51 protein-coding genes and 2 pseudogenes (1 of these 53 running past the window's edge) are annotated in these 57,671 nt (G+C 72.1%); 21 read left to right on the forward strand and 32 right to left on the reverse strand.

Going from position 1 to position 57,671, the window contains the following annotated elements; translation table 11 throughout:
• The 3 genes from ABEB28_RS35200 to ABEB28_RS35210 all read left to right on the forward strand — a co-directional run.
• Positions 1-1,581: helix-turn-helix transcriptional regulator (locus tag ABEB28_RS35200; protein ID WP_345732603.1), on the forward strand; the 1,581-nt coding region annotated here is incomplete at its 5' end.
• Positions 1,578-2,135 (forward strand): LuxR family transcriptional regulator, encoded by a 558-nt coding sequence (locus ABEB28_RS35205; RefSeq protein ID WP_345732604.1) that lies wholly within the window; start codon positions 1,578-1,580, stop codon positions 2,133-2,135. The genes ABEB28_RS35200 and ABEB28_RS35205, both read left to right, overlap by 4 nt.
• Before the next feature lie 137 nt (positions 2,136-2,272).
• Positions 2,273-3,136, forward strand: a complete 864-nt coding sequence (locus ABEB28_RS35210) for an endonuclease domain-containing protein (RefSeq protein WP_345732605.1) — start codon at positions 2,273-2,275, stop codon at positions 3,134-3,136.
• A 52-nt stretch (positions 3,137-3,188) separates the two neighbouring features.
• Here ABEB28_RS35210 and ABEB28_RS35215 read toward each other — a convergent pair whose 3' ends face one another.
• On the reverse strand, positions 3,189-4,640 hold the full coding sequence (locus tag ABEB28_RS35215) for a dihydrolipoyl dehydrogenase family protein (protein ID WP_345732653.1): 1,452 nt from the start codon (positions 4,638-4,640) through the stop codon (positions 3,189-3,191).
• A 370-nt stretch (positions 4,641-5,010) separates the two neighbouring features.
• Positions 5,011-5,250 (reverse strand): hypothetical protein, encoded by a 240-nt coding sequence (locus ABEB28_RS35220; RefSeq protein WP_345732606.1) that lies wholly within the window; start codon positions 5,248-5,250, stop codon positions 5,011-5,013.
• Between the two features lie 320 nt (positions 5,251-5,570).
• Between ABEB28_RS35220 and ABEB28_RS35225 the strand changes: the two genes are divergently transcribed.
• Positions 5,571-5,915, forward strand: coding sequence for an RNA polymerase-binding protein RbpA (locus tag ABEB28_RS35225; RefSeq protein WP_035856302.1), 345 nt, complete (start codon positions 5,571-5,573; stop codon positions 5,913-5,915).
• 260 nt (positions 5,916-6,175) lie between these two features.
• On the opposite strand, the gene ABEB28_RS35230 is transcribed toward ABEB28_RS35225, so the two are convergent.
• From ABEB28_RS35230 to ABEB28_RS35250, 5 genes are all read right to left on the reverse strand, one after another.
• On the reverse strand, positions 6,176-6,715 hold the full coding sequence (locus ABEB28_RS35230; protein WP_345732607.1) for an FxsA family protein: 540 nt from the start codon (positions 6,713-6,715) through the stop codon (positions 6,176-6,178).
• A gap of 159 nt (positions 6,716-6,874) precedes the next feature.
• Positions 6,875-7,678, reverse strand: a complete 804-nt coding sequence (locus ABEB28_RS35235) for a polyprenol monophosphomannose synthase (RefSeq protein WP_376981607.1) — start codon at positions 7,676-7,678, stop codon at positions 6,875-6,877.
• A gap of 5 nt (positions 7,679-7,683) precedes the next feature.
• Positions 7,684-9,678 carry an apolipoprotein N-acyltransferase gene (gene lnt / locus ABEB28_RS35240; RefSeq protein ID WP_345732608.1) on the reverse strand — a complete coding sequence of 665 codons (1,995 nt, stop codon included), beginning with the start codon at positions 9,676-9,678 and terminating at the stop codon, positions 7,684-7,686.
• 721 nt (positions 9,679-10,399) lie between these two features.
• Positions 10,400-11,986 (reverse strand): amidohydrolase, encoded by a 1,587-nt coding sequence (locus tag ABEB28_RS35245; protein WP_345732609.1) that lies wholly within the window; start codon positions 11,984-11,986, stop codon positions 10,400-10,402.
• An 89-nt stretch (positions 11,987-12,075) separates the two neighbouring features.
• Positions 12,076-12,660, reverse strand: a complete 585-nt coding sequence (locus ABEB28_RS35250) for a hypothetical protein (protein ID WP_345732610.1) — start codon at positions 12,658-12,660, stop codon at positions 12,076-12,078.
• A 199-nt stretch (positions 12,661-12,859) separates the two neighbouring features.
• Here ABEB28_RS35250 and ABEB28_RS35255 point away from each other — a divergent pair, with 199 nt between their 5' ends.
• Positions 12,860-14,035: a sensor histidine kinase gene (locus tag ABEB28_RS35255; RefSeq protein ID WP_345732611.1), complete on the forward strand. Its 1,176-nt coding sequence runs from the start codon at positions 12,860-12,862 to the stop codon at positions 14,033-14,035.
• The gene (locus ABEB28_RS35260) at positions 14,032-14,733 is read left to right on the forward strand and encodes a response regulator (RefSeq protein WP_345732612.1); all 702 of its coding nucleotides are present in this window, start codon (positions 14,032-14,034) and stop codon (positions 14,731-14,733) included. Before ABEB28_RS35255 ends, ABEB28_RS35260 begins: the two co-directional genes overlap by 4 nt.
• 82 nt (positions 14,734-14,815) lie before the next feature.
• Here ABEB28_RS35260 and ABEB28_RS35265 read toward each other — a convergent pair whose 3' ends face one another.
• On the reverse strand, positions 14,816-15,925 hold the full coding sequence (locus ABEB28_RS35265; protein WP_345732613.1) for a M24 family metallopeptidase: 1,110 nt from the start codon (positions 15,923-15,925) through the stop codon (positions 14,816-14,818).
• A 65-nt stretch (positions 15,926-15,990) separates the two neighbouring features.
• Positions 15,991-16,311, reverse strand: coding sequence for a GNAT family N-acetyltransferase (locus ABEB28_RS35270; protein WP_345732614.1), 321 nt, complete (start codon positions 16,309-16,311; stop codon positions 15,991-15,993).
• A gap of 135 nt (positions 16,312-16,446) precedes the next feature.
• Between ABEB28_RS35270 and ABEB28_RS35275 the strand changes: the two genes are divergently transcribed.
• Positions 16,447-17,352 (forward strand): 5'-3' exonuclease, encoded by a 906-nt coding sequence (locus ABEB28_RS35275; protein WP_345732655.1) that lies wholly within the window; start codon positions 16,447-16,449, stop codon positions 17,350-17,352.
• 112 nt (positions 17,353-17,464) lie between these two features.
• On the opposite strand, the gene ABEB28_RS35280 is transcribed toward ABEB28_RS35275, so the two are convergent.
• From ABEB28_RS35280 to ABEB28_RS35290, 3 genes are all read right to left on the reverse strand, one after another.
• Entirely contained in the window at positions 17,465-18,385 is a 921-nt protein-coding gene (locus tag ABEB28_RS35280; protein WP_345732615.1) for a sensor histidine kinase, read from the reverse strand.
• A 258-nt stretch (positions 18,386-18,643) separates the two neighbouring features.
• Entirely contained in the window at positions 18,644-21,370 is a 2,727-nt protein-coding gene (locus tag ABEB28_RS35285; protein ID WP_345732616.1) for a DEAD/DEAH box helicase, read from the reverse strand.
• A 223-nt stretch (positions 21,371-21,593) separates the two neighbouring features.
• Positions 21,594-23,108 (reverse strand): polysaccharide biosynthesis protein, encoded by a 1,515-nt coding sequence (locus ABEB28_RS35290; protein WP_345732617.1) that lies wholly within the window; start codon positions 23,106-23,108, stop codon positions 21,594-21,596.
• A gap of 653 nt (positions 23,109-23,761) precedes the next feature.
• On the opposite strand from ABEB28_RS35290, the gene ABEB28_RS35295 reads away from it, so the two are divergent.
• On the forward strand, positions 23,762-24,472 hold the full coding sequence (locus ABEB28_RS35295) for an HAD family hydrolase (RefSeq protein WP_345732618.1): 711 nt from the start codon (positions 23,762-23,764) through the stop codon (positions 24,470-24,472).
• A gap of 243 nt (positions 24,473-24,715) precedes the next feature.
• Entirely contained in the window at positions 24,716-25,711 is a 996-nt protein-coding gene (locus ABEB28_RS35300) for an IPT/TIG domain-containing protein (protein ID WP_345732619.1), read from the forward strand.
• Positions 25,712-25,771: 60 nt separating this feature from the next.
• Here ABEB28_RS35300 and ABEB28_RS35305 read toward each other — a convergent pair whose 3' ends face one another.
• The 6 genes from ABEB28_RS35305 to tatA form a co-directional block, all read right to left on the reverse strand.
• A complete protein-coding gene (locus tag ABEB28_RS35305) occupies positions 25,772-26,545 on the reverse strand; it encodes an SDR family NAD(P)-dependent oxidoreductase (protein ID WP_345732620.1) in 774 nt (257 codons plus the stop codon).
• Positions 26,542-27,465 carry a methyltransferase domain-containing protein gene (locus ABEB28_RS35310; protein ID WP_345732621.1) on the reverse strand — a complete coding sequence of 308 codons (924 nt, stop codon included), beginning with the start codon at positions 27,463-27,465 and terminating at the stop codon, positions 26,542-26,544. Before ABEB28_RS35310 ends, ABEB28_RS35305 begins: the two co-directional genes overlap by 4 nt.
• A 112-nt stretch (positions 27,466-27,577) precedes the next feature.
• A complete protein-coding gene (locus ABEB28_RS35315; RefSeq protein WP_345732622.1) occupies positions 27,578-27,988 on the reverse strand; it encodes a hypothetical protein in 411 nt (136 codons plus the stop codon).
• 91 nt (positions 27,989-28,079) lie between these two features.
• Entirely contained in the window at positions 28,080-29,021 is a 942-nt protein-coding gene (locus tag ABEB28_RS35320) for a diacylglycerol kinase family protein (protein WP_345732623.1), read from the reverse strand.
• A 63-nt stretch (positions 29,022-29,084) separates the two neighbouring features.
• Positions 29,085-29,969, reverse strand: coding sequence for a twin-arginine translocase subunit TatC (gene tatC, locus ABEB28_RS35325; protein WP_345732624.1), 885 nt, complete (start codon positions 29,967-29,969; stop codon positions 29,085-29,087).
• Positions 29,970-30,028: 59 nt separating this feature from the next.
• Positions 30,029-30,325: a Sec-independent protein translocase subunit TatA gene (tatA, locus tag ABEB28_RS35330; protein ID WP_345732625.1), complete on the reverse strand. Its 297-nt coding sequence runs from the start codon at positions 30,323-30,325 to the stop codon at positions 30,029-30,031.
• Positions 30,326-30,567: 242 nt separating this feature from the next.
• On the opposite strand from tatA, the gene ABEB28_RS35335 reads away from it, so the two are divergent.
• Positions 30,568-31,374 (forward strand): sulfite exporter TauE/SafE family protein, encoded by an 807-nt coding sequence (locus ABEB28_RS35335; protein WP_345732656.1) that lies wholly within the window; start codon positions 30,568-30,570, stop codon positions 31,372-31,374.
• A 201-nt stretch (positions 31,375-31,575) separates the two neighbouring features.
• Here the strand turns inward: ABEB28_RS35335 and ABEB28_RS35340 are convergent, their stop codons facing one another.
• The 4 genes and pseudogenes from ABEB28_RS35340 to ABEB28_RS35350 all read right to left on the reverse strand — a co-directional run.
• Entirely contained in the window at positions 31,576-31,803 is a 228-nt protein-coding gene (locus ABEB28_RS35340; protein WP_345732626.1) for a hypothetical protein, read from the reverse strand.
• A gap of 268 nt (positions 31,804-32,071) precedes the next feature.
• Positions 32,072-33,040, reverse strand: coding sequence for a helix-turn-helix transcriptional regulator (locus tag ABEB28_RS35345; protein ID WP_345732627.1), 969 nt, complete (start codon positions 33,038-33,040; stop codon positions 32,072-32,074).
• Entirely contained in the window at positions 33,037-33,570 is a 534-nt protein-coding gene (locus ABEB28_RS43375) for a WCX domain-containing protein (protein ID WP_446684885.1), read from the reverse strand. The genes ABEB28_RS35345 and ABEB28_RS43375 overlap by 4 nt, the downstream gene beginning before the upstream one ends.
• Before the next feature lie 36 nt (positions 33,571-33,606).
• Positions 33,607-34,404 (reverse strand): annotated as a pseudogene (locus ABEB28_RS35350) (helix-turn-helix transcriptional regulator); the annotation flags it as partial.
• Positions 34,405-34,506: 102 nt separating this feature from the next.
• Between ABEB28_RS35350 and ABEB28_RS35355 the strand changes: the two are divergent.
• Complete coding sequence (locus tag ABEB28_RS35355; RefSeq protein ID WP_345732629.1) at positions 34,507-35,583, forward strand: DUF3866 family protein; 1,077 nt, start codon at positions 34,507-34,509, stop codon at positions 35,581-35,583.
• A 79-nt stretch (positions 35,584-35,662) separates the two neighbouring features.
• On the opposite strand, the gene ABEB28_RS35360 is transcribed toward ABEB28_RS35355, so the two are convergent.
• On the reverse strand, positions 35,663-37,186 hold the full coding sequence (locus ABEB28_RS35360) for an IPT/TIG domain-containing protein (RefSeq protein WP_345732630.1): 1,524 nt from the start codon (positions 37,184-37,186) through the stop codon (positions 35,663-35,665).
• A 177-nt stretch (positions 37,187-37,363) separates the two neighbouring features.
• Between ABEB28_RS35360 and ABEB28_RS35365 the strand changes: the two genes are divergently transcribed.
• Complete coding sequence (locus ABEB28_RS35365; RefSeq protein WP_345732631.1) at positions 37,364-38,080, forward strand: DUF4232 domain-containing protein; 717 nt, start codon at positions 37,364-37,366, stop codon at positions 38,078-38,080.
• Positions 38,081-38,254: 174 nt separating this feature from the next.
• Here ABEB28_RS35365 and pafA read toward each other — a convergent pair whose 3' ends face one another.
• The 3 genes from pafA to ABEB28_RS35380 all read right to left on the reverse strand — a co-directional run bounded on the left by pafA (position 38,255) and on the right by ABEB28_RS35380 (position 41,009).
• Positions 38,255-39,613, reverse strand: coding sequence for a Pup--protein ligase (gene pafA, locus ABEB28_RS35370; RefSeq protein ID WP_345732632.1), 1,359 nt, complete (start codon positions 39,611-39,613; stop codon positions 38,255-38,257).
• A 90-nt stretch (positions 39,614-39,703) separates the two neighbouring features.
• Positions 39,704-40,303 carry a dTDP-4-dehydrorhamnose 3,5-epimerase family protein gene (locus ABEB28_RS35375; RefSeq protein ID WP_345732633.1) on the reverse strand — a complete coding sequence of 200 codons (600 nt, stop codon included), beginning with the start codon at positions 40,301-40,303 and terminating at the stop codon, positions 39,704-39,706.
• 88 nt (positions 40,304-40,391) lie between these two features.
• The gene (locus ABEB28_RS35380) at positions 40,392-41,009 is read right to left on the reverse strand and encodes a class I SAM-dependent methyltransferase (protein ID WP_345732634.1); all 618 of its coding nucleotides are present in this window, start codon (positions 41,007-41,009) and stop codon (positions 40,392-40,394) included.
• A 172-nt stretch (positions 41,010-41,181) separates the two neighbouring features.
• Between ABEB28_RS35380 and ABEB28_RS35385 the strand changes: the two genes are divergently transcribed.
• Positions 41,182-42,786, forward strand: coding sequence for a methyl-accepting chemotaxis protein (locus ABEB28_RS35385; RefSeq protein ID WP_345732635.1), 1,605 nt, complete (start codon positions 41,182-41,184; stop codon positions 42,784-42,786).
• A gap of 27 nt (positions 42,787-42,813) precedes the next feature.
• On the opposite strand, the gene rfbA is transcribed toward ABEB28_RS35385, so the two are convergent.
• Positions 42,814-43,680 (reverse strand): glucose-1-phosphate thymidylyltransferase RfbA, encoded by an 867-nt coding sequence (gene rfbA / locus ABEB28_RS35390; protein ID WP_345732636.1) that lies wholly within the window; start codon positions 43,678-43,680, stop codon positions 42,814-42,816.
• 80 nt (positions 43,681-43,760) lie between these two features.
• Positions 43,761-44,123, reverse strand: a complete 363-nt coding sequence (locus ABEB28_RS35395) for a hypothetical protein (protein WP_345732637.1) — start codon at positions 44,121-44,123, stop codon at positions 43,761-43,763.
• Positions 44,124-44,277: 154 nt separating this feature from the next.
• On the opposite strand from ABEB28_RS35395, the gene rfbB reads away from it, so the two are divergent.
• The 6 genes from rfbB to ABEB28_RS35425 all read left to right on the forward strand — a co-directional run bounded on the left by rfbB (position 44,278) and on the right by ABEB28_RS35425 (position 49,913).
• Positions 44,278-45,270 carry a dTDP-glucose 4,6-dehydratase gene (gene rfbB / locus ABEB28_RS35400; protein ID WP_345732638.1) on the forward strand — a complete coding sequence of 331 codons (993 nt, stop codon included), beginning with the start codon at positions 44,278-44,280 and terminating at the stop codon, positions 45,268-45,270.
• 3 nt (positions 45,271-45,273) lie between these two features.
• Complete coding sequence (rfbD, locus tag ABEB28_RS35405) at positions 45,274-46,173, forward strand: dTDP-4-dehydrorhamnose reductase (protein WP_345732639.1); 900 nt, start codon at positions 45,274-45,276, stop codon at positions 46,171-46,173.
• Positions 46,170-47,552 (forward strand): lipopolysaccharide biosynthesis protein, encoded by a 1,383-nt coding sequence (locus tag ABEB28_RS35410; RefSeq protein WP_345732640.1) that lies wholly within the window; start codon positions 46,170-46,172, stop codon positions 47,550-47,552. Before rfbD ends, ABEB28_RS35410 begins: the two co-directional genes overlap by 4 nt.
• Positions 47,536-48,585: a glycosyltransferase family 2 protein gene (locus tag ABEB28_RS35415; RefSeq protein WP_345732641.1), complete on the forward strand. Its 1,050-nt coding sequence runs from the start codon at positions 47,536-47,538 to the stop codon at positions 48,583-48,585. The genes ABEB28_RS35410 and ABEB28_RS35415 overlap by 17 nt, the downstream gene beginning before the upstream one ends.
• Before the next feature lie 194 nt (positions 48,586-48,779).
• Entirely contained in the window at positions 48,780-49,490 is a 711-nt protein-coding gene (locus ABEB28_RS35420) for a glycosyltransferase family 2 protein (protein WP_345732657.1), read from the forward strand.
• A gap of 3 nt (positions 49,491-49,493) precedes the next feature.
• Positions 49,494-49,913: a DUF2304 family protein gene (locus tag ABEB28_RS35425; RefSeq protein WP_345732642.1), complete on the forward strand. Its 420-nt coding sequence runs from the start codon at positions 49,494-49,496 to the stop codon at positions 49,911-49,913.
• Positions 49,914-49,980: 67 nt separating this feature from the next.
• Here ABEB28_RS35425 and ABEB28_RS35430 read toward each other — a convergent pair whose 3' ends face one another.
• Entirely contained in the window at positions 49,981-50,466 is a 486-nt protein-coding gene (locus tag ABEB28_RS35430) for a glutathione peroxidase (protein ID WP_345732643.1), read from the reverse strand.
• 237 nt (positions 50,467-50,703) lie between these two features.
• Here ABEB28_RS35430 and ABEB28_RS35435 point away from each other — a divergent pair, with 237 nt between their 5' ends.
• On the forward strand, positions 50,704-51,039 hold the full coding sequence (locus ABEB28_RS35435; RefSeq protein WP_345732644.1) for a hypothetical protein: 336 nt from the start codon (positions 50,704-50,706) through the stop codon (positions 51,037-51,039).
• Between the two features lie 15 nt (positions 51,040-51,054).
• Here the strand turns inward: ABEB28_RS35435 and ABEB28_RS35440 are convergent, their stop codons facing one another.
• A complete protein-coding gene (locus ABEB28_RS35440) occupies positions 51,055-53,325 on the reverse strand; it encodes a PAS domain S-box protein (RefSeq protein WP_345732645.1) in 2,271 nt (756 codons plus the stop codon).
• Between the two features lie 32 nt (positions 53,326-53,357).
• Positions 53,358-54,410, reverse strand: a complete 1,053-nt coding sequence (locus ABEB28_RS35445) for a substrate-binding domain-containing protein (RefSeq protein ID WP_345732646.1) — start codon at positions 54,408-54,410, stop codon at positions 53,358-53,360.
• A 282-nt stretch (positions 54,411-54,692) separates the two neighbouring features.
• Between ABEB28_RS35445 and ABEB28_RS35450 the strand changes: the two genes are divergently transcribed.
• On the forward strand, positions 54,693-56,312 hold the full coding sequence (locus ABEB28_RS35450) for an MFS transporter (RefSeq protein WP_345732647.1): 1,620 nt from the start codon (positions 54,693-54,695) through the stop codon (positions 56,310-56,312).
• A gap of 439 nt (positions 56,313-56,751) precedes the next feature.
• On the opposite strand, the pseudogene ABEB28_RS35455 reads toward ABEB28_RS35450, so the two are convergent.
• Positions 56,752-57,671: pseudogene (locus ABEB28_RS35455) on the reverse strand (Tex family protein) (its annotated part continues 1,492 nt past the right edge of the window); the annotation flags it as partial.

A 57,671-nucleotide genomic window follows, 5' to 3' on the forward strand; every position in this document is an offset into this window, starting at 1 on the left:
GGCGCCGGAGCGGTACCGGCCGATCCGGACGGTGGCCGTCCGCGCCCGCTCCCCGCGCTCCGCCTGGAAGCCGCCGAGGCCGCGCTCGCGGCGGGTGACACCGCGGGCTGCCGCCGGATGCTGACCGACGACGCGGCGACCGCTCCGGGTGACCGGGTACGCGCCGCAGTGCTGCGGGCCGAGGCGCTGCTGCAGGGCGGCGCCGCCGCGGAGGCGTTGGACGCGGTGTCCGCGGTCTCCGCGAACGGGGCGCCGGGCGTCTTGCGGGCCGAGCACACCCGGGTGTCGCTGCTCGCGGCGTTGAGCGCCGATCCGTCCGGTGCCCTGGCCCGCGCCGACGAGGTCCCACCAGAGCTGGCCGGCTACCCGGCGGTGCGGGTCGCGCTCGCGGCGCTCGTCGCCCGGGACCGGCGGGAGGGCTGGGTGGACGGGCTGTCGGCGGCCGTGACCGCCGCGCTCGCCGACGGTCGTCCGGTGGACGCCTGGTGGAGCGGCTGGCTACTCACCGAGCACCTGCTGGCCGACGGCCGGATCGCGGAGGCGAACGGCGTCGCGGGGCAGTACCGGGCCGCGTGCGCCGGTCAGCTCGCGTACAGCTGGGAGACCCGGTTCGCCGCCGCGGAGCTGTGGTGCGGGGCGCTGCTCGGCGCCGACCTGGACACCGTCGTCCGGAGCGCGGTCGACCTCCTCGATCGGACGCTGCCCGGCCAGGCCCGCAGTTACGCGCTGGCCGCAGCGTCGCTGGCGCTGGCCGACACCGGCGCGCTGGCCCCGGCGCGGACCCGGCTCGACCGGGACCCGGCCGCTCGGGCCGCCACCGGACGGGGGCCGGGGCCCGAGGTGGTGCGCTGGGTGGACCGCGAGGTGGCCTGGCTCGACGGGCAGCCGGACCGAGCCCTGGACGCGACCGGCGGCGGCCGGCTCGCCGGAGGGCTGGGCGCCGTCACCGCCCAGTGGGCGCGGCACGACCTGGGCGCGTCCGAGCCGGGTCAGAACGCTCGGCACCGTCTGCTGCCGGTGCGGGCGACGTTGTCGGCTTGGGCGGGCGTCGAGGGCGGGGACACGGCGACCGGGAGCGGCGAGTCGGATCAGGACGGCACCGGACCCGGTGCCCCCGTGCCCCGGGGCACCGGGCCGGGCGCCGGGGCCCCGGCGGTCACCGCGTTCGAGGCCGCTGCGGCGCTCTGGCAGGGCAGCGCACTGCGAGAGCAGATCCGGTGCCTGCTCGCCGCCGGCCTCTCCACGCCGGACGCCGACCGGGCCGTGCCACCCCTGCTGGCTGCGGAGAAGTACGCCGAGCACGCCGGGCTCACCGTCCTGCTCGGCCGCGTACACCGGGCACTTCGCCGGTTCTCGGTCCGCCGGGCGACGATCGACCGCAGCCGCACCAGCACGCTGACCGCCCGCGAGCGGGAGGTCCTCGCGCTGGTCGCGGCCGGGGAGCCGACCCGGCGCATCGCGGGCCAGCTCGGGATCTCCCGGGAGACGGTCGAGACGCACGTCCGGGCCGGGATGCGGAAGCTCGGCGCCCGTACCCGCACCGAGGCGGCGACGCTCGTCCTCGGCGGGGGCACCACGTGACCGGCCGCCCGCTCTACGTGCTGCGAACGGCCGCGGACCTGGCCGTGGTCGTCCGTCGGCTGGCCGCCGAGGGCTGGGCGGTGCGCACCGGCTTGAGCGTGCCGGACGAGCCCTGGGATCTCACCGCGACCAGGACGGTCGTCACCGGACCGGTCGCCGACGACGACGCCGTGGCCGGGGCGGTGCTGGCCGCGGCGCGCGGCGCGGGCGTCGTCGCGGTGGCCGACGCCGAGAGCACGACCGGCCAGGCGCTGCTCGCCGACCTGGCGCGGATCGGCCCGGTGCGCCGGGCACCACGGACCAGCGACACGAACGGACCCGCGGCGGCCCGGACGGAACCGGACGCCGGTGGGTCCGGTGACGGGTTACCGCTCACCGACGAGCAGCGGGCCCTGCTCGACCGGCTCGCCGCCGGTGACTCGATCGCCGCCGCGGCGGCCGCGGAGTTCCTGTCGCTGCGGACCGCCAACCGCCGCATCGCCGCCGCCCGCGAGGCGCTCGGCGTACGCACCACCCGCCAAGCCGTCATCGAGTACGTGCGAGCCCGCCGCTGACGAGTGCCCAGGCCGGTTGCCGAGTAGCCAACGCCCTCGGCGCTCCCCAGGCGTTGACTTCTCGTCAATTCGTCGGCGCAGACGGTGCCTGTGGATGACGTGAGCGGTACCTTCGGCGGCTGCGCCACGCTCTTGCGGTGGGAGATGTGCGCCAGCTCCGGGGGCGGGTGTTCCGGGGATCCGATGCGGTCCGCTGTGGGCTGCTGACCGCTCGTCAGCTACAGGGACAGGCGTGGCACCGGCTGAATCGCGACGTGTACGCCGACGCGGCGTTGCCGGTCACCCATCGGCTGCGGTGCGAGGGCGCGATGCTGTTGCTGCCGCAGAGCAGTGTGCTGACCGGACGCTCGGCAGCGTGCGTGCGCGGACTGCCGCTCGGCGACTGCGATGATCCGGTCCTGGCCATTGCTCCGCCCGGAACACGCAGCAGCGCGATCGCCGGTGTCCGGTTACGTCGGGCGGCGCTCGAGCCGCACGAGATTCGGTGCGGACGGTTACCGACGACCGTCCCGGCCCGAACGGCTTGGGAGATCGCCCGGGAGCCGGACCTGGTCGAGGCGGTGGTCGCAATCGACGTATTGCTGCGCCATCGCCATGTGCGCCCCGCCCAGCTGGCCGAACTGGCCGCAGCCCACCCCTACAGCCGGGCGGCGCGGGCCATCGGGCTGGCCGACGGGCGCGCCGAATCCCCGCAGGAATCCCGGACCCGGGTGCGACTCGTGCTCGCCGGCCTTCCGCCCCCGGTGCCGCAGTTCGAGGTGTGGGCTGGCGGCACGTTCCTCGGCCGCGTCGACTTCGCCTGGCCCGAGCATCGTGTCGTGCTGGAGTACGACGGGTTCTGGCACGCGGAGAAACGTCAATTCCTCCGCGATCGGCGGCGGTTGAACGGCCTGGTCAGCGACGGATGGACCGTCCTGCACGCCACCGCAGCCGACCTGGAGGACGACGAGGCTTTCGCGAGGCTGGTCGCGTTGATCCGGATCTCGCTAGCGACGAATTGACGAGAAGGCAACGTTCGCCGGGGATCTCGGGCGTTGGCTTCTCGGCAAACCGTCAGCGGCCGTAGGTCTCCAGGAGGCGCAGCCAGATCTCGCTGATGGTGGGGAACGAGGGCACGGCGTGCCAGAGGCGGTCGAGGGGCACTTCGCCGACGATCGCGATCGTGGCGGCGTGCACCAGCTCCGCCGCCGTCGCCCCGACGAACGTGGCGCCGACGATCACGCCGCGGGACGTGTCGACCACGAGCTTCGCCCGGCCCGAGTACCCGTCCGCGTAGAGCGAAGCCCCGGCCACCTGCCCCAGGTCGTACTCCACCGCCCGCACCGACAGGCCCGCGGCACGCGCCTCCGCCTCGGTCCGGCCGACCGCGCCGACCTCCGGATCGGTGAACACCGCCTGCGGCACCGCCGCGTGATCGGCGGTGGCCGCGTACCGGCTCCACGGTGTCGGCTCCGCCGCCGCACCGCCCGCCCTGGCCACGATCGCGGCACCGCACGCCCGGGCCTGGTACTTCCCCATGTGGGTGAGGAGCGCACGCCCGTTGACGTCGCCCGCGGCGTAGAGCCAGTCGACACCCGCCACTCGGCAGCTGTCATCGACACTGATCCCGGCCCGATCGAGCCCGGTCAGACCGACCGTCTCCAGGCCGAGCCCGTCGGTGGCCGGCGCCCGTCCGGTGGCCACCAGCACCTCGTCCGCGCGGACCGTGCGGCTCCCGTCCCCGTTCGCCGCGTCGGTCACCTCGATCCGGACGCCCGCGTCGTCCCGCTCGACCGTGGTGACCGTCGCCCCCAGCCGGACGTCGACCCCCGCCTTCCGCAGGCCGGCGACGACCGCCTCACCCGCGAACGGCTCCAGGCGCGGCAGCAGACCGTTCCCCCGGGCGATCAGCGTCACCCGACTGCCCAGCGCGGCGAACGCGGTGGCCATCTCGCAGCCGACGACGCCCCCGCCGAGTACCGCCAGCTCGTCCGGGATCGCGGTCACCGACGTCGCGTCGCGGCTGGTCCACGGATCCGCCTCGGCCAGGCCGGGAACGTCGGGCACGGTCGGGCGGCTCCCGGTGGCCAGGACGACGGCGTGCCGCGCGGTGACCCGGCGCACGCCGCCGTCCCGCGTCCGCACCTCGACCAGCCGCTCGCCGACCAGCCGCGCGGTGCCACGGACCAGGGCGATACCGACCGAGTCGAGCCAGCCGACCTGCGAGTCGTCCGACCAGTTGTGGGTGAACGCCGTGCGGCGTTCCAGCACTTGTTCCGGGTTCGGCCCGCCACGGACCGCGGTCGCCGCCCCGTCGACGCGGCGAGCGTCCGCCAGCGCGGCGACCGGGCGGAGCAGGGCCTTGCTCGGGATGCACGCCCAGTAGGAGCACTCGCCGCCGACCAGCTCCCGCTCGACGACGAGCGCCGTCAGACCGCCGCGGACGACCTGGTCGGCTACGTTCTCCCCCACCGGCCCGGCACCGACGACGATCACGTCGTACTCGTCCCCGCCCGACACCGTCATGCTCGCCGCCACCTGTCTCTCCGCCGCGTCCGGCCGCGCACGCGGCCGAGCGCACGGTATCCAATCCGCGCACCGGTCACTGCACGTGACGCCGAGCGTCGGCGCGGCGACTCTCCCGAGAACCCACCGCTCGCCCCCGACCCGACGTGGCCTTCCCGAAAACCCGCCCCGCAGCGCCAAGAGGACGCAGCTTCCCCCGAACCACTCTCACGGCGGCTTTCCCGAAAACCACCACTCAGCCGCCGGCTCGACGTGGTCTTCCCGAAAGACCACCTCTCAGCGCCCGGCAGGATGTGGCCTTCCCGAAAATCAACCTCCCAGCGCGCGGCGGAACGTGGCCTTCCCGGAAATGTGCCCCCGGCGGGACCGGTCAGCGCTGCGGGCGGGTGACGGCCCAGAGGGCGGCGGCGACCGCGGCCACCGCACCGGCGGCCGCTGCGTAGCTCGGCAGCTTCGCCACCCGGCCGTTCCGGGCCGCGGCGACCAGCGTCACGGCGTCCGCGCCGTCGGCGAGTGCCGCGGCGAGCAACCAGGGCCGCGACGCCGAGCCGCCGCGCGCCACCGTCCATCCGGCGCCCAGCGCGAGAGCAATCTCCCTGCTTGCGAACATTCGAGTGATAAATGCCGCTCGTCCCGCCGTGGCGCTATCGATACCCAACGACCGCGGAAGCGCAGTAGGCTGAACACTGGACACGGCTCCGACGGCCAACCGGAGTAGCGCAACCGCCAGGACGATCTGCCGGGAACGGTCAGTACCGGTCGATCCAGCGTCGGTCTGGTGCTCCACGCGTGTCCTCCTTGTAACCGATTGCCGCATACGCGCATGCGGGGCTGTGCTGCTGGGCACATAAGTCAACGACAGCGGAATCTTCTGTCCGTCATCGTCGTTGGTACCGGTGGCTGACCGCAGACGCCAGGGGGTTGATGCAGATGGGTGAGCGCACGCTGCGCGGTAGTCGGCTCGGAGCCGTGAGCTACGAGACCGACCGCAACACGGAGCTGGCGCCTCGCCAGCAGGGAGAGTACCTGTGCCCGCGTGGTCACCGGTTCACGGTCCCCTTCGCTGCTGACGCGGAGATTCCGATCACATGGGAATGCCGAGCCGACGGTACCGTGGCACGGATTATCGACGGTGACGAGCCCGAGGCGAAGAAGGCAAAGCCGCCGCGGACGCACTGGGACATGTTGCTCGAGCGGCGCACTGTCGCCGAACTCGAGGAAGTCCTGGCTGAGCGTCTGGAGGTCCTTCGGGGCCGCCGGAGCCGCTCGGCCTGACGAGGCAGCCACCACCAGTACGACGACGGAAACCCGCCGCCCCAACCCGGGGCGGCGGGTTTTCCGTGTCCGCGCCCGGCTTCCGAGCGGCGATCCCATGCCCGCCCCCGGGTGCGCCGCCCGGACGCCGCAACGCTCGGAAGGCGCGGCCGCTCCCCCGGTGACGACGAATCGGCCTCCAAGCGGTGCTCAGGGACCGATTCGTTGTCGCGTGGGGTGCCACCCGGACTTCGGTGGCGCAGGAACGGCGAGGAGCGGCGTCAGCGCTCGAGCTCTCCCTCGATCACCGTGCCACGCCCCGGCGACGTCGCCCGGGGCGGCATCGGCTCACCCTGTCCCGGCGCGGCAGCCGCGTCCGCCGGCGCGGTGTTCGCCCGCATCCGCCGCGAACGCACCTGCATCGGGCCGAGTAGCGCCGAGCTGACGTCCGGCGGGAGCCGCCGAACGGCCGACCGGAGCACCAGGCGCCCGGCGAGCATCCGGATCGGCGGGAGCAGCAGCAGAATGCCGACCACGTCGCTCAGGAAGCCCGGCAGGATCATCAGCAGGCCACCGACCAGGACGACCGCGCCTTCGGCGGTCTCCTTCGCCGGTGTTCCGCCGGCGGCTGCCGCCTCGCGGAGCGCCCGGAACGCCCGGGCGCCCTCCCGGCGCAGCAGCCAGCTGCCGAGCAACGCGCTGGCGAGCAGCAACACCAGCGTCCACCCGAGCCCGACCTCGTGGCCGACTTGGATGAGCACGCTGATCTCGACGGTCGGGACGACGATCAGCAGGACAAACGCGGCTAGGAAGGCTCGCACTCCTCCAGCGTACGTCTGCCCCGCTCGCGGAGGGCCGGATCGGCCGACCGCTCTCAGCGCCCTCTCAGTCCCGGCGTCCCCGTTGCCGGCCCACCCGGACGGTGGACGCCACCCCGACCCGGACGGGTGCCGTCCTCCCGACCCGGACGGGTGCCGTCCTCACCGCCGCCGGTCGAGGACCTTCTTCGCCGCGTCCAGTCGAGCCTGGACGCCCCAGAGCCCGACCCGCCACAGCGCCTCGCGGACGATGTCCGAACTCATCTTGCTCTGGCCCCGCTCGCGCTCGACGAACGTCACCGGCACCTCGACCACGCGGTAACCGGCGCGCCAGGCCCGGTACACCATGTCGATCTGGAAGCAGTAGCCCTGCGACGCGACGCCGCCCAGGTTCTTGGCGGCGATCACCTCGGCCCGGTAGGCGCGGAAGCCCGCGGTGCTGTCCCGCACCGGGAAGCCCAGCGCGAGCCGCGTGTAGAGGTTGCCGATCTGGGAGATCATCACCCGCGACATCGGCCAGTTGACGATCTTGCCGCCCGGCACCTTCCGGGACCCGATCACCACGTCCGCGTCGCGCAACGCGTTGAGCAGCCGGGGCAGCTCGTCCGGGTCGTGCGAGCCGTCGGCGTCCATCTCGACCATCACGTCCGCGCCGTGCTCGGCGGCCCAGGCGAAGCCGGCCAGGTACGCCGCACCCAGCCCCTCCTTGCCCGGCCGGTGCAGCACGTGCACGCGGGGGTCGGCGACCGCCAGCTCGTCCGCGATCTCGCCGGTACCGTCCGGCGACCCGTCGTCGGCGACCAGGACCTCGACCTCGGGCACCGCCCGGCGCAGCCGGGACACGATCTCGCGGATGTTCTCCGCCTCGTTGTACGTCGGGATGACGACGACCACGTGTCCGAGGCCCGGGTACTCCTGCTGTGCGGAGACCGGACCGGTCCCCCGCTCCGTCTTTTCGGCCGTCACCAGTGTCAGCCCTTCTCCGTCGCTCGTCCCACCCCGGCCGGTCGGCGCTGTGGGCTCCGTCGCAGTAGCCCGGCCGCCGCTATCGCGACCGCGCTGAGTGCACAGAACCCTGCCTCCGGCCATTGGCCAAGTGTGGTGGCCAGCGTACGGTTCTCCGACAACGCGAGTGACCGGATCAGCGTTCCGGCCGAGAAGAGACCCGCCTGGTCGTGAATCGTTCCGTCTGGCCCAATTGTCGCCGAAATTCCGCTTGTCGACGCCACCACTGCCCACTTTCCGTGCTCCACCGCACGCAAGCGGGCCATCGCAACTTGCTGAGCGCTCTCGCCGCTCATGCCGAACGTCGCGTTGTTGGTCTGCACGGCGAGCAGGTCGGCACCGGCGTTCACGGTATCCGTCACCAGGCCGTCGTACGCCACCTCGAAACAGATGACGTCACCGACCCGGACGGTTCCGGCGTTCGCCGTGGGCATGCCCACTGTGCCGATCTCGGTGCCCGCCTTGAAATCCCGGCGGACCAGGTCGACCTTGGTCGTGATCTTCCGCGCGAACGAGCGCAGCGGCACGTACTCGCCGAACGGCACCGGGTGTCGCTTGGCGTACCGGTCCACCGGGCCCTGGCCGGGCACCCAGACCAGACCGGCGTTCGTCAGGTACTCACCGGGGCCGCGCAGTACCGCACCGACCAGGATCGGCGCCTTGATCGCCTCGGCCGCCCGGCTGATCTCGTCGTAGGCGTCCTCGTTGACCAGCGGATCGATGTCCGACGCGTTCTCCGGCCAGATCACCAGGTCGGGCTGCTTCTGCGCGCCCACGGCGACGTCCTTGGCGAGCGCGATCGTGCGGGTGACGTGGTTGTCGAGCACGGCTCGGCGCTGCGCGTTGAAGTCCAGGCCGAGCCGGGGAACGTTGCCCTGGATCACCGCGACCGTGACCGTCCGCCCGTTGGCGGTCGGGGACGGCGTGAACCACCCCGCGAGGAGCACCAGACCGACGGCGGCGAGCCAGGCCAGCGCCCGCCGACCGCCCCCGCCCCAGGACGGACCGCCCCCACCGGAGGGGCCCGACGGCCCGGACGGCCCCGAAGGGCCCGACGGACCCGGCGGCTCGGACGGCGTCGACGGACCGGACGGCCCGCTCGCGAACAAGCGGTGGGCGAACGGCCGGTCCGCGAGCGGCCAGCGACGCCAGACGGCGGCGACGAGCAGGCCGCCGATCGCGGCGGTCGCGAACGTGACCAGCGGCGCTCCGCCGATCGCGGCGAACCCCAGCAGCACACCATCGGTCTCGGCGAACGCCAGCCGCCCCCACGGGAACCCGCCGAAGGGCCAGCGCGAGCGCACCGCCTCCTGGGTGACCCAGGCGGCGCCGACCACCAGCGGCCAGCCCCAGCGATACCGGTCGACGACCCGTGAGCTGGCGGCCAGCAGCGCGCCCATCCCGGCCACGTACGCGGCTTCGACGACCGCGAGCAGGTACGCGAACACGTCGCCGACGTAGATCCCGACCCAGTTGAGAAGCACGCCGAAGAACACCGCGCCGTGCAGGAGGCCGAGCCAGGCACCGCGCCGGGCCCGCTGCCGGTGGACGGCGGCGGCGAGCATCGCGACCGCGATCGGCGCGAGCCACCACACGTCGTACGGCGGGAACGCGGGGACCAGTAGCGCGCCGGAGCCGAGCGCCAGCAGCGCCGCGAGCCAGCCGCGCAGCGGTGGACGCTCCGGGTCGGGGATCCGCCCGCGTCCCTCCGGACGACGGCCCCACGGACGCCACCGCCGCGGACGTGCGGCACGCTCCCCGGTCGCCGGATCCCCGGCGGCACGCTCTCCGGCGTCCGCCTCGTCGGCGGCGGCGCGCGCCGTCACGTCCCCCGGGCCGTCAGAGACCGGGCCGTCGGAGACCGGAACGGTCGGGTCGGTCGGCCGCTCCGGGTCGGCTGACGGGGGGTCGGTCACCACGGACGCGGCGGATCCGCCGGTCGTGTCGCGTCGCGGCAGCAACGAGTCCTCCCTCCCGACCCGGGAGGGTCGTGTCCTGGCACCGATTGTGCCCACTCCTCGGCCGGACCGGGGCCGGTGGGGCGAGCTGCTCCCGTCGGCACCTGTGCTAGGGAGTACTGGCCGGGGTGGATTCGGGGCGCGTGTGCATTTGCGCGTCCCCCGGCCCACAGAACTGCCCACACGTCAGGCCTCCGGCCCGGACATGCCACAGGGGCGCGGCGTGCACGCCGCGCCCCTGCTTCGGAGATCCCCGACCGGTACGGGAGGAGGATGGGAGAACCTTCGGACCGACTGCGGAGCGGCTGGCTGCGCGCTACGCCAGACGTTGTCTACTGACCCTCCGTCACCACCATCACCACTGAACCCTCTTCACGCTGCGGCCTCCTCTGAGGTCAGACGACCTCTCGAAGCGGCCGGTCGAAAAGAGTTCACTACCTGGCACCGGTCGCGACCGTCGTCGTCCCGCCACCCCTCGCTTGCTGGACCTGGCCCCTGCGGTGGCGCCACCGCGTTTGCCCAGCTCCCGAGGGCACGTTCCGTCGCTTTCCGGTGCCCGAGGAAGTCACCCCGTCACCGTAATTGCCGTCCGTCTCCTGTCAATACCGACCGGAGCCGACAGTACGGACATCATGCCTGGTCAGCCACTGGAAGGCGAATCCGGCCCCGCACAACGAGATAATACGGATGGTCCGCGTGTCGGCGGCGTGTCGTCCGGACGGTCTCACTCCGCAGTGAACACCGTCTCACCGCGAACCACCGTCCGCAGGCACCGCGGCGGGGTCGCCCCGTCACTCAGCGCCGGAAGCCCCTGCACGCCGGCGCGCGGATCGGTGCTCCAGCGCGCAACCCGGTCGTCGGGAGCCTGGACGACCAGCTCCTCGACGTCCCAGACCGCGAACGAGGCGACCGCGCCGGGGACCAGCATGCCGCCGTCGTCGCGTCCGAGCGCCCGCCAGCCGCCTCGGGTGTGCGCGGCGAACGCCGCCCGCACGCTGATCGCGTGGTGCGGGTTGTGCGGGAACGCTGCCGCCCGGACGGTTCCCCACGGGTCCAGCGGGGTCACCGGGGCGTCCGAGCCGAACGCGAGCGGCACACCGACGCCGGCCAGACCGGAGAACGGGTGCAGCCCGGCCGCTCGCTCGGTCCCGAGCCGCTGGGCGTACATGCCGTCCGGGCCGCCCCAGGCGGCGTCGAAAGCGGGTTGGACGCTCGCCACCGCGCCGTGGTTCACCAGCGCCCGGATCAGTGTCGGGTCGAGCATCAGGGCGTGCTCCACGCGGTGCCTGCCGATCCGCAGGCGGTCCAGTCCCACGGTGGCCGCCGCCGCGGCGAAACCCTCCGCGACCGCCGCGAGGGCCCGATCGCCGATCGCGTGGAACCCGCCCTGGGTGCCGTTCGTCACGCAGTCGACGAGGTGCTCGGCGATCTCACCGGCGTCCAGGTAGAGGTGCCCGCTGGTACCGGGAGCGTCGGCGTACGGAGCGGCCAACGCGGCGGTGTGCGAGCCGAGCGCGCCGTCCACGAACAGGTCGCCACCCGCGCCGACCGCACCGAGCTCGCGTGCCTTCGCCGCCGACCGCCACTCTCCCCAGTACCCGAAGACGTCCGGCCCCGGCTCGGCCGCCGCCAGGGCCAGGAGCGCGGTGAAGTCGCCCTCGCCGCCGACGTCCGGGCCGCCGCACTCGTGCAGCGCGACGATGCCCTGGCGGGCGGCGTGCGCCCTGGTCTCGCGCTGGGCGGCGGCGCGCTGGGCGGCGGTGATCGAGCCCAGCGCGACCCCGCGGACGGCGTGGTGCGCGTCCCGGGTCAGCGCCCCGTCGGCGTCGTGACCGACGAGGTTCTCCAGGCCGGGAACCGCGGCCCGCAACGCGCTGGACGCGACCGCCGAGTGCACGTCGACGCGGGAGAGGTAGACCGGACGGTCCCCGGCCGCCCGGTCGAGCTCCGCGGTGGTGGGCGGGCGCCGCTCCGGCCAGGACGTCTCGTCCCAGCCGTGGCCGAGGACGATGCCGGGGTGGGTGGCCGCGTGCCGCTCGACCGCGGCCAGCGCGTCGGCGAGCGTGCGGACGCCGGACAGGTCGAGCCCGGTGAGCGTGAGACCGGTCTGGGTGGCGTGGACGTGCGCGTCGACGAAGCCGGGGACGACCAGCGCTCCCTGGAGGTCCACGACCTCGTCGGCGCCGAACGCGGCCGCCTCGGCGGCGTCGTCGGAGCCCACGAACAGCACCCGGTCGCCCTCGACCAGCAGTGCGGTCGCGAATGGATCCGCGGGGCTGTAGACCTCGCCGTTGCGGTAGAGCGTCGCCATGGGGGCCATTCTGCCCCGCACCCCGGACGCGCCCCGCCGGGCTCGGCACCGCCGTGGGCCCGGTCACCCGCCGGCTAGCCCCGCCAGGGTCAGGCCGCCACCGGCACGGCGCGCGGAGCGGCGACGCGGCGGAGTGTCCAGGACAGGCCGATCACACCCACCGACCCGAGCAGGAACCCCAGCGAGACGACCGAGTCGGGAACGGCCCCGCGCCCGGCAGCGAGCAGGAAGCCCACGGCGTAGAGCGCCACCGCCCACCGCGGGTAGACCCGCGTGCGCCAGAACGCCGCCGAGAACAGCGCCACACCCACCGCGAAGACCGCCGCGATCACCAGGAACCCGGCGCGCGTGCGGCCGTCGACCAGCGCGTCGACCTCGTCGGTGGAGAGGTCGGCGAACACGTAGTGGGACGCGAACTCGGCGATCAGCAGGCCGGCGACCCCGGCGAGGTTGAGCGCGTAGCCGACCAGGCCGAGCCGTCCGGCGGTGTCCCGGACCCGGAGGTACAGACCGGTCAGCGCGTACAGGGCCAGCACCGCCGGGAGCGGCGCGATGCACTCGGTGAACGCGTTCTCCGGCACGAGGCCCTCCCGCCGGAGGTCGTTGAAGAGCAGCAGGACGCCGGTGAGCAGGCCGGCGAGTCCGGCGAGCCGGTACAGGCTGGATGCGGGCACGAGAACCTCCGTGATCGATCGGGACGAGGCCCCGACCGTAGGAATCCGGCCCGGTCCGGCGGCAGTGCCGCGGGACGCATCCGCCGTCCGGTGGTCACCGGTACCCCTGCCGATCGGCACGTGTCGCTCGACCGGTTCACGCCGGATCCGCGATCCGGGCCCGGCGGCGCCGGTTACGGTTCCCCCGAGGCGGGAGGCGGTGGTTGCGGTGGTGTCGATCGCGCCGGTGGTCGGCGTGCGCGGACGGACGGGACCGCTGTTCGGGGTGGCGTCCGCGCTCTACGGCACGGTGCTCGCCGGCGGTCTGTACGTCGCCGCCGCAGGCCTCGCGCCGGCCGCACCGTGGCGGACCGCGGCGTTCGTCGCCGGGCTGGTCGGATTGCTCGTGCTGGAGTGGGTGGACACCGGCACCCACCGGGGCCTCGTCGTCCGGGCCGTGCTGATCCACGCGGTCGCTGCCGTGGACCCGTCCGGCCTGGCCCGGGTGCTGTTCCTGCTGGTGCCGTTCGCGGTCTACCGCACGCTCGGTCGTCGGGCGGGGCACGTGGCCGCGCTCGGGTACGGCGTCGGGGTCGTCACCTGGTGGACGCTGGCCGACGCCGACTGGCCGTCGGACCCGGAGGCGCTCGGCGACCTGGTCATGTTCACGGTCGGCCTGGCGTTCGCGGTCGCGATGGCCGCGGTCGCGGTGACGGCGGACGTCAACCGGGTCCGCGCGGAGCGTTTGGTGGACGAGTTGGCCGCCTCCCATCGGCGGATCGCCACGCTCGCCGCCGCCGAGGAGCGCGTCCGGGTCGCCCGGGACGTCCACGACAGCCTCGGCCACCACCTCACCGCGATCGCGATCCAGCTGGAGAAGGCCACCGCGTACCGTGAGCGGGACGCGGTGGTCGCCGCCCAGGCGGTGACCGACGCCCACGGATCGGCCCGGGCCGCACTCGCCGACGTCCGCCGCTCGGTGGCGGCGCTGCGGACCGGGACGTCCTCCTCGTTGAGCGCGGAGCTCGCCGCGCTCGCCGCGCGTCTCGGCTCGTCCGGGACCACGGTCACGTCCGCGGTCCACGGCGACGAGCAGAGCTGCCCGCCGGAGCTCCGCGCGACGCTCGTCCGCGTCGCCCAGGAGGGTCTGACCAACGCGGTCCGGCACGCGGGTGCCCGCTCGGTGACGGTGACCGTTCACTGCGCGGCGGACGCGATCGCGCTGACCGTCCGCGACGACGGCTCCGGCCTGCCCGGCGAGGCGCACGACCTACCCGGCTACGGCGTTCCCGGGATGCGCGAGCGGCTCGCCGCGGTGGGCGGGACGCTCGACCTGACCGGCCCGCCCGGCCGCGGCACGACGCTGACCGCGCGGATCCCGGTGGGTGCCGGGTGAGGCCGGTGCGGGTCCTGGTCGTGGACGACCAGCGCCTGGTCCGGGAGGGCGTGGCGTCGCTGCTCGCGCTGGCCGAGGACATCACGGTGGTCGGCACCGCCGCCGACGGCCGGGAAGCGGTGGCCGAGGCCGTCGCACGGCAGCCGGACGTCGTCCTGATGGACGTGCGGATGCCGACCACCGGCGCGGCACCCCCCGCGCAGCCCTCGACCGGAACGGTCGCCGACACCGGCGGGATCGAGGCGACGGCGGTGATCCGCCGGCAGGCCCCCGGCTGCCGCGTGGTGATGCTGACGACGTTCGACGACGAGGAGTACGTCGTCCGGGCGCTCCGGGCCGGCGCCAGCGGTTACTTGCTCAAGGACCTCCCGGCCGCGGAGCTGGCCCGCGCCGTGCGGATGGCGCACGCGGGCGTCGATCAGTTCGATCCGGCGGTGACCGCCCGGCTGCTCGCCGCGCTCGATCGGGGCGCGACGCTGTCCGCCGCCGCACCGCTGCCTGAGGGCGTTCCGCTCACCCCGCGCGAGGTGGACGTGCTGCGGCTGGTCGCCCGGGGCTCCACGAACCGGGAGATCGCCGACACGCTGGTGGTCAGCGAGGGCACGGTGAAGAACCACGTCTCGAACATCCTGAGCCGCCTGGGACTGCGGGACCGCACCCAGGCGGGGCTCTACGCCCGCGACCGCGGTCTGGCCTGACCCTGCGCGGGCCGGGCCGGGCCGGGCCGGGCTGGGCCGGGCAGGGTCGGCCGCGGGCAGGGTCGGCCGCGGGCGCAGGCGGTCAGAGCAGGGTGAGGGTCCGGGGTGTGTCGTTCAGCCGGTCGGGGCCTTCCTCGCCGCAGACCACGATGTCCTCGATCCGGGCGCCGTACCGTCCAGCCAGGTAGAACCCGGGCTCGACGCTGAACGCCATGCCCGGCTCGAGCACGGTCTGGTTGCCGCCGATGATCCAGGGCTCCTCGTGCTCCTCCAGGCCGATACCGTGCCCGGTGCGGTGGATGAACGCATCCCCGTACCCGGCGGCGGTGAGCACGTCCCGGCAGGCGGCGTCGATCGACGCCGCGGTCACCCCCGGCCGCACCGCGGCGACCCCCGCCTCCTGCGCCTCCTGGAGCACCGCGTACGCGGTCGCGAAGCCTTCCGGCGGTGCGCCGAGGACGTAGGTGCGGGTGGAGTCCGAGCAGTACCCCTCGGCCGTGATCCCGCCGATGTCGACGACGACCGGGTCGCCCTCCTCGATCACCCGGTCGGAGACCGCGTGGTGCGGGCTGGCCCCGTTCGGCCCGGAGCCGACGATGACGAACGACACCTGCGCGTGGCCCTCGGCGAGGATCGCGTCCGCGATGTCCCGGCCCACCGCGGCCTCGGTGCGCCCGGCGACCAGCCACTCCCCCATCCGGGCGTGCACCCGGTCGATCGCCTGCCCGGCCCGGCGTAGCGCCTCGACCTCGGCCGGCGACTTCCGGACGCGCAGCGGGCGCAGCACCTTTCCGGCGAGCACCTGGTCGGCGTCGGGGAACGTGGCCCGGAACGCGAGGACCTGCTCGGCCCACATCCGGTCGGCGAGGCCCAGCCGCCGGGGCCCACCGCCGAGCACGCCCCGGATCAGCGCGTACGCGTCCTCGCCCTCCGGGAACGCGCGGATCTCCAGGTCCAGCCCGCCGGCTGGCGACGCCTTCGCGGCCGGCTCCTCCAGCGCGGGGACGACCAGCACCGGGTCGCCGTCCGCGGGCAGAACCAGGCAGGTCAGGCGCTCCAGCGCGTGCGCGTCGTAGCCGGTCAGGTAGCGCAGGTCGGCGCCGGGCGTCAGCAGCAGGGCGTCCAGGCCGGCCTCCGCGGTGGCCTGCTGGGCCACCCGCAGCCGATCGGACGGGTAGAGCGACTCAGACATGCCGTCAGATTACGGCGTTCGACGCCCGGCGGCGGCCCGCACGCCGACGGCCCGCAGGCACGGGGTCAGGCGTCGCTCGGCAGCTTGTAGCGGCTCCGGGACGCGGCCGGCACCAGGTCCAGGTAGTCGAGATGCCGGGCGATCCAGCCGGAGATGTACGGGCAGCGCGGCAGAACCTCCAGGCCGCGGCGGCGCGCGTCGTCCAGGACGTAGCGGGCCAGCTGCGACGCGATGCCGCGCCCCTCGAACTCCGACGGCACCCCGGTGTGGGTGAACATGATGACGTCGCCGTCGAGCTGGTACTCGACCACGCCCGCGAGCGTGCCGTCCAGGTTCGCCTCGTACCGGCTCTCGTCCGGTGCGTCGGTAATGGCCAGCTCGGTCATGGTTACCTCCCCAGGTGCGGTTGTCCGGTGCAGCGCGAGTTCCCCGCTCGGGATTCCCCGCGGGCGTGTGACTCGCGCGACCGGTGGGGCGAAGTCTGGCAGGCTGCAGGCGTGACCAGGACACCCGGGGCGTTGATGCTCCTCGACGCGGCCAGCCTCTACTTCCGTGCGTTCTACGGCGTCCCGACGTCGATCACCGCGCCGGACGGCACGCCGATCAACGCCGTCCGCGGCTTCCTCGACATGACGTCGACGCTGGTCACCCGGTACCGGCCGACCCGGTTGGTGGCGTGTCTCGACGAAGATTGGCGCCCGGCGTGGCGGGTCGCGCTGGTGCCGTCGTACAAGGCGCACCGGCTGGCCGAGCCGACCGGTGACCCGACCGTCGAGGAGGTCCCGGACCTGCTGGCGCCGCAGGTCCCGATCCTGCTGGAGGTCCTGGCCGCGGTCGGGATCGCGGCGGTGGGCGCGGCCGGCTACGAAGCCGACGACGTGATCGGGACGCTGGCCACGCGCGGCCCGGGGCCGGTGGACGTGGTGACCGGCGACCGCGACCTGATCCAGCTGATCGACGACGCGAACGGCGTCCGGGTGCTCTACACCGGACGTGGTGTCGCGAAGCTCGAGGAGATGGACGCCGCCGCGGTGCGCACCAAGTACGGCGTCGAACCGACTCAGTACGCCGACTTCGCCACCCTGCGCGGCGACCCGAGCGACGGCCTGCCGGGCGTCGCGGGCATCGGCGAGAAGACCGCGGCCGGCCTGCTCAGCCGGTTCGGTGATCTCTCGGGCCTGCTGGCCGCGGTGGACGCGCGCAACCCCGCGCTGCCTGCCGCGCACTGGAAGCGGCTGGACGCCGCCCGCGAGTACCTGGCGGTGGCACCGGACGTCGTGAAGGTCGCGTGTGAGGTGGCCATTCCGCCGGTCACCGACGCGCTCCCGTCAGCGCCCGTGGACCCTGAGCGCCTGACAGCGCTGGGGGCCCGCTGGGGGTTGGAGAGCGCCGTCGCGCGCCTCGAGAAGGCGCTCGCCGGGTCCTGACCTCAGATGGACGCTACGCGCGCCGACGTAGCGTCCATCTGACGTCGACGGGGCGCGGCGTCACCCGGCGGCGACGGGACGCGGCGTCGCCCGGCGATCGACAGGGCGCGGCTCAGTGCGGGGACGGGGCCGTGGGGAGCGTCAGGCGGAACGTCGTCCCGTGGCCGGGCGCCGATCGGACGTCGAGGTCACCGCGGTGGGCGCGCGCGATCGCGCTGACCGTGCCCAGGCCGAGGTGTGCGTCCTCCTCCTGACCGCTGCCCTCGCCGAGGACCAGCCGCAGCGGCCGGAGCAGGCCGCGTTGCCGCTCCGGGTCGATGCCGACGCCGGTGTCCTGGACCTCCACCGCGGGTTTCGGCTCGGCCAGCGCCCGGAGTTTCAGCTGCCCGCCGCGGTCGGTGAAGCGGAGCGCGTTGCCGGCCAGGTGACCGATGGCGCGCTCCAGCAGCACCGGGTCGCCGACCGTCCAGACCGGATGCTTCGCCTCCACGGTCACGGCCACCCCGCTGCCGTCCGCCGCCGGTGCCACCGCGGAGCCGACGCGGTCGACCACCGCGGCGAGGTCGACCGGCACGTGATCGCGGGCGGCGTCGCCGTGGCGGGCCCGGGCGAGCAGCAGGAGCGTGTCGATCACCCGGAGCATCCGGTCGGAGTTCGCCTTGACGGCGTTCACCAGTCGTTTCGCGGTCGCTGGGTCCAGGCCGGCTGCCTGGTCGTCGGCGAGGAGTTCGAGCAGCGTGCGGATCGCGGTGAGCGGCGTCCGCAGATGGTGCCCTACCAGGTCGACGAAGTCGTCGATGAAATCGTGCGGGGTGGCGGGGGGACCGCCGTCGCCGACTCCGGTGTCGCGGTTGCGGGACCGGAACGCTGCCTGGAACGCCGCGTGGTCGGCGTCCGGGTCGACGCCGTCCGCGTCGGTGACGTGGGTGCGGGCGTGGTGTCCACTCTCGCCGTCGTCGGGGTGCTGTTCAGGAACGTGAACGCCGTACTCATGACCCGCGTGTTGACGGAGCGGAGCATCCTCGTGCCGCACTGAGCCCCCAGTCGGAATTGCCCACAGTAGATTTGACCCTGCACGGACGCCCGGTATGCCGGAATCTAACCACAGGAAATGCCGCAAACAGCGCCAACGGCGCGCGCAGCGTCGTCCACCACGAGCAGTGAAAGCGCCGCAGGCGCGCGCAGTTTGCTTGAACCTGGAGCCCTCTGAGGGCGGCGCTGCCGATCCGGCGCGGCCACGCCGCGTATAACTTGCTACTCAAGTGGTCGCGCCGGCTCGGCAGCGTCGTTCTCAGAGGGCCGTATAGGCGACTACGCCTCGGCGGGTGGCGTCTATCGCCTGGCGGGCCGTGGACCGCAGGTCGCTGCCGGCCGGGGCCGCGCCCGCGATCTGGTCGAGCAGGTCCAGCACCTGCCGGCACCACCGCACGAAGTCTCCGGCAGGCATCTCACCCTCGACACCCGCCGCCGCGGTGAGCACCCGCTCCAGCGGCTCTCCCCGGGCCCAGCGGTAGGCCGGCCAGACGAAGCCGTAGTCGGGCTCGCGGGTCAGCGCCAGGCCCCGATCCCCCTCGTCGGCCTGCAGCTCCGCGGCGAGGCGACCGATCACGGTGAGCGAGTCCCGCAGCGGCCCGTTCGGTACCGGCGTCGGCCCCTCGTCAGCCCGCCGGGCCTCGTAGACCAGCGCGGACACCGCACCAGCGAGCTCCGCGGCCGACAGGCCATCCCAGACGCCGGCACGCAGGCACTCGGCGACCAGCAGGTCGGACTCGGACCAGATCCGGGCCAGCCCGCTGCCGGCCTCGGTCACCCGCTCGCCGTCCAGGTAACCCCGGCTCTCCAGCAGGCCGCAGACCTGGTCGAAGGTCCTGGCGAGCGAGTTGGTGCGGGTGTGCACGCGCTGCTCGAGCTGGTGGGTCTCCTTCGCCAGGCGGTCGTAGCGCTCGGCCCAGCGGGCGTGCTCCTCCCGGTCGTGGCACCCGTGGCAGGGGTGGCGGCGCAGGGCCGCACGCAGCTCCGCCAGCAGGTCGTCGTCGGCCGCCGCCGCCCGGCCCTTGCGCTTCCGCACCGCGGCCAGGTCGGAGGCGGCGGTCCGCAGCGACGACGCGAGGTCGCGCCGGGCCTGCGGCGACCGGTGGTTGAAGTGCTTCGGCACCCGCATCCGGGTGAGCACCTCGACCTCGTTCGGGAAGTCGGCGAGCGACAGCCGGCCGGCCCAGCGATCGGCGGTGAGCACGAGCGGGCGAGCCTCGCCCAGCGGTTGCGACCCCGGGTCGAGCACGACGGCCAAGCCGGCGCGGCGACCGCTCTGGACCATGACGACGTCGCCGATGCGCAGCCGCTCCAGCGAGTCGGCGGCCGCCGCCCGCCGCTGCGCCGCGCCCTGTTTGGCCAGCGCGTTCTCACGGTCCTTGATCTGCCTGCGCAGCGCCGCGTACTCGGCGAAGTCACCGAGGTGGCAGGTCATCGACTCCAGGTAGGCGTCGAGCGCGTCGTTCTGCCGCTGCGCCTGCTTGGCCAGTCCGACGACGGCCCGGTCGGCCTGGAACTGGGCGAACGAGGTCTCCAGCAGCTCGCGGGCTCGCTCCCGCCCGACCGAGCCGACCAGGTTGACCGCCATGTTGTAGGACGGCCGGAAGCTCGACCGGAGCGGATAGGTGCGGGTCGACGCGAGGCCGGCGACGTGCCGCGGATCGATCTCCGGCGACCAGACCACGACCGCGTGCCCCTCGACGTCGATCCCCCGACGCCCGGCGCGGCCGGTGAGCTGCGTGTACTCCCCCGCCGTCAGGTCGACGTGGGTCTCGCCGTTGAACTTGACCAGGCGCTCCAGCACGACCGAGCGCGCGGGCATGTTGATGCCGAGCGCGAGCGTCTCGGTGGCGAACACGGCCTTGACCAGCCCACGGACGAACAGCTCCTCGACGACCTCCTTGTAGACCGGGAGCAGCCCGGCGTGGTGAGCGGCCAGGCCTCGCTGCAGCCCGTCGAGCCACTCCCAGTAGCCGAGCACCTGTAGGTCTTCGGCCGCGAGGTCGGCGGTGCGCTCCTCGGCGATACGACGGATCTCGATGCGCTCCTCCGGCGTCGTCAGGCGCAAACCGGCGGCCATGCACTGCTGGACGGCGGCGTCGCACCCGGCGCGGCTGAACACGAAGGTGATCGCCGGGAGCAGGCCTTCCCGGTCCAGGCGCTCGATCACGTCGGACCGGTACGGCACCAGGTTCTTCGCCCGGATCGGCCGGCCGGAACGGCTGAACTGGACGCGACGCAGTTGCTCGCGGACGTAGCGGGTGAGTTCCGGGTCGACGTCCTTGTGGGAGGGCTGCCCGGTCGCGGACGCCTTCTCGGTGAACAGGTCGAACATTCGCCGCCCGACGAGCATGTGCTGCCAGAGCGGCACCGGGCGGTGCTCGGAGACGACCACGGCCGTGTCGCCGCGGACGGTGACCAGCCACTCCGCGAACTCCTCGGCGTTGCTGACCGTCGCCGAGAGGGAGACCAGCGAGACCGACTCGGGGAGGTGGATGATCACCTCCTCCCACACCGCGCCGCGGAACCGGTCGGCGAGGTAATGCACCTCGTCCATCACGACGTAGGCCAGGTTCGCCAGGGTCGCGGAGCCGGCGTAGAGCATGTTCCGCAGTACCTCGGTGGTCATGACCACCACCGGCGCGTCGCCGTTGATCGCGTTGTCGCCGGTCAGCAGGCCGACCTTGTCAGCGCCGTACCGGGCGACCAGGTCGTTGAACTTCTGGTTGGACAGCGCCTTGATCGGCGTCGTGTAGAAGCACTTGGTGCCCTGGCGCAGCGCCAGGTGGACCGCGAATTCGCCGACGACCGTCTTCCCGGCGCCGGTCGGGGCGCACACCAGCACCCCGCGCCCGTCTTCGAGCGCCTGGCAGGCCTCCCGCTGGAAGTCATCGAGATCGAACGACAGTTGCGCGGTGAAGTCGGTGTACCCCGGGTAGGCGGCGCGCCGACGAGCCGCCGCGTACTGCTCGGCGGGGGAGCTCATGAGGCCAAGGCTACGCGAGGATGCGACTGGTTCACGCGTCGCGGCCCTCGGGGGTGTTACAGGTCGCGGCCGCCCGAAGAGGCCAGAACCGGGAGATGGCGACATTCTCGATGTTACGGGCGGCGCCACCGGAATTTCCCGCCATTTCTCGCCCGGCGAGTAGGACACACGAGTCGACGGCAGGGTGAATTACCCCGCCGTCGAATTCATGTACCGATTTCCGCTACGCCGTGGTTGCAACTTCCCCGCTCACCACGGAAATACCGTCGACCATCGGCTTCAGCTCGGGAACCTCCGAGAGACAGCGCAGCGTCCGCGTCACCCGTTCGACGTTCAGACCCTGTCGGGCTCCGTCGAACTGCGCTCCTCGCAAGGAATCCACGAGAAGCGGGACGACCGGGCCGAGATCCTGAACCGTCGCACCTTCTCGCGCCAGGATGTCCGGGTCGCAGCCCCATGTCAGGATCCGCATCCGCTGCGCCGGGTCGGCGCCGTCGAACGTGGCACGGCAGCCCCATTGCAGGAAGTCGGCGAGCCGCTTCTTGTGCACGGCGCGATCGTCGACGTCGGAGCTCTCCACGTCCGCGCAGAGCCGCTCGATCTCGGCGGCCACCGGAACCGACGGGTGCGAGGGGCGGGAGATCATCATCCCCTCGTCCTCGGTGAGGTGGGCGTCGTCGGACTCCAGCGCGTTGAGCATCGGGTGGGTCTTGCACGGGTCCGACCAGTCGAGCTGACCGAGGAACGTGTGCTTCTCGTAGCCGGCCGGCAGGCCCATGAAGCAGAGCGGGACGTCTCGGCCGCTCACCGCGATCGTGTGCAGAGCCAGCCGGAGGATGTCGAGCGGCCAACCGAGGTCACCGACCGTGACGAGCGTCGCCTCGCCGTCGTCCACATAGAGCGTCGTGTTGAGCACCAGGGCCACCGCCTCGGACATGCTCTGCACGTACATCAAGCGATAGGGCTCGTGGATGTTCAGGACGCCGGCGTCGACCTTCCGCCGGAAGTCGTCGAAGACGATGCTGTTCTCGGCGATGTGCGTGAACCGGACCATGCCGATCTTCGTCGCGAGCGACGGCGCTTCCTCGGCGATCATCCACTCCGCGACCTTCTTGCTGCCCGCGTAGATGTCGGGCGTGTAGTACCTGGCCGCTTTTCCGGTGGAGGCGTGGACGCAGATGTCCACCCCGAACTGGTCGCAGAGCGTCAGGACGTTCCGCGTGCCGGTGATGTTCGTGCTGATCGTGAACGCGGTCTCGAACTCGGCGAGACCGGGTTCCCGCTGTGCGGCGAGGTGGTAGACGATCTCCGGGTTGAACTCGGCGAAGACCTTGCCGGTCGCTTCCAGGTCGCGGATGTCGGCGATCACCGGAACGACGCGGTTCTCCGCACCCTCCGGAATCGGTGAGTCGCGCAGGTCGAGCGCACAGATCGCGCCGGTCGGCAGACGGTTGGCCAGCGCGGCGACGACCTCCGAGCCGACCGCACCGGCCGCGCCGGTGACGAGCACCCGCTTGCCGCGCAGGAAGTCGGCGAGGCGAGTCGTCTCCAGTGGAACCGCGCGCTGCCGGTAGATCTCCATCGGGTCGACGGTGATCGGTTCGTCGGCGTCGTAGGACTTGATCAGCGCGCTGGTCAGGCCCCACAGCCGGGCGCGCACGGGTTCCGGGTTCGGACCGAAGTCGCCTGCCGGTGCCAGCGCCAGGATTTCGTCGATGATCTCGGCTCGACTGAGCATGGACTGCCCCCCATCCTCGATGTTCGTGACCGTCTGGAGTCGTCTACGGACACCCACCGACTCCCCGACGCGGCCAGGGCCTCCGCGGCCCCGGCCGAGGGGGTGGTGGGGGTGTGGATCGCACGATCGCCCTGGCTGATTCGCGACCCTTCGCCTGACGCCCGGCGCAGCGCGTGAATGGGAATCGTCTGGGTTGCCACCCACGCTCCATTCACGCCGTCCGGCACCGATCAGGGTTCTGGGTTAACGGAAAGTTTCGAATACACGAAGGCCCGCCGGGAAAAGACAATACAGCCCACGCGCATCCCCACGCTATCGGTCCCGCAAGCCGATCGGGTCGAAGTCGAGATCGCGGAGTACCGAATCCGGCAGTTGCCACCACATCGGCGACGGGGTCACGGGGAGTGCTAGCACTGGGACATACTTTCGTCGAAACAATACCGACGTACGGCCCCCTGAACCGTGGTCAACAGCGCTTTTCCCGCGACAGATATCCGTGCAATCGTCACCGAGGGTCGCCTGACGACTTATTACCATTACATATTTGTTTCCTAATAGCGAGCCTGTTTCACGCGAGAACCACGCATTACCTACTTCGCCGATAGGAGTGCCTCGACCGCAGTCGACGTGGTGAAGTGGGTTAACGTGGCGACGTGTCAGATGCCCGACAGCTCCGCCCTATTGACGCCGTCCTCTTCGATTTCTCCGGCACGTTGCTCTCGGTCGAGCCCGCCGAGGAGTGGCTCCGGAGAGCCGCTACTCCGCTCGGACTCCACTACTCCCCCACGGAGGCAGCCGAGCTGACCGAGCGGCTGCTGTGGGCCGGTCGCCCCGGCGGTCCCGCGCCGTCGGACCTCACCGGTGCGCTGATCGACGCGTACGCGTCCCGGGACCTCACCCCGGAATTGCACCGGGAGACCTACACCGCGCTGATGGCCCGCGCCGACCTGCCCGACCCCCGACTCGTCGACGCGCTCTACGACGCGATGCTGCCGCCGGAGGCCTGGGTGCCCTACCCGGACGCCGCACCGGTGCTCGCCACCCTGCAGGAACACGGCATCAAGGTCGCCGTGGTCAGCAACATCGCGCACGACCTGCGGCCGACGTTCGACCAGCACGGGCTGAGCCGCTGGATCGACGCGTTCGTGTTCTCGTACGAGCTCGAGGTGATGAAGCCGAGCCCGAAGATCTTCCACGCGGCGTGCGAAGCGCTCGACGTGGTGCCGGAGCGCGCGCTGATGGTCGGGGACACGACCGCGGACGCGGGGGCGGTCGAGGTAGGGATGCCGGTGCTGGTGCTGCCGGCCAGCCCGCCCGGTGTGGTCCACGGCTTGGCGGCGGTGTTGGCGCTCGCGGGAATCTGACCACCGCGCGCCGGCCTGGCGCGGCCGGCCCAGGCCGCCTGGGACCGGTCGGGCCGGGCCGAGTGCTTCCCGGCGGCGGGCGGACCGCTGAACGGCCGGGGAGGATCAGCCGTTCGGCCGGAACCGCCGGTGAAGGCTCAGCTCGGCGATTCCCGCGCCGACCTCCCCGGCGAAGCGCGAACGCACCCGCGATCGCGGTCCGGACCAGGCACGGAGCGTGCCGGTCTCACGGAGGAGACCCCCATGCTTGCTGTCCGCACCCGGCGCACTCGCCTCGTCGCCGCGCTCGGGGCCAGCGTCCTGGCCAGCGGTGCGGTGCTCGCCGGCGCGTCCATCGCGTCCGCCGCGGTCGCGCCCGCGCTGTCGATCAAGTCGCTGAGCATCAGCAAGGGCAACATCGCCGGCGGCACCGCGGTCGTCATCACCGGAAAGGGCTTCAACGCTCTCGACGAAGGCGTGCCGGCGAGCGTCATGTTCGGCACCCAGGCGGTCGCTTTCTTCAACGTGCTCTCCGACACCCAGCTCGCCACCAGGGCGCCCGTCCCCGCCTCATCGGATCTGAGAGACCTGGTGAAGGTGCAGGTCAAGATCACCGACGGCGACCACACGACCGCGAACACCACCGCGGACGACTTCACCTACCTCCCGCCGATCGCGGTCGCGGTCCCGGCCGACACCGTGTTCAGCGCCGCCGGCGGTACGGTCGTGCGCCTGACGCTCAGCGGCGACAACCTCGACCTCGGCACCGCACCGACGTTCGCGTCGAAGAAGATCAGCGCGACCGTCAACGGCGTGCTCGGCAAGCTGAAGTACGTGGACGCGACCCACGTCGACCTCGCCGCGCCTCCCGGAACGCCGACCACGAGCGGCGGTGCGGTCACGGTCGCGGTGTTCAACGACGGTGTTCCCGGCCCGGTGGACGACGAGCACGCCACGTACGCCGCGGTGGTGAGCAGGCTCAGCGTGACGTCCGGCAAGACGACCGGGACCGAGGGCATCGACGGCGACAAACCCAAGCCGGCCCTGACGATCACCGGCGCAGGCCTGACCGGCGCGGAGTGGAAGATCGGCGAGGACGCCCTTTCCTGCACGGCCGTCGCCGGCAAGGCGTCGACGACCTGGACCTGCCAGGACATCCCGGCGGGCGACGCCGGACCGGTCTCGGTCCTGCCCGAGTTCAGCAACGGCGCCGTGGCCGCGGTGACCGCCGGCGCGACTTACACCTACAGCGAGCTGTAACCCTCCCGAGTCAGACGCCGGGGCCCCTGTCGGGGTTCCGGCGTTCGGCGTCCCGGAGGCTCAGTGCACCGAGAAGCCGCCGTCGACGAAGAGCGTCTGACCGGTGACGTACGCCGCGGCGTCGCTCGCGAGGAACACCGCGACGCCCGCGTAGTCGTCCGGCTCGCCGTTGCGGCCGATCATCGTGCGGGCCGCCATCGCACCGGCTTTGGCCGGGTCGGCGAAGACCGGCGCGGTGAGCGGCGTCCGCACCACGCCGGGCGCCACCGCGTTGCAGCACACACCGCGCGCGGACCACGCCTCGGCCTGCGACCGGGTCAGCGCGGTCACGCCACCCTTCGAGACTCCGTACGCACCGCTGTTCAGATACGCCCGGACGGCCTGTTGGGACGCCACGTGGATGATGCGGCCCCAGCCACGGGCCGCCATGCCGGGGCCGAACCGCTGTCCGAGCAGGAACGGCGCGGTGAGGTTCAGCTCCAGCGTGGCGTCCCAGTCGTCGAGCGAGAGCTCGTCCATCGGCGGCCGGTGGTTGACCGCGGCCGCGGTCACCACGATGTCCGGCTCCCCGAACACCGCGGCGGCCTCCTCGGCGGCCCGCGCCACCTCGCCCCGGTCGCCCAGGTCGGCGCTGACCGCCACCGCCTCGACACCGTGCCCGCGCAGCTCCGCGACCGTCTCGTCGAGAGCGTCCTGGCGACGCGCGACCACGACGACCCGCGCACCGGCCCGACCGAGCGCACCGGCCATCGTCCGGCCGATCCCCGAGCTACCGCCGGTCACCAGCGCGACGCGGCCGGCCAGCGAGAACAGTTCGTTCAAGTACTCCGTCACGCCGTCCTCCGGTAGACGCTGAGGGTGACCGACACGGTGACCTCGACCGGCTCGGCGAGCGTCGCGACCCGGGCTTCCAGGGTTGCCGGGTCGACGTGCCAGGCCGCCGGACCCATCGCGACCGCGGTCACCGCCTCCGCGTGGCTCAACCGCAGGGTGGTCTCGTGGGTCTGCGCGCCGGTCGCCGTCAGGTACGGCCCGAGCGCGGCGTCGAGGCGGTCGGTCTTCCGCGGATCGACCGAGACGGCTCCCACCGCGGTCGCGAGCTCCCGCAGGTGCCGGTCGGTCGGCGCGGCCACGACCACGACCCCGCCGGGGCGCAGCACGCGGTGCAGTTCCGCGCCGTTGCGCGGAGCAAAAACAATGAGGACGACGTCGGCCGCGCCGGTCCGCAGCGGCAGCGGACGCCAGGCATCGCACCGGACCGCACCGGCCCGAGGGTGCGCGCGGGCCGCTCGGCGCAGTGCGTAGCCGGAGATGTCCGCGGCGACGCCGACCCAGCCGGGCACCGCGTCCAGGACCCCGGCGAGGTGGTGCCCGGTCCCGGCGCCGAGGTCGACGACACACCCCGCCGCGCCGCGGGTCCCGCCGTCGGCGCCCGACAGCAAGTCGGTCCGCTCCTCGGGGGCCGACGGGGAGTCGGCGGCGAACTGGGCGGCGTGGGTGGCTAGCGCGGCGGTGAGATCGGCGAAGTGGCCGCCCGCGAGGAACGCCTCCCGGGCCGCGACCATCGCGCCCGTGTCACCCGGCACCGTGGGCGCCTGGCCGGTGAGGAGGCTGACGTATCCCTGTTTCGCCACGTCGAAGCTGTGCCCGGCGGGGCAGCCCAGGGTCCGTCCGTCGAGCGCGAGACCGACGTCGTCACCCGTGCGCGCGGCGCAGTGCGGGCAGCGGAGCCGGTCGACGACGTCCACCAGCACCGTGGAAGTCCTCCGCCCGTTCGCCCGATCCGCCGGTAGGCATCCTTCCATCCGGCGGGCGGCGGAGCGGACAGCGGTCCGCCGAACGAGGAGCGGCCCCGACCGCGGCCGGTCAGGTCGGGACGCAGACCCGGCTGGTCGCGACCTGCATGCTGATCGGAGCGCTGCGGAAGTAGCTCGGGTAGATCGCTTCGAGCCAGAACACGTACGGCGCGCGCCGGGTCAACGACCCGACCCGCACGTTCGCGGTGCCACCGGTGGCCGGAGGCCGCACGTTCACCTTCCGGTAGGTCTGCGGCGCTCCGGGCGCGATGTTCTGCGGCACGACCCAGATCTTGTACGCGCTGACCGGGCCGTCCCAGTAGCTACGGACCCAGGTCACAGTGCAGGCCGACTTCGCTGCGGTCACGCGCACCTGCACGCGCCAGTACGGGTCCGCGTGGGCCGGTGCAGCCGGGCCGACCAGGACGCCGAGAAGGACGGCGAGCCCGAGAAAGGCGGCGGCGAGACGGCGGGTGGGCACGGCGGTTCCTCTCGAACGAGTCGTCAACCCACCTCATCGGCGCGCACGTCGCCGCCTTTACCAGTGCTCCCGATCCGCACCCGTCTCGACGTCAGCTGGAGAGTTGCGCGCCGATCAGCCGAACGGCGTCGGGAACGCAGGTCAGCGTGAGCGGCAGCGGCACGAGCGGCTCACCGTCCGCGAACACGCTCGCGCCCGGGGCGTCCACCCGGATCGTGGCGGCTCGGTAGGTACGGACCGCGGGGTGCGTGACGTGGGTTCCCGAGTACAGGCGGGGCTTGACCCGGATCAGTTCCAATCGGCTCACCGGGTCGACGACCGTGACGTCGAGCAGACCGTCGGTGGGGTCGGCGTCCGGGCACATCCGCATGCCGCCGCCGTAGCTGCGGGTGTTGCCGATCGCGACGAGCAGGGCGGGCCCTTCGACGGTCGTCCCGTCGAGCTCGAGCGTGAGCGGGTACGTGCGGAGCCGCGCCAGCTCGGCGAGGATCGCAAGATCGTAGCGGCGGGGACCGCGGGGCCACTGCATCCGGTTGGCCCGGGCGTTCACCGCTGAGTCGAAGCCCACCGAGAGGATCGCGGCGTACCAGGGTCCGTCCGCGTGCGGGGGTGCGGTCGCGTGAGGGGGTGCGGTCGATAGCGGTGCCGCGCTGGACACGCGCACGGCGTCGATGACGGTGGTTCGCGCGGCCGCGAGATCGGCGAGCACCGCGTGGGCGGCGGCGACCGGATCGGCCGGCACTCCTACGGCGTCCGCCAAGTCGTTGCCGGTGCCCAATGGGATCAGGCCGAGCGGGACACCGGTCCCGGCGACCGCCTGCAAGGCGAGGTGCGCGGTGCCGTCACCACCGACCGCAACCACGCCGACGGCGCCCGCCTCGACCGCAGCGCGCGCGGCGGCGATCGCGTCGGCTCTGGTCGATGCGGGCAGGACAACGGGGTCGGCCGCACGAAGCGCGGCCAGCACTGCGGGCAGGTGCCGCCCGACCTGGCCACGCCCGGCAGCCGGGTGCGCGATTACCGCCAAAGACACGGCGCACCCTATCGCTCGCCGAACGACGCGGCCCCACCGGCGGGGCCGCGTCGTCGTGCGGTGTTACTCGAGGTCGTCCCGGCGGGTCGGCGCGGGGTCCGCACTCGCTTGGACCGGACCGCTGGCTTGGACCGGACCGCTGGCTTGGACCGGGCCGCTCGCCTCGACCGGCTCGAGCACCGGCTCGATCTCCGACGCCTCGTCGTCCGCCAGGCCGGCGAGCCCGTTCCGGGCGGCGACGCGGGCGCGCCGACGCTCGTTGAGGAACGCGGCACCGACCGCGGCGAAGTAGAGCGCGGTCATCGCCAGGCCGAGCGCGGTCATGCCGAACGGGTCGGGGGTCGGCGTGACGATCGCGGTGAACACGAACGTCAGGAACACCGCGGCGCGCCACCAACCGAGCAGCCGCTTCGCGCTCGCCACCCCGGCGAGGTTCAGCATGAACACGATCAGCGGGAACTCGAACCCGACACCGAAGATCATCAGCATGCCGGTCACGAAATCGATGTAACCGGCGATGTTCGTCGTGAACTGATACTCCCCGTCGACCGGGAGCAGGTACTCGATGCCCTTCGCGACGACGAAGTGCGCGAGCACGGCGCCTGCGACGAACAGCGGCACGGCGAACGCGATGAACGCGTACGACCACTTCCGCTCCCGGGCGTGCAGCCCGGGAGCGACGAACGCCCACAGCTGGAACAGCCAGATCGGCGACGCGATGATCAGGCCCAGGTAGAGCGCGATCTTCAAGCGGACGATCGTCGGCTCGAGTGGCGTCGTGGCGTTGAGCGCGCACTCGCCGTCGGCGAATCGGCTGCAGTAGGGCTCGGTCAGGAACCGTTGTACCGGCAGGGAGAAGTACAGGCCGATACAGAGGCCGAGGACGATGCCCAGGCACGCCTTGAACAGGCGGTCACGCAACTCACGGATGTGCTCCATGAGCGTCATCGAGCCGTCCGGCGACACCGGCCTCTTCGGCGTGCGTCGACGGAGGCGGAGCGCCGGGCTCACCGCTGGTCGCGGGTCTCGCTTCGTGAGTCGACCACCCGGGATTCGACGACCGGGTTGGGCCGCTCACCGAACTGGTCTGCCGGATCGCCGCGATCGTCGGTCAGCGGCGCACGTTCGTGCTTGGCCTCGGCCTTGCCCTTGACGTCGTCCTCCATGAGGCCTTTGGTCTCGGCCTTGAAGATCCGCAGCGAACGGCCGAGGCCGCGAGCCGCGTCGGGCAGACGCTTCGCCCCGAACAGCAAGAGCAGCACGACGACGAGTACTGCGATATGCCAGGGCTTCAGAGCACCCATGACGACACCTCTCCTATCGGATACCGGTTCATCGTACGTCTCACCGGGCAGGCGATCGGAAGGATAGGTCCTAGGGCTGAGAACCCGACGAGCGGGGCGGCCCGGAGCGGGGTCGACGAAGCCCAGGCCGTCGCGATTCAGCACGGCGACGAACCGGCGCGGAAACGTTCCTCGCGATTGGGTCGTCCCGTAGGTTCGGGGCCGTGCAGCGAGGGCGTGCGGACCGGTCGCGGCGGCGCGTCATCGTCGGGGAGCTCCGCCGGGGTGGCCCACGGTTGCTGATCGTGGCGGCTGGCTGGGGCGCGGCGATCGGTGTGCTGGGCGGCATGATCGGGCTGGGCGGCGCGGAGTTCCGGCTGCCGCTGTTGATCGGCGTGTTCGGGTTCGTGGCGCTGCAAGCGGTGATCCTGAACAAGGCGATGAGCCTGGTCGTGGTGTTCACCGCGCTGCCCGCGCGGCTGGGGGCCGTTCCGTTCGATCAGCTCGCCGAACACTGGACGGTCGTGGCCAACCTGCTCGCCGGGAGTGTCGTGGGCGCGTGGCTGGGAGCCGCGTGGGCGACCCGAATGCGTTCGGCGACGCTGTATCGGGTGCTGGCCGGGTTGCTGGTGCTGATCGCCGTGGCGTTCGCGGTGACGCACGTCGGCGAGGTTCAGGCACTGGAGCTGCCACCGGTCGTCCGGGTCGTGGCCGGGGTGGCCGCCGGGGCTGGGATCGGTGTGGTCGCGGCGATCATGGGAGTGGCCGGGGGCGAGCTGCTGATCCCCACGATCGTGCTGTTGTTCGCGATCGACATCAAGACCGCGGGCAGCCTGTCGTTGGCGGTGTCGTTGCCGACGATGCTGGTGGCGTTCGCCCGCTACCGGCGGGACGACTCCTTCCGGGTCATTCGGGAACAGTGGGTTTTCGTGCTGGTGATGGCCGCAGGGTCGATCACGGGCACCGTGTTGGGCGGGTTGTTGCTGGGGGTGGTGCCGGTACCTGTTCTGGTGCCGCTGCTGGTGGCGTTGCTGCTGTTCTCGGCGGTTCGGGTATGGCGCCACGAGTGACGCCCTCTCAGGCGCCGCACGCTTCGGCGTGGTCATGGGGGTTGACGGCGCGGCCGTGATGCGCGCCGCGGTCGGAGGGCGACGCGATCATCTTGCGCGGCAGAGTGGCGTGGCGTGGCGCGGACGCTGCTGCGGGCGCGAGCGCTGTGCGGGCGCGCGCGGCGGCGGCGCGGTACGACACGCGGCCACGCGGAAGCGCGCTCAGGGAGTGGGGCGGACCGCCTCGACCTTGGCCTGCACTTCCAGCACGCGCGCCTGAAGGCGTTCCAGCTCGGCCTGCAGCGTCTGCGCCTCAGCGGCCTTGCCCCGGAGTACCCCCACGGCATGCTGCAGCCGGCGGAGCTTGGGCAGCAACGGCGCGGCCAACGCACCCAGCGCGACGACACCCACCACGACCAGGGCTACGACGATCCAGCTCGCAACGGTCACAGACCGCACCCTAATGCAACGGCTTCGCCGAGCGCGGTCGCGCCCCCGAGGCGCCAGCACGACGCAACGGCGGCCGCGAGGCGAGGCGGGCCGCAGCCCAGGAAGGCCGCGAGGCGAGGCGGGCCGCAGCCCAGGAAGGCCGCGAGGCGAGGCAGGCCGCAGCGCGAGAAGGCCGCGAGTGTGGGTGTCCCGCGCTCGGCGGCCGCGAGGCGGGGCGCTGCGTCGCAGGGCGGCCGCGAGGTGGGCGCGGCAACTCGGCGTGCCGACGTCAGCCGGTGTAGGCCGCCAACGCCGCCCGCGCCTCGGAGCGCACCAGTTCGACGAGTTCCTCCGGGCCGACCACCTCGGCGTCCTCCCCGAGCCCCATGGACAGCCGACGAGCCCACTCCAGGTCGCTGGCCTTGAGCGTCACCAGCCACGTACCGCCGTCTTCGGCACGGACGTCCTCGCACGGGTAGTACTCGGTGACCCACCGGCTGCCGAGTCCGACGCGCAGCGTCACCAGCGGGCTGTCCGGCGGCGGCTCGAACACCGCACCGTCCGACAGCCGGAAGCTGCCGTCCGACCCGGCCAGGCCCCGCGCCGGCACCGACGGCTCGGGCAGCTCTTCCAGGGCGTCGATCCGGTCGAGGCGGAACATCCGCACCGCCTCGGCCCGGCGGCACCAGGCCTCCAGGTAGCCCCGCCCATCGACGACGAGCAGCCGCATCGGGTCGATCACCCGCTCGCTCGTCGCGTCGCGACCCGCGGTGTAGTAGACGATCTTCAGCGCCCGGCCCCGCTCCAGCGCACCACGAACCCGGGCGGCGATGCCGGTGTCCTCGTAACCGACGGTGATCGCGACTTGCTTCGCCGACCGGCCGGCCTCCCCCGCGGCCCGCTCCACCTTCGCCAGGGCCCGTCCCACCGCGTCGCCGTCCACACCCGGCGTCTCCGCCAGTGCCCGCAGCGCGACGATCAGCGCGAGTGCCTCGTCCGCGGTCAGCCGGAGCGGCCGGTCGAGCTCGGCGTGATAGGTGAGCGTCACGGTGTCGTCGTCCAGCGACATGTCGATCAGGTCGCCGGGTCCGTAGCCGGGCAGGCCGCAGACGAACAGCAGCTGCAGATCGTCGCGCAGCTGCTTCTCCGAGACGCCGTGGTCGGCCGCGACCTCGGAGATCAGCGCACCGGGCCGGGCCTGCAGATACGGCACCAGCGCGAGCAGGCGGGCGAGACGTTCGGTTCCGGAGCCGCTCATCGTCCCGACTCCTTCCGGCTACCGGCCGCCATGATCGCGGACGGTTCCCACGGCGGTCCGTCGACATCGTCGGCCACGGCCGACTGCGGTCCGTCGGCATCACCCGCCGCAGCCGTTCGCGGCCCGTCGCTCGCGCCGCCCCCCAGGCCTTTCGTCGACCGAGGCGGCTCCGCGCGCCCGGAATCGTCCGAACCGCCCGGCCGACGGGGTATCGGTATGCCGGCCGCGATGCGGGACAGGTGTCGGATCACGGCGTTGCGCACCTCGGGCGGGGACAGCGCCACCACGGCCGAGCCGTAGCCGGCCAGCCGGCCGGCGAGCGCCTCCGGGTCGGAGTAGCTGAGCGTGACGAGGTCCCAGGCCGCCTTCGCGTCCGGCGCCGGTTCACCGCACGCCCCGTCGTCCAGATCGGGGTCGGCGTCGGCGGTCTGCGGCTCGTCCGGCGGACGGACGGCGTGCACCGGTGCGTCCGGGTCGTCGACGAGGACCTCACGGCCGATGCCCGCCTGGGCGACGTCCGCATCGAGCATTTCGGGAGGGCTCTCCTCCTCGGGCTGCACGGCATCGGCCCAGCGTCGCAGGCCTGCGGCCGCCCCGACCCGCACCCGGACCTGGGCGGTCTTGTGCTGCGACGGCTCCGGGTCGAAGGCCGCGACCTGCGCGACCAGGTCGAGGCCGTCCGGCGGCGCGAACGCGTCGGCCGGGCCGAACGGGGTGACCGTCCCCGCGACGCGCGACAGGCGGAAGCACCGCGTCGCGCCGCGGTCGAGGTCGTGCCCGATCACGTACCAGCGCCCCCGCCAGGACACGACACCCCACGGTTGGAGTCGCCGCTGGCGCGGCTCCCCGTCACGCGGGGTGCGGTAGTAAAACCGCACGGCGCGGCGGACGTTGATCGCGCCGAGCATCGGGGTGAGCGCCGGATCGGCGCTCACCACCGGTTCGATACCCAGCGGCGGGCCATCGACCAGGTCGACGCCGCCCGCCCGCAACTTCGTCAGCCCGGACGACGCCGCGGTGGAGAGCTCGGCGTGGTGCCAGAGTCGCGCGGCGATGCCGACGGCGGCCGCCTCCTCGGGGTCGAGGTGGACTTCCGGGAGCGCGTAGTCACCGCGAGTGACGCGGTAGCCCGGTTCGCTGTCGAACACGCTGTTCGTGCCGGTTTCGAGGGGCACACCAAGGTCGCGAAGCTCGCCTTTGTCGCGTTCGAACATGCGTTGGAACGCTTCGTGCGATTTCGGATCATCCTCGTCGTGCTCGTATCCGGGCACGATCGTCGCGATCTGCGCAGCGGTGAGATACCGGCGTGTCGAGAGCAGGCAGAGCAGCAGGTTGACCAGGCGTTCGGTGCGTCGACGGGACACACCGAACGACGCTACTTCACTTCTGCGACCGGCGTGGCGCACCCCGGCCGCCTGTTGATGACGGCGGGTCATTTGAGTCGGGCAGGGACTACGGTGTGCGACGTGATTCGGTGGCGGCGGGGACAGGTGGAATCGGTCGGGCGTGGCTGGTCCGGGGCGGTGGAACTGTCCGTCACCGTGGATGGTTCCCCGATGCGCGCGCTGGCGTATCCAGCGATCGTGGGGACGCCGGAGCCCGGCGACACCGTCCTGTTGAACACGACCGCCGTGGCGATGGGGCTCGGCACCGGCGGCTACGCGCTCGTCGTCGCGCTGCCCGACCGGTTGCCCCCGGACCCTCCGGTGGTCGAGGGCCCCGGGCACATGGTGAAGGCGCGGTACGCGCCTCAGCAGGTGACGGTGCTGGGCGTGGACGAGCAGGACTCGCCGCACCACGCGGTGCTGGCGTCGGACGCTTCCCTCGACGGCATGCCGGTCGTGGTGGCCGACCTGCACTCGGCGCTGCCGGCGATCCTGGCCGGGGTGCGGGCTTCCCGGCCTGATGCCCGGGTCGCTTACGTGATGACGGACGGCGGGGCGCTGCCGCTCTGGTTCTCCCGGACGGTGGCGACGCTCCGCTCCTCCGATCTGCTGGTGGGCACGGTGACCGTGGGCCAGGCGTTCGGCGGTGACCTGGAGGCGGTGACGCTGCACACCGGGCTGCTGGCGGCGCGGCACGTGCTCGCGGCCGACGTGGCGATCGTCGCCCAAGGGCCGGGGAATCTCGGCACGGGGACGCCGTGGGGGTTCTCGGGGGTCGCGGTCGGCGAGGCGGTGAACGCCGTTTCCGTACTCGGGGGGCGCGCGGTCGGATCGCTGCGGATCTCCTCGGGCGACGCGCGAGAGCGGCACCGAGGGGTGTCACACCACTCGCTGACCGCGTACGGGCGGGTGGCGCTGGCACCTGCCGACCTGCCGGTGCCGATGCCACTGCCTACTGAGCTGGCCCAGCGGGTGCGGGATCAGCTGGCGGAGTTGCCGGACCGGCATCGGGTGATCGACGTGCCGCTCGACGGGCTCGACGAGGCGCTGCGGGCCCTGCCGGTGAAGCTGTCCTCGATGGGGCGTGGCCTCGACGAAGATCGCGTCTACTTCGACGCCGCCGCGGTCGCCGGCCGCCACGCCGCAGCCCACCTCTGAACGCACCTCGGCCCGGGCACAAGGGCCCGGGCCGAGGAACTAGTGCTGCCTCAACGGCACGCGGTCACGGACTGGCTGATCAGTACGGCGCGATCGTGAACGTCGAGCCGCTGGTGACCACCGAGACCCGGTCTTCTGCATCGGCGACGTCAGCGTCGGGCGTCGTGTCGTCGATCAGCTGCACCTGGTACGCACCCGGCCGGACCGCAGCCCCGTTCGTGTGGTTCGCTGCACCTGCGACCGTCGGGTCCAACGTGCAGATCAGCTCGGTGTCGGACAGAGCCACCGCGTTGATGCACTCCGCCGCTGCGGCGCCGAAGGCCGGCTGATCGGCGGTCGGGCTGAAGAGACCACCGATCGACAGAATGATGTGTGGGCTGTTGTCCATCGTGAAGTCGTTGGTACCCACATTGAGCGGGGTCACGCCGCTCCAGTTGTAGCCGCTGAAGCCGGAGCCTGTGATCACCAGTGTCGCGGCGGCAGTGGCCGGTGCGGTTTGCGGAGTCACCGACAATGCGTCGAGATAGTCGTACTCGGCTTCGGTGGGAGTCGTGAACGTTGCCTGTCCGGCTGGGGTCGTGACCACAATAGGTCGGTCGGCGCCGAGTCCCGGCGGCGCGACCGCGGTGATCAATGATGCCGTAGCGGCGGTGACCCGGGCGGCGACGCCGCCGATCGTCACCGTATTGGCGGTCGTCGATGCGCCGAAGCCGGTGCCCTCGATCGTGAACGTGTTGCCACCCGCAGAGGGGCCGCTGTTGGGCTCCACGGCGGTGACGTTCGCCACCGGATACGAGGTGAACGCAGCGGCAGTCGTGTTCGCGATCACGGTCGAGGCGCCGCTGGCCACGCTATAGACGCAGACGTACCAGCGAGTACCCGCGGCCACGGCGGGGAGCGGGGGCACCTGAACTACCAGCCGGGTCGGAGTGATGTACCGGACGGACTGAGCCGGGTACGGGCCGGCTGCGACACCGATGGACACGTTCAGCCCAGAGGCAGTCCCGGTCGCGGCCGCGCTGATCGTCGCCGTACCGGCGACGGCATCAACCGCAGTGATGGTCGCACCCGACGGGATCCCCGTGCCGTTGATGACCTTTCCGACGTCACCGTTGACGAAGGCCCCGGCGCCGGTCTCGGTGACCGTGGTCGTGCCCGCGGTAGCCACGTCCGGCATGATTCGGCCGGGAGTCGGAGTGGTGGTCAACGCCGTGTTGCACGCAGCAGTCTGGAACTGAACCGCCTCCGGAGCATCCGGCCTGGTAGGACTGAACGTGTTGGCGGTCGTCGTATTGAGGTTGATGTACGTACCGCCGGCACCGCTAGCCGGGCTCACGGTAATCGGTGCCGCCTGGCTGGGGTTAGCGGTGGCCACCAGGGTCGTGGCGGTGACCGCAGCCACGATGCCGACGCGCGCGGTCCACTTGGTGGTGGATGGTCTTTGAATCGTCATTGAGGCGAAGTCCTGTCGTAGTGACGCAGGGGCCCGTAGCCGATGCGAAAGATGTGTGTCGAGACGAGCCAGCGGTCCGATCGGCACCGCCGGTCGCGGAACGAATCGGACATTACCGTACCTATACACCATCAGGAAGATTCGCCACATAAGCCGTCTCGCAGGCCCGCGCCGGCACACTTCGCTATAGGCGTTAACTTTTCCCCTTATTGGATGGTTGCTGGCGTTCTCGGCGCGTCTGTCTGGCGTGTCGCGATCGATCCGGCACCCTGAAGCCGCGAACGCGCCGGTGAACGGCCGGCGAAACGACGTCGGACGGGGTGGGCGATGAGGACGCGGAACGTCAGAGGACTAGCCGGCGCCGGGGTGCTTCTCGTAGCGCTGGCGGCCTGCGGTGGGAGTAACGACGACCGGCAGGAGCCGGCGGCCTCGCCGACGGCGGAGGGTGTCGCTTCGGCGCCGGTCGTGCCGCAGCCGTCGGAGACCACGAAGCGTGTACTGCCCGGCTCTCCCCCGGCCATCCGTACCAGCGCGCCGCCGCCTCCGGCCGCCGCGCCGCTCAACCCGGCCACGCAGGCGCCGCCACCGGCACCAGGCAACCTCGCCGCGTGCAAGACCGGCCAGCTGTCAGTCCGGGTCATCCGGCAGCTGAACAAGGCCAAGAACGGTCCTGCCGTCGGCCTCGTCGCGCTCACCAACAAGGGCACCAGGCCCTGCTCGTTGAGCGGCTGGCCCACCGTCAACCTGACGAGAGGCGGCGCGGCGGTCGGCGTCCCGACGATGAACGTGAACCAGCCGCGGACGCCGGTGGCGGTCGCATTGGCGCCGCAGCGCTCGGCGTTCGCCGGGCTGCAGTGGCGGAGCTGCCCGCCGACCGCAACCGGCTGCCGGACGGGTGACGGCTTCCGGGTGGGCGCGCCGGGTTCGGGCTCGGCCACGGCCGAGCTGGCCGGCTTCTCCACCGCCGAGCAGAAAGGCTTCGCGGTCAGCCGGATCATGATCGGAGCCATCCAGCCGACGACCACCGACATCATCAACTGGTAGGGCGAACGTCCGCTGTTTGACGACAAGTCAACGTGCCCGACGGCCTGGGCGTGTTGGGTTCTCGTCAATCGGCTGTGGATGTCGGGACGCCGGCGTGCGCACCGAACCACGCCGCCCACGACACGTCGGCGGCCCGCCCCGAACACAACCGGGGCGGGCCGCCGACGGACTACCTCACATGCTGGCGATCAACCGATCCACGCGCTCGTCCACGGCCCGGAACGGGTCCTTGCAGAGCACCGTCCGCTGCGCCTGGTCGTTCAGCTTCAGGTGCACCCAGTCCACGGTGAAGTCCCGCCGCCGCTCCTGCGCCCGCCGGATGAACTCGCCGCGCAGCCGCGCCCGCGTCGTCTGCGGCGGAATCGACTTCGCCGCGAACACGTCCAGATCGCGGGTCACCCGTTCGACCGCGCCGCGCTTCTCCATCACCTGGAACACGCCGCGACCGCGCCGGATGTCGTGATAGGCCAGGTCGAGCTGCGCCACCCGCGGGCTGGAGAGCGACAGCCCGTGCCGCTCGGAGTACCGCTCGATCAGCTTCAGCTTCGTCACCCAGTCGATCTCTCGCTCGACCGAGCCCAGGTCGTCGCCCTCGACGGCCTTCAGCACCCGGCCCCAGAGGTCGATGATCCGGTGGGCGGCCGGACCGCCGCCGTACCGGTCGACGAACTCCGACGCCTTGGAGTGGTACTCCATCTGGATGTCGAGCGCGCTGATCTCCTTGCCGTTGGCGAGCCGCACCGTCCGCCGACCGGTGATGTCGTGCGAGACCTCGCGGATCGCCCGGATCGGGTTCTCCAGCGTCAGGTCGCGCATCGTCACGCCGGCCTCGATCATCCGCAGCACGATGTCGGCGGCGCCGACCTTGAGCAGCGTCGTGACCTCGTTCATGTTCGAGTCGCCGACGATCACGTGCAGGCGCCGGAACCGCTCGGCGTCGGCGTGCGGCTCGTCCCGGGTGTTGATGATCGGGCGCGACCGGGTGGTCGCCGACGAGACGCCCTCCCAGATGTGCTCGGCCCGCTGGGACAGGCAGTAGACCGCGCCGCGAGGCGTCTGCAGCACCTTGCCTGCGCCGCAGATCAGCTGACGGGTGACGAGGAACGGGATCAGGACGTCGGCCAGTCGCGCGAACTCCCCGTGCCGCGAGACCAAGAAATTCTCGTGGCATCCGTACGAGTTGCCGGCCGAGTCGGTGTTGTTCTTGAACAGGTAGATGTCCCCGGCGATGCCCTCGTCCCGCAGCCGACGTTCGGCGTCGACCAGCAGGCCTTCAAGGATCCGCTCGCCGGCCCGGTCGTGCGTGACGAGGTCGGCGACCGAGTCACACTCCGGGGTGGCGTACTCGGGATGGGAACCGACATCGAGGTACAACCGGGCGCCGTTGCGAAGAAAGACGTTGCTCGACCGACCCCACGAGACCACCCGCCGGAACAAGTACCGCGCCACCTCGTCGGGCGAGAGACGCCGCTGGCCCCGGAACGTACACGTGACTCCGTACTCGGTCTCGAGACCGAAGATCCGCCGCTCCATGATTGAACACTAGCCGCCGTTGCACGCCTGCACCCGGCAACGGCGAGCGTGGTGGATTTGCCCCCTACGGCGGTCGCTCTCCGTTTCGGATTACGCCCGATTCAGCGACGCGTAGTAGTTCTTGCACTCTTCGTAGTCGGGCAACGCTCCGGCGGCGAGCGATTCGGCGAGCGACGGCGCGGCGGCGTCCTTGGCGGACAGCTGCGGGCTCTCGGCGGGCCAGTCGATGTTCAGCTCTGGGTCGAGCGGGTGGATCGCGTGCTCCCGCGTCGGCGCGAACGTCTCCGAACAGAGGTAGGTCAGCGTCGCGTCGTCGGTGAGCGCGCAGAACCCGTGACCGAGGCCCTCGGCGAGGTAGACCGCGCGCCGGTCGACGTCGTCGAGGCGGACCATCTCGTGCTGCCCGAACGTCGGCGACCCCACCCGCAGATCGACGATCACGTCAACCACCGCACCGCGGACGCAGGCGACGTACTTGGCCTGACTCGGCGGCACGTCGGCGAAGTGGATCCCGCGCACGACCCCGCGCGCGGAGACCGAGAGGTTGCCCTGAGCGAGCCGCAGCGGCTGCCCGACCGCCTCGGCGAGATGGTCGAAGCGGTACCACTCGGTGAACAGGCCGCGGGGGTCGCCGTGCTGGACCGGCGTGATCTCCCAGGCGCCGTCGATGCTCAACGGTCGAATCTTCACCAGGCAACCGTAGCGGCCCCTCCAGGCCCGCGCGGCGCCGCCTCGCCACCGTCGTCAGTGGAGCACCGTCGTCAGTGGAACACGGAACTCAGGGCTTCCGGGCGACGACCACGAACTCGTTGTAGGCGAACACCTTGCCGGCGAAGCGCGGGAAGGGGAACGAGTACTTCTTCAGCACGGTCAAACCGACGTCCCTGGCCAGCGCGGAGACCTCGTCGAAGCCGCTGAACCGGATGTGGGTCGCGTCGGTCGTGTAGCCCTTCTCCTGCGGCGTGATGAACACGACCCGCCCGCCCGAGCGGAGGTACGGGAGGTAGGACTCCACCACCGCCTTGGCGTCCGGCTCCAGCAGGTGCTCGACCAGGTGCGAGGCGAGGATCGCGTCGAACGAGTCGGGCTTCGCGTCGGCCGAGGAGTGGAACTCGTCGACCGTGTACGCGGTGAAGCCGCGCTGCCTGGCCAGCTCGATCGACGTGGCGTTGTGGTCGACGCCGACCGGCGGCGGGTTCTTGCCGTCGGAGAGGTGCGAGAGGTTCCGGCCGATGCCACAGCCGACGTCGAGCGTGCGCCCCAGCTCGAGCCTGCGCAGGTTCCACCGGTACGGCGCCTGGACGTCGAGCACCTGCTTCCAGCGTGCGGTCTCGAGCCGCTGGAGGCGCTCGGCGTAGTCAGCGCCGGCGGTTCCCGGAACGTCGTTGGTGGGCACGGCCAACCTTCCCTGTCGAGCCTGCGGCAGTCCGGTCCGGCGTTTGCCGCGGCGTCCTCCCGACCCCTTGCGGTGTCTCCGGCACCTTATCGCCCCGGCACGAAGAGCACTCAGACCCGTCGATCGAGCGCCGATAGGAGGTCGTCTTCCGTCTGGTCCGAGGAGTCCGTACATGCCGACACCGACGACGGGGTTCTCCCTCCACCGGCTGAGCATCCGGAGCAACCTGATGCTCACCGCCACGCTGGCGCTCGTCATCGCTGCACTCATCGGGACGGTCAGCCTCGTCCAGATGAACCGGATCGCCGACCGCGCGCAGGAGATTTACACGAAGTCCCTGCAGCCGGTGCAGGTCGTCGGCGAGATCCAGGGAGCGATCTGGCACTCCCGGTGGGCGAGCCTCTCGGCGTCGACGTCGACCGACGCGGCGAAGGAGACGGCGTACCGCGCCGAGGCCAACGAGGAGTTGGAGGCCGTCCAGAGCGGCATCACGGCCTTCCGTGCGCTGCCCGTCTCGTCGGCCGAGAAGGCCGCGATGGACAAGTTCGCGGACGCGTGGGCGAAATACCTGGACCTCCGTCAGCAGGCGCTCGACCTGGAGGCGGCCAACCGCATCGAGGAGTGGCAGACGCTGCGCTCCACCCAGCTCAACCCCTCGATCGTCGACGCCGTCGCGCTGCTGGAGGAGGCCAAGACCGTCTCCGCCGAGACCGCTGCGGAGGCCGCCGCGAACGCCCGGTCGACCGCCGACACCGCACGGACCCTGATCCTCGTCGTCCTGGTCCTCGGCATCCTGCTCACCGGGGCGTTCGCGCTGGCCACCGCCCGTTCGTTGGTCAGCCGCGTGCACCGGCTGCGGGACCAGCTCACCGCGATCGCGGCGGGCGACCTCGCGGAGCGTCCGGTCGACACCGCCGAGAACGAGATCGGGGAGATGTCCCGGGCAGTCCAGCAGGCCGCCGAGAAGATGCGCGCCACCGTCCTCGCGCTCGCCGAGACCAGCGTCGGGCTGAGCCGGAGCGCCGCGTCGCTGCAGGGCGCCAGCCGGGAACTGACCGAGAACACCGACCGCGCGAGCCGGCAGGTCTCCGCCCTCGACTCGGCCGCGACCGAGGTGACCGGCGGCGTGCAGGCGGTGGCCGGCGGCGCGCAGGAGATGGGCGCGGCGATCCGGGAGATCTCGGTCAACGCGTCGGACGCGGCGACGGTGGCCGGCCAAGCGGTGGAGACCGCGGCGCAGACCCAGCAGGTGATGATCCGGCTGGGCAACTCGTCCACCGAGATCGGCAACGTGCTGAAAGCGATCACCGCGATCGCCGAGCAGACCAATCTGCTCGCGCTCAACGCCACGATCGAGGCGGCGCGCGCCGGGGAGAGCGGCAAGGGCTTCGCCGTCGTCGCGGGTGAGGTCAAGGACCTCGCGCAGGAGACCGCGAAGGCCACCGAGGAGATCGGGCGCCGGATCGACGCGATCCAGCAGGACACCCGCAGCGCCGCGGACGCGATCGCCGGCATCAGCGAGGTGATCGGGAAGATCAACGACTACCAGACGACGATCGCGTCGGCGGTGGAGGAGCAGAGCGCCACGACCAGCGGCATGACCGGTGACCTCGACCGGGTCGCCGGAGGCACCGGGGAGATCAGCGCCCAGCTGGGTCAGGTCGCCGATCTCACGAACGCGACCGAGGGTGCCGCGCGGGCGACGCAGACGGCTGCCGACGAGTTGGACGTCGCCGCCGGGCAGCTGCGCGCCGCGATCGCGACCTTCCGGTACTGATCCCGGCCGGGACCGCGGACACGGGCTTCAGGAGGAGGCGAGCAGCTCGATCAGGTAGTCGCCGTAGCCGGACTTGCGCAGCGGCTCGGCGAGCTCACGCAGCTGGTCGTCGGTGATGTACCGCTGCCGCCAGGCCACCTCCTCGACGCAGCCGATCTTGAAGCCCTGCCGCTCCTCGATCACCCGCACGTACTCCGCGGCCTGGACCAGCGAGGTGAACGTGCCGGTGTCCAGCCACGCGGTGCCGCGGTCCAGCACCGTCACCTTCAGCTGGCCGGCCGACAGGTAGGCCTGGTTGACCGCGGTGATCTCCAGCTCGCCGCGCGCCGACGGCTTCAATCCGCGGGTGATCTCCACGACCTGGTTGTCGTAGAAGTACAGCCCCGGCACCACGTACTTGCTCTTCGGCTTCTCCGGCTTCTCCTCCAGCGAGAGCACCGTGCCGGTCTCGTCGAACTCGACCACGCCGTACGCCTCGGGGTTCGCCACCGGATAGGCGAACACGCGGCCGCCGGTGAGCCCGTTGTGCGTGGAGAGCTGCCGGCCCAGCCCGGCGCCGTGGAAGATGTTGTCTCCCAGGACGAGCGCCACCGGCTGGTCACCGATGAAGTCCGCGCCGATGAGGAACGCCTGCGCGATCCCGTCCGGCGACGGCTGCACGGCGTACTGGATGTCCATCCCCCACCGGGAGCCGTCGCCGAGCAGCTTCTCGAACTGCGCCGCGTCCCCGGGCGTCGTGATCACCAGGACTTCCCGGACACCGGCCATCATCAAGGTCGACAGCGGGTAATACACCATCGGTTTGTCGAAAACCGGCATCAACTGCTTCGACACCGCATGAGTGATCGGCCACAACCGCGAACCGGTGCCACCGGCCAGGAGGATTCCGCGCACGCCGGGCAGCCTACGCGATTCAGAAACCGCGCAGCCCGTGTGGCGAGAGCTTCACCCCTCGTGAGGTGAGCCCGGTCGCACTACCGGTCGTCGTCGTCCGGGGTGTCGCTGCCCGACGCTCCCCCGGCGGCGGCGATCCGGCGCAGGTCCCCGACCGCTCCGATCGCCCCGGCGGCGCCCACCGGGTCTCCGGTGCCGACCGGGCTGTCCGCGCCCAGGATGCTGCCGCCCCCGGCGTCGTCGGCGGGCCGGTCGCTGTGCGCACCCTCGTTCCCGTTCAGTTCGGGGATCGCGTCGACGCCGAGGTCACCGCCGGCCACCGCCGCCGCGGCGCCGGTCGTCCCGGGGGCGGTCTGGGTGTCGCGGTGCGCGTCGCCGGCGTCGCGGCCGGCTTCCGGGTGACCGGGCCGTGGCAGGCCGGATCCCTCGCCGGCGGAGTCCATCCCACCCGCGCCAGCGGTCCTATCGTAATCGGCTGAAGCACTCATGAACGGGGACATACCCCCACGCATCGCTGCCTATGCCCTCCCCCGATCGCCGGATGCGCGGCTCGGCGATTCACGGTCGGTCGCTGCCGGTGACTACACTCCGGTCCCCGTGAGGATTCTTGTCACCGGCGGCGCCGGGTTCATCGGGTCGCATTACGTTCGCACGCTGCTGAGCGGCGGTTACGCCGGCGCGGACGAGTGGTCGGTCACGGTGCTGGACTCCCTCACCTACTCCGGGAACCTGCCCAACCTCGACCCGGTGGCCGACAACCCTCGGTACACGTTCGTCAAGGGCGACATCACCGATGTCGACCTGGTGAACGATCTGGTGCCGGGGCATGACGCGGTCGTGCACTTCGCCGCCGAGTCGCACGTCGACCGCTCGATCACCGGCGCCGCACAGTTCGTCACCACGAACGTGCTCGGCACCCAGACGCTCGTCGACGCCGCCCACCGGCACGGCACCGGCCGGTTCCTGCACGTCTCGACCGACGAGGTCTACGGCAGCATCGACGAGGGGTCCTGGCCGGAGACCCACCCGCTGATGCCGAACTCGCCGTACTCCGCGTCGAAGGCCTCCAGCGACCTGATCGCGCTGGCGTATCACCGCACGCACCACGTCGACGTCGTCGTCACCCGGTGCAGCAACAACTACGGGCCGTACCAGTTCCCGGAGAAGGTCATTCCGCTGTTCGTGACCAACCTCCTGGACGGTAAGCCGGTCCCGCTCTACGGCGACGGCGGCAACGTGCGCGACTGGCTCCACGTCGACGACCACTGCCGGGGCATCCAGCTCGCACTCACCGGCGGCCGGGCCGGCGAGGTCTACAACATCGGTGGCGGCACCGAGCTCACCAACAAAGAACTCACCCAGCTCCTGCTCGACGCCACCGGCCGCGACTGGGACAGCTACGTCACGCCGGTCGCCGACCGCAAGGGCCACGACCGCCGGTACTCGGTCGACATCACGAAGATCCACGACGAGCTCGGCTACACGCCGCAGGTGCCGTTCGACACCGGCCTGGCCGACACCGTCGCGTGGTACCGCGACCACCGAGGCTGGTGGGAGCCCCTCAAACAGCGCGCCGCACTGGAGAAGTAAGGCATGCGCTGGCTGATCACCGGCGCCGGCGGCGCCCTCGGACACGACCTCCGCGCCGCGCTGCCCGATGCCACGGCCGTCACCCGCGCCGATCTCGACATCACCGACGCTGAAGCGGTCCGCGCCGCGGTCACGGGGCACGACGTCGTGGTCAACACCGCGGCCTACACCGCGGTGGACAACGCCGAGAGCGACGAAACCGAGGCCATCCGGATCAACGGGCACGGCCCGGCGCTGCTCGCCGACGCCTGCGCGGCGGCCGGGGCGGTCCTGCTGCAGGTCTCCACCGACTACGTACTGCCGGGCGACGCCACGAGCCCGTGCCCGGAGGACGCCGCGACCGACCCCGTCAACGCGTACGGCCGCAGCAAGCTCGCCGGGGAGCGGGCGGTGCTCGACCGGCTGCCCGACGCGGGCTACGTCGTCCGCACGGCGTGGCTGTACGGCGAGACCGGTACGAACTTCGTCGCGACGATGCTGAAGCTCGCCGCGGCGCGGCCGACGGTCAGCGTCGTCGACGACCAGCACGGCCAGCCGACCTGGACCGCCGCGCTCGCCGAGCAGCTGGTCGCGCTCGGCCGAGCGGCCAGGGAAGGCCGGGCGGCGCCCGGCGTCTACCACGGCACGGCCTCGGGCCAGACCACCTGGCACGGGCTCACCCAGGCCATCTACCGCCTCGCCGGGCTCGACCCGGAGCGGGTGGCGACCACCACGAGCGACGCGTTCCCTCGCCCGGCCAAGCGGCCCGCGTACAGCGTGCTCGGGCACGGACGCTGGGCCGCCGCAGGCATCGAGCCCCAGCCGCACTGGCACGACCAGCTCGAGGCCGCACTGCGACGGCCCGCGTTCGTCCGGCTCGTCGAAGACGCCCGGGCCGCAACGCACGCCGGGGCGAGCCCGTGACCTCGACCCGGCTGCGCGCGCTGCTGGGCAGCGCCGCGTCGGTGGGCGCGGGTTACCTGGTGCTCGGAGGCGCCGGGTACGTGTTCCTCGCGGTCGCGAGCCGGGTCTACGACGACGCCGAGTACTCCGCCCTCGCCTCGGTCTACCTGATCGTCAACATCATCGGTCCGGGACTCTTCGCAGCGGTCGAGCAGGAGACCAGCCGACACATGGCCACCCGGCTGGCCCGCGACGAGGACGTGCGGCCGGTGATGCGCCGTCTCGGGCTGATCTCCGGCAGCCTGTTCGGCGGTGTCGCACTGCTGACGCTCGCGCTCTCGCCGGTCCTGCTCCCCGACGTCCTCAACGGCGACGTGCTGCTGCTGGCCGGTCTGCTGATCGCGAGCGCGGCGTACGCGGTGGTGTCGGTGACCCGCGGCAACTTCGGCGGGCGGCGCGCGTTCGGCCGGTACGGCACGTCGGTCGGCACCGAGGGCACCGTGCGGCTGGCGGCCGGTGTGGTGGTTGCCGCGCTGGCGCTGGGCGGCATGGCGGTCGCCGGCGGTGCGAGCGCGTACGGGCTGGCGTTCTGCCTGGCGCCGCTGGTGGCCGTGCTGGTCACCGCGCGCTGGTTCGTCGGCGACGTCCGGGCGAGCCAGGGCACTCCGGCGCCGGCCGAGCCGATCGGGCCCCTCGCCCGTAGCGTCGGGCTGCTCACCGTCGCCTGGGGTCTGTCGCTGGCGATCGCGAACGCGGCGCCGGTCGTGGTCCGCGCGTTGCTGCCGAACGACGCCGCCGGCGACGCGACCGCCGCGACGTTCGCGTCCGCGGTCGTGCTGGCGCGGATTCCGCTCTTCGTGTTCCAGGGCGCCCAGTCGCTGGTGCTCCCGTCGTTCGCGCGGGCCGCCGCGAAGGCCGACGAGGACGGCGACCCGAGCGCCCTGCGCCGGGCCGTGCGTCCGGCGCTGTTGCTGGTCGCCGCCGTCGGCGTGCTCGCGTTGCTGGTCAGCGCCGTGCTCGGCCACTGGCTCGGCCGGATCGCGTTCGGCCCGGACTTCACCAGCTCCAACGGTCTGGTCACCGCGCTGATGGTCGGTACCGTCGCCGGCATGGCCGTACAGATCGTCCAGCCGGCGTTGCTCGCGTTGGGCAGGCATCGCTGGGTGGCCGGCGGCTGGGTGCTGGGCGCCGTGGTGTTCGCGGCCGCGTTCGCGCTGCCGTTCACACCGGTCACCGATGCGGTGATCGCACAGCTGGCCAGCGGCGCGGTCACGGTCGGCGTGCTCGGCGTCGTGCTGTTCCGGGCGCTGCGCACTGTTCCTCCCTCCCCGTCCCCCGGCACGCAGCCCCCCGGCACGCAGCCCCCGACCCAGGAGTTCACCGATGCCCAACCCGCCTGAGGAGAGGACCGCGCACAGCGATCTCCCGCGCGTCAGTGCGGTGGTGCTCGCCTACAAGGCGGAGCCCTGGCTGCGGCGCGCGGTCGAGGCGCTGCTGGTCTCCGAGAAGGTCGCCGTCGACGTCGTCCTGGTCGACAACGGCTGCACCACCGACGACGTCGACGTACTCGAGCACGTCGAGGGGGTCACGGTCGTCCGGCCGGGGACCAACACCGGCTTCGCCGGTGGCTGCAACCTCGGTGCGCGGGCGGCGACCGGTGAGTACCTCGCGCTGGTCAACGGCGACGCCGTGGTCGAGCCGACGACGCTGAGCAGGCTGGTCGAGGAGGCGTCGCGGCCGGACGTGGGCATCGCGGTCGCGAGCGTGCGGCTCGCCGAGGACCCCACGCTGCTCAACGCGGGTGCGAATCCGATCCATGTGCTGGGGCTCTCCTGGTCCGGCCGGATGGGCCAGCCGGAGACGCTGACCGAGCCGGTCGAGACGGCGGGCGCGTCCGGGGCGTGCGTCGTCGTACCGAAGGCACACTGGGACGCGCTCGGCGGTTTCGACGAGGAGTACTTCGCTTACCACGAGGACGCCGAGCTCTCGATCCGCACCTGGCGGAAGGGCCTCCGGGTGCTGTACGTGCCGGACGCGGTCGCGGTCCACCGGTACGAGTTCTCCCGCAACGACTTCAAGATGTACCTGGTCGAGCGGAACCGGCTGCTGTTCGTGACGACGCTCTGGAGCGGTCGCGCGCTGGTGCTGCTCGCGCTGCCGCTGGCCGGTCTCGAGGCGGCGATGACGCTGATGGCCGCGACGCAGGGCTGGTTCCCGGCCAAGGTGAAGGGCTGGCGGTGGCTCTGGAGCCACCGCGCGCACATCCGGGCCCGCCGCAAGGAGCTCCGTGCGGAGGCGACCGTTCCCGATCGCGTCTGGATGGCCCGGCTGACGACGAAGGTCGACGCCTCGGTGATCCCGGTCCCGGCGCTGGCGAGCACGGTCAACGGTCTGGTCACGATCTGGTGGAGGGTGACCAGCCGGTGGGTATAGGTGGCATGCCGCTATTAGAGTTCGTCGACATCCGATCTTCCGAAGAGGCTGGCGTAAACCCCATGGGCACGAACCCCGCGGAGAGCGAAGGCGGAAGTACCGTGACCGGAGCCACGGACGACGCGGCCGTGTTGAGCAGTGCCGAAGTCGCGGAGAGCACCGGTGTCGAGGTCGGTGCGGTCGCCGAGGGCGACCTGCACGACGCACCGGTCGGTCGGCGCGAGGACCACAAGGACGTCTGGCTCGTCATCCCGGTCTACAACGAGGCGCAGGTCATCGCGGACGTCGTCGAGCACGCCCGGCAGACGTTCCCGAACATCGTCTGCGTGGACGACGGGAGCCGCGACGGCTCGGCGGCGGCGATCGCGCCCACCGGTGCCCACCTCGTCCAGCACCCGATCAACATGGGGCAGGGCGCGGCGCTGGAGACCGGTCTGCGGTACGCGCTGTCCCGGCCCGGCGCCGAGTACTTCGTCACGTTCGACGCCGACGGCCAGCACCGGGTCGAGGACGCGCTCCGGATGCTCGAGGTCGCTCGGTCGGGCAAGGCGGACGTCGTCCTCGGCTCGCGTTTCCTGGAGTCCCGGGAGACCGTGCCGTGGCTCAAGCGGTTCGTCCTCAAGACCGTCGTCGCGCTCAGCCCGACCGCGCGGAAGCTCAAGCTGACCGACGCCCACAACGGCTTGCGGGTGCTCAACCGGCCGGCCGCCGAGGGGCTGCGGATCCGGATGAACGGCATGGCCCACGCGTCCGAGATCGTCGGGAAGCTGGCCCGGTCGGACTGGCGGGTCGCCGAGATCCCGGTGACTATCCTCTACACCGACTACTCCCGGGCCAAGGGGCAGTCCCTGGTCAACGGCGTCAACATCCTGTTCGAGCTCTCCCTGCGGCACCGAGGCGCGTAACCGATGGTCATCCAGTTCCTGCTGCTGCTCGCGGTCGCCGCGTCGCTGTTCTACTTCGTCCGGCAGCAGCACGGCGTGCGCCTGCAGGCGGGCAAGCGCCTGGCGTTCGTGGCGTTCCTGTTCTTCGCCGCGTACGCGGTGATCCGGCCGGACGACGTGACGTGGGTTGCCCGCAGGGTCGGCGTCGGCCGCGGCGCCGACCTGGTGCTCTACGCGACCGTGGTCGCGTTCGTGTTCGTCGTCATCAACTTCTACCTGCGGACGCGGGAGATGGAGCGGCGGATCACCGAGCTCGCGCGCGCGGTCGCGCTACGGGACGCCGAGATCCTCAACCAGCACCGGCTGCCCACCTCGCCGGCCGCGGGGCCGGACGCGGAGGCGGCGATGCTCGCCGCGGTGGTGGCGGAGGGCAAGCGCCCCTAGGGCCAGGTCCTCCGCAGGGCCAGGGTTCCCCGCGGGGCCACGTCCTCCGTGCGTACCCGCGTGCGGGTCAGGCGAGCTGGGCCTCGATCGCGGTGACGACCTCGGGCGCCTCCGGCTCGGTGCGCGGACGGAAGCGCGCCACGACCGACCCGTCCTTGGCGACCAGGAACTTCTCGAAGTTCCACTGGACGTCGCCGGCTTCGCCCTCCGCGTCCGGGACAGCGGTGAGCTCGGCGTAGACCGGGTGCCGGTTCTCGCCGTTCACCTCGATCTTCTCGAAGAGCGGGAACGTCACGCCGTACGTCGCGGAGCAGAACTCCTGGATCTCCTCCGCGCTGCCGGGCTCCTGGCCGTAGAACTGGTTGCACGGGAAGCCGAGCACGGTGAAGTCCTTGTCGGCGTACTTCTTCTGCAGCCGTTCGAGGCCCTCGTACTGGGGCGTGAGTCCGCACTTGGACGCGACGTTCACCACGAGCAGCGTCTGACCGGCGTACTCGGCGAGGCTGGTCGGCTCACCGGCGAGCGTGCGCAGCGGGATGTTCTGAATCGCCATTTCCGGAGACTAGCCCCGGTTTGCCCTACGGGGTAACCGGCGCTCGGTGTGACCCGGAGCACTCGGACGGACCGGATCCCCCGGTCGACGCGGGCTTTCCGCGCGTTTTCTGGGCCGAGGTATGCGTCCATGCGTGGATGCATCGGACAGGGCCCGGACGCCGGGCAATCATCGGCCTACCGCTCAGGCACCGGCCGGGGCCGCCTGGGTTCGCACCGGTGAACACGAGGGAGGCCCATGAGCCAGCCGATGCCGTTCCCCCGTCCGCGGGCCCGCGCCGAGGACACGTTCGCGCCCGGCCGCCCGGACACACCCGGGAACCTGCCGAAGCGAGTGCCCGGCGCCGCACTGTACGGCGTTCCGGGCGCTCGGAACGCCGGCCCCATGGAGCAGCCGCGACTGGACTGGCGGCCGTATCCGCCACACCGTTCGCCCGGCCCGCGGCGCGCGCCCGACGCGGAGCGTTCACCCGGCCCGGAGGACGCGCCCGGCTCGGAAGGCGCATCGGGCTCCCCGCGTGGGCCGTGGGCCCGGCTCGTCGCCGCGCTCCGACTCCGCCTGCGCCGCCGATGACGGCCGGGCCAGCGCTCAGACCGGCAGGCGGAGCACCTCTTCGATCGCGGCCAGCAGGTCCCGGCGGTTGAACGGCTTCTCGATCAGCGTCACCTCGGGGTCGATCGTGCCCTTGGAGGTGAGCAGCCGCTGGGCGAACCCGGACATGTACAGCACCTGGACGGTGGGGTGGAGCGACCGCACCTGGTCGGCAACCTCGCGGCCGGACAGCCCGGGCATGGTGATGTCGGTGAGCAGCAGGTCGAGCGGCCCGCGGTACGACGCGGCCAGCTCGACCGCCTCGGCGCCGGACGCCGCCGACAGCACCGTGTAGCCGGCCCGGACGAGGATCGTCTCGATCGACGCCCGGAGTTCGCGCTCGTCGTCGACGAGCAGGATCGTGCCGTAACCCGGGCGTCCCGCCGCATCGGCGTCCGGGTCCGGCTGGGCCGTGTCGTCGAGAGCGACATCGTCGGCGGAGGGCAGCAGGATCGTCACGGTCGTGCCGACGCCGAGCTCCGAGTCGAGCGCGATCGCGCCACCGGCCTGCGTGACGATGCCGTACACCGACGCCAGCCCCAGCCCGGTCCCCTGCCCCTCGGCCTTGGTGGTGAAGAACGGCTCGAACGCGCGCTCGGCCACTTCCGACGCCATGCCGGTGCCGGTATCGGTGACCCGCAGACGCACGTACTGGCCCCGGTCGAGACCGTGCGACGCGGCCTCGACCGGCCCGAGGACCGTTTGGTCGATGTGCATGCTCAGCGAACCGCCGGCCGGCATCGCGTCCCGGGCGTTGACCGCGAGGTTGACCAGGACCTGTTCGACCCGGCCGAGGTCGGCGCTGACCGCCGCCGGCCGCGCGGAGAGTTCGGCGCTCAAGACGACGTCCGCACCGAGTGTGCCGGTGAGCATGCGCTGTACGTCGCGCACGACGTCGTTGAGGTCGAAGATCTCGGGGCGGAGGATCTCCCGGCGTCCGAACGCCAGCAGTTGCTTGGTGAGCCGAGCGCCGCGCTCGGCCGCGGCCAAAACCTGCGCTACCGCCTCCCGAGCCCCGTCGAGCGCGGGTGCCGCGCTCTCCTCGATGTCCTCCTCGAGGATCGACGCGTGCGTGCTGATGATCGCCAGCACGTTGTTGAAGTCATGTGCGACGCCGCCGGCGAGCTGGCCGAGGCTGTCCAGCCGCTGGGAGCGCTGCAGTTCGTTCTCCAGCCGCCGGTGCTCGGCCTCCTGCTCCAGCCGGGCGGAGACGTCGTGCACCGTGGCGGCGATCAGCAGGCCTTCGTCGGTCGCGATCGACGCCAGCGAAATCTCCGCGGGGAACTCCGAGCCGTCCTTGCGGCGCGCCGCGAGCTGCAGTCCCTCCCCCATCCGCCGCATCCGCGGGTCGGTGGCGTAGATCGCCCGGTGCTGGACGTGGCGTTCCCGGACGTCCTCCGGCAGGAGTATCTCCACCGGCTGACCGCGCAGTTCGTCGGCGGTATAGCCGAAAACCCGCTGCGCCTCGGCGTTGATCAGCTGGATCATGCCGTCGCCGTTGACCCCGACGATCGCGAGCGTGGTCGCGTCGAGGAGCCAGCGGAACTTGGCCTCGTCCCGGTGGCGGGCGGTCACATCCCGGGAGACGCGGGCGGCGCCGACGATCCGCCCGGCCGCGTCGGTCACCGGGGACACCGAGAGCTCCACCATCATCCGGTGGCCGTCCCGGTGCAGGCGTTGCGCCTCGTAGACCTCCACACTCTGGCCCTCGGAGATCCGCCGGAGGATCTCTTCCTCCTCGCTGGCGCTCGAGGCCGGGTAGAGCTCGGACATCCGGTGGCCGAGCATCTCCTGCTCGGTGTAACCGTAGAGCTGCTCCGCCGCCGCGTTCCAGGAAGTCACCCGGCCGTCCAGGGACTCCCCGATGATCGCGTCCCGAGCCGAGCGAACGATGCCGGCCAACCAACTCTGCGCCGCGCCGAACCCCTCGGTCGGCCGGAGGCTGAGCGCGGTCCGGACGCCGTCCGTGCCGGTGAGGGCCCCGCAGGTCACGGTCACCGTGAAGACGCTGCCGTCCGGCCGCCGGAACGGAGTCGTCGCGACGGCGCCGACCTCCGCACGGAGCAGACCGTGCGCCGAGTACTCCTGGTCGGGGGGCGCGAGCAGGTCCGCCAGCGGGCGGCCGACCAAGACGTCGGCCGGGCAATCGAACAACTCGGCCGCCGACGCATCGGCCAGGGCGACCTGGCCGTCCTCGTCGAGCGCGAGCAGCGCCGCCGGCCGGTGTTCGTCATCCCACAGCGGTGCCGCGAACGACAGCGTTCCCATTCAAGCCATAATGCACCAAATAATGGCTTATGTCAGACGAGCGGATCCGGGAACGGCTGAGTCGCATCGGGGTACGCCGCGAGCTCGGCCGCGACGTTGGCCTGGTCCACCAGCCAGCTCTGGGTGGTCAGCCGGGGTTTGACCGTCTTGCCGTCGGCGACTTCACGACAGGCTCGGACCAGCACCTCACCGACCGCGGCCGAGTACGTGGCGACGGTGGCGGTCAGCTCCCCGGATTTGACGGCCCGCAAGCCATCCTCGGTGCCACCCACCGAGATGACCTTGATCGTGCCTTTCTTGCCGAGGTCGGCGATCGCTTTCGCCGCAGCTCGGCCGATCGTGTCGCTGCTGGCGAAGATGCCGCGCAGGTTGGGAGCCGCGTTGATCGTGTCGGTCACGACGCTCACCGCGGTCTTGTAGTCGTCGGCGGTCGACTGGGTCATCGAGACGCGGAGACTCCCCTCCGCGGCCTCCTTGAAGCCGAGCCGCTGCTGCGCGGCGTTGGTGTCGGCCTCACTACCGAGGACCATGGCGACCTCGCTGTCCTTGGGCACCACGGTGAGCATCTTCCGCGCGGCCTGGTGCCCGATCTCCTGGTCGGACGGGCCGATGAACGACGCGATCGGGACCTTGGCTTCCTTCGCCGCTGCCTCGTTCAGACGGAGGCCGACGTTGAAGATCGGCACGCCCTTCTGGGCGAACGCCGCCAGGGGCTTCACCAGCGCGGTGGGGTCCACCGGGGCGATCGCGAAACAGCTCAACTGCTCCGGGGCGAAAGCCGAGACCTTTCTGACCTGCGCCGCGGCGTCGAGCCCGTCGTCGGCGGAGTCGGCGGAGACCTCCACCCCGCTGGTGGCGCCCTGGTCGACCGCGGCGCCACGCAGCCGGTCCCAGACGTCGGTCGTCGAGTCGGGCAGGACGACGCCGAGGCGCGTCGTGTCCGGAACGCCGGTTGCCGCGTCGGACTCTTCCGGCGTCCCGCAACCGGTCGTCAGTGCAAGGGCCGCGCAGGCCAGGACGGCGGCGGCGGCACGGGCGACCGGTCTCCGTCGACGGGGCAGAGGGGGGTGTGTGACGACTCTCACGATGAAGGAACCTAGCACCTGGAAACGCGCTTCACCTCATGCTCCCCGGCAGCATCAGCCGAAGTCAGAGAGGTGATGGGGCGACTCTTCATCCCAAACATCGGCTAAGCGGTCGAACCCGTCGACCCCGGTTCACCGAAACGTCGTTTGACACGCGCGGCGCCGCGCGGTATTCGGACGATTACCGTCCGACGCGTGGGGCTTTCCTCGGGTACCGTCGCGCCGCGGACTGCCTGACGAGAACTGTTCCCGGATCAGGCGGTTCGTCCGGGACGGAGGGTTATGAACAGCGCCGGGTCCGGCGTTCGGATGGGTACCGCGTCCGGTCGGTGGGTGCTGCTCGCCACCGTGCTCGGGTCGAGCATCGTCATGCTCGACGCCACCGTGGTGAACGTCGCGCTGGAGCGGATCGGCCGCGATCTGGACGCCGACTTCGCCGGGCTGCAGTGGATCGTGAACGCCTACACGCTCGCCCTCGCCGCCCTCATCCTGCTCGGCGGTGCGCTCGGCGACCGGTTCGGACGCCGCCGGGTGTTCCAGTTCGGCGTCGTCTGGTTCGCGATCGCCTCGCTGTTGTGCGCGCTGGCGCCCTCGGCCGAGCTGCTCGCCGGCGCCCGTGCACTCCAAGGCGTCGGAGGCGCGCTGCTCACGCCCGGCAGCCTCGCGATGATCGCGGCGACGTTCGACCCGGCCGACCGGTCGCGGGCGGTCGGCGCGTGGTCGGCGTGGGGCGGGATCGCCGGTGCGATCGGCCCGTTCGTCGGTGGGTGGCTCGTCGAGTGGGACTGGCGAATGGTGTTCCTGCTGAACCTCCCGCTCGCGGCGGTGGTGCTGGTCGTCACCCGGCTCCACGTGCCCGAGTCGCGCGATCCGAGCATGGTGCCGGGCTTCGACGTCTCCGGCACGGTGGTCGGGGCGGGCGGCCTCGGGCTGCTGACCTACGGACTGATCGCCGCCGGCGGGCGGGGTTTCGATCCGGTTGCGGTCGTGCCCGCGGTCGCGGGTCTGGTCTTGCTCGGCGCGTTCCTTCAGATCGAACGCCGGTCCCCGCACCCGTTGGTGCCGCTGGACCTGTTCGCGAACCGGACGTTCACCGCGGTCAACGGCGTCACGTTCATGGTGTACGCCGCGCTCGGCGTCTTCTTCTTCCTGCTCGTGCTGCAGTTGCAGGTCGTGGCCGGGTACTCGCCGCTCGCCGCCGGCACCGCGCTGCTGCCGGTGACCGTCGTGATGCTGCTGTTCTCCGCCAGGGCGGGGGCGCTGGCCGACCGGATCGGCGCACGGATTCCGCTGACCGTCGGGCCCCTGCTGGCCGCCGCCGGACTCCTGCTGGCGACCCGGGTGGACGCGGACGCCACGTACCTGGGCACGGTGCTGCCCGCCCTCCTGGTGTTCGGGCTGGGGTTGGCGCTCACCGTCGCGCCGCTCACCGCGACCGTGCTGGCGTCGGCGGAGTCGCGGCACGCCGGTATCGCGTCCGGCGTCAACAACGCCGTGGCCCGCGCCGCCGGACTGCTCGCGGTGGCCGTGGTGCCGGTGGTGGCCGGGCTGTCGGGCCAGGCGTACGCCGACGCGGACCGGATGACGGAGGGCTTCCGGATCGCGATGGTGATCTCTGCGGCGTTGCTCGCCGTCGGTGGCGTCCTGTCCTGGTTCGTGATCCGGACGCCGGTCCCCGCACCGCCGAAAGAACCTGTGCCGACGGGTGGCCCCGTGCCGACCGCGGGGCCCGTGCCGACTGCAGAGCCGGTGCCGACGGCGGGGTCCGTACCGACCGCCGAGCCGGTGTCGACGGCCGCGCCGACGCTGGACCTCGCGAAGTGCCTGCACTGTGGTGTCACCGGACCCCAGCTGCACCCCGACCCGCCGGCCCGGGTGCCTACCGGGCCGCGCGCGCAGTAACCCGCCGCGACCCAGCGGCTCGATCGCTTCCGGGAAGTCAACGCGTCACGCGGCTGCGGACGCGTTGACTTCCCGGCGATGCGCAGGGTCGACGCGTCAGCGGTTGCGCTTCGGGTCGGGGGTGTCGCCGCCGACGAGACCGGAACGGCGCAACGCGACGGCGAGCGCGCCCTCCGGCTCCGGCCGGCCGCGACGCTGCCCGCCGCCCTGGCCACCCTGACCGCCGCGACCACCCTGGCCGCCGCCCTGCCCGCCGCCCTNCGCCCTCCGGCTCCGGCCGGCCGCGACGCTGCCCGCCGCCCTGGCCACCCTGACCGCCGCGACCACCCTGGCCGCCGCCCTGCCCGCCGCCCTGGCCACCGCGACCGCCCTGGCCACCGCGTCCGCCCTGGCCACCGCGTCCGCCCTGGCCACCGCGTCCGCCCTGGCCACCGCGTCCGCCTTGACCACCCTGGCCGCCCTGGCCACCGCGGGGGCCGCCGCCGCGCCGACTGTCGCCGCCGCGTGCCTGCCCGTCGCGTCCACCGCCCCCGCCGGGCTGGCCACCCTGGCCTGGGCGCCCGTCCCGCTCGCCGCGTCCGCCTCGGTCCGGGCGGCCGTCCCGCTCGGGCCGTCCACCACGGTTGCCGCCGCCGCCCGCGGAACGGGCGGCCCCGGCCTCGTCGTCGAGCCGGAGCGTCAGCGAGATGCGCTTGCGCGGCACGTCGACGTCGAGCACCTTGACCCGGACGATGTCACCGGGCTTCACCACGTCGCGCGGGTCCTTCACGAACGTCTTCGACATCGCCGAGACGTGCACCAGACCGTCCTGGTGGACGCCCACGTCGACGAACGCGCCGAACGCGGCGACGTTCGTGACGACGCCCTCCAGTACCAGGCCTGGCGACAGGTCGGACAGCGTCTCGATGCCCTCGGTGAACGTCGCGGTCCGGAACTCCGGACGCGGGTCACGCCCGGGCTTCTCCAGCTCGGTCAGGATGTCGGTGACGGTGGGCAGGCCGAACCGGTCGTCGACGAACTCGACCGGCTTCAGCGACCGCAGCGTCGCGGTGTTGCCGATCAGGCCGGTCAGGTCACCGCCGCTCTTCTGGACGATCCGCCGGACGACCGGGTACGCCTCCGGGTGCACGCTGGTCGCGTCGAGCGGGTCGTCGCCGTTCGGGATGCGGAGGAAGCCCGCGCACTGCTCGAACGCCTTCGGCCCCAGCCGCGGCACCGCGGCCAGCGCCGTCCGGGAACGGAACGGCCCGTGTGAGTCACGGTGCACCACGATGTTCTCGGCCAGCCCGGTGGTGATGCCGGAGACCCGGGCGAGCAGCGGGACCGAGGCGGTGTTCAGGTCGACCCCGACCGCGTTCA

Source organism: Cryptosporangium minutisporangium (genome assembly GCF_039536245.1).
Classification (GTDB): domain Bacteria; phylum Actinomycetota; class Actinomycetes; order Mycobacteriales; family Cryptosporangiaceae; genus Cryptosporangium; species Cryptosporangium minutisporangium.

Bases quoted from the DNA above. Each gene is read 5' to 3' on its own strand.
- ABEB28_RS35215 (WP_345732653.1), bottom strand. From the start codon at position 4,640: ATGACGGTGTCGGGCGGGGACGAGTACGACGTGATCGTCGTCGGTGCC.
- ABEB28_RS35220 (WP_345732606.1), bottom strand. From the start codon at position 5,250: ATGTTCGCAAGCAGGGAGATTGCTCTCGCGCTGGGCGCCGGATGGACG.
- ABEB28_RS35225 (WP_035856302.1), top strand. From the start codon at position 5,571: ATGGGTGAGCGCACGCTGCGCGGTAGTCGGCTCGGAGCCGTGAGCTAC.
- ABEB28_RS35245 (WP_345732609.1), bottom strand. From the start codon at position 11,986: ATGGCGACGCTCTACCGCAACGGCGAGGTCTACAGCCCCGCGGATCCA.
- ABEB28_RS35265 (WP_345732613.1), bottom strand. From the start codon at position 15,925: ATGTCTGAGTCGCTCTACCCGTCCGATCGGCTGCGGGTGGCCCAGCAG.
- ABEB28_RS35270 (WP_345732614.1), bottom strand. From the start codon at position 16,311: ATGACCGAGCTGGCCATTACCGACGCACCGGACGAGAGCCGGTACGAG.
- ABEB28_RS35275 (WP_345732655.1), top strand. From the start codon at position 16,447: ATGCTCCTCGACGCGGCCAGCCTCTACTTCCGTGCGTTCTACGGCGTC.
- ABEB28_RS35285 (WP_345732616.1), bottom strand. From the start codon at position 21,370: ATGAGCTCCCCCGCCGAGCAGTACGCGGCGGCTCGTCGGCGCGCCGCC.
- ABEB28_RS35290 (WP_345732617.1), bottom strand. From the start codon at position 23,108: ATGCTCAGTCGAGCCGAGATCATCGACGAAATCCTGGCGCTGGCACCG.
- ABEB28_RS35300 (WP_345732619.1), top strand. From the start codon at position 24,716: ATGCTTGCTGTCCGCACCCGGCGCACTCGCCTCGTCGCCGCGCTCGGG.
- tatC (WP_345732624.1), bottom strand. From the start codon at position 29,969: ATGACGCTCATGGAGCACATCCGTGAGTTGCGTGACCGCCTGTTCAAG.
- tatA (WP_345732625.1), bottom strand. From the start codon at position 30,325: ATGGGTGCTCTGAAGCCCTGGCATATCGCAGTACTCGTCGTCGTGCTG.
- ABEB28_RS35345 (WP_345732627.1), bottom strand. From the start codon at position 33,040: ATGAGCGGCTCCGGAACCGAACGTCTCGCCCGCCTGCTCGCGCTGGTG.
- ABEB28_RS43375 (WP_446684885.1), bottom strand. From the start codon at position 33,570: ATGCTCGATGCGGACGTCGCCCAGGCGGGCATCGGCCGTGAGGTCCTC.
- ABEB28_RS35360 (WP_345732630.1), bottom strand. From the start codon at position 37,186: ATGTGGCGAATCTTCCTGATGGTGTATAGGTACGGTAATGTCCGATTC.
- ABEB28_RS35365 (WP_345732631.1), top strand. From the start codon at position 37,364: ATGAGGACGCGGAACGTCAGAGGACTAGCCGGCGCCGGGGTGCTTCTC.
- pafA (WP_345732632.1), bottom strand. From the start codon at position 39,613: ATGGAGCGGCGGATCTTCGGTCTCGAGACCGAGTACGGAGTCACGTGT.
- ABEB28_RS35385 (WP_345732635.1), top strand. From the start codon at position 41,182: ATGCCGACACCGACGACGGGGTTCTCCCTCCACCGGCTGAGCATCCGG.
- ABEB28_RS35395 (WP_345732637.1), bottom strand. From the start codon at position 44,123: ATGGACTCCGCCGGCGAGGGATCCGGCCTGCCACGGCCCGGTCACCCG.
- rfbD (WP_345732639.1), top strand. From the start codon at position 45,274: ATGCGCTGGCTGATCACCGGCGCCGGCGGCGCCCTCGGACACGACCTC.
- ABEB28_RS35415 (WP_345732641.1), top strand. From the start codon at position 47,536: ATGCCCAACCCGCCTGAGGAGAGGACCGCGCACAGCGATCTCCCGCGC.
- ABEB28_RS35425 (WP_345732642.1), top strand. From the start codon at position 49,494: ATGGTCATCCAGTTCCTGCTGCTGCTCGCGGTCGCCGCGTCGCTGTTC.
- ABEB28_RS35430 (WP_345732643.1), bottom strand. From the start codon at position 50,466: ATGGCGATTCAGAACATCCCGCTGCGCACGCTCGCCGGTGAGCCGACC.
- ABEB28_RS35435 (WP_345732644.1), top strand. From the start codon at position 50,704: ATGAGCCAGCCGATGCCGTTCCCCCGTCCGCGGGCCCGCGCCGAGGAC.
- ABEB28_RS35440 (WP_345732645.1), bottom strand. From the start codon at position 53,325: ATGGGAACGCTGTCGTTCGCGGCACCGCTGTGGGATGACGAACACCGG.
- ABEB28_RS35450 (WP_345732647.1), top strand. From the start codon at position 54,693: ATGAACAGCGCCGGGTCCGGCGTTCGGATGGGTACCGCGTCCGGTCGG.